Genomic DNA, 57,671 nt, shown 5'->3' on the forward strand with positions numbered 1-57,671 from the left:
CACCCGAAGGAAAGTTGGACATTGGACATCGGCCGCACATTCGATTTGCTCAAATTGCGCCGCTTGCGCGCTTTCCGTCGTCGACGCGCAGCTGCTCGCACCAAGCCAGAGCAAGAGCCGACCTTGCGTTCGGAATTGTTCAGCGCCGACCAGATGGAGCGGCACGGCCAGGTGCTCGCCGGCCAGCATCGGCTGAGCCCTGATGAAACCAGCAACCTGCTGCTGGCCCGGCTGGGCGACAACGAAGCCGTACTCACCCACACCTGCGAGCGACTGACCGCCGCGACCCGTCATCGACGCCGCATCACGCCCGCAGGCGAATGGCTGCTGGACAATTTCTATCTGATCGAAGAGCAGATCCGCATCGCCCGCCGGCATCTGCCGAAGGGCTATAGCAAGGAACTGCCGCGGTTGGGGAGCGGCCCCTCGGCCGAACTGCCGCGCGTCTACGACATCGCGCTGGAAATCATTTCGCACGGCGATGGCCGCGTCGACACCACCAGCCTGTCCCGTTTCGTCAACGCCTATCAGACGGTAACGCCGCTCAAACTCGGCGAGCTGTGGGCGATCCCGATCATGCTGCGGCTGGCGCTGATCGAGAATCTGCGCCGCGTCGCCGCGCGCGTGATCGCCGACTGGCAGTACCGCGGCAAGGCCGCGCGCTGGGCCGACAGCCTCACCGCCACCGCCGAGAGCGATCCGAAAAGCGTCGTGCTGGTGGTCGCCGACATGGCACGCTCCAAGCCACCGATGACCGGTCCGTTCGTCGCCGAAATGGCCCGCCGTCTGCAGGGCCAGAGCCCGGCACTGGCACTACCACTTAGCTGGATCGAGCAACGGCTGTCCGAGTCTGGCCAGACCATCGAACACCTGGTGCAGCTCGAAGCGCAGCAGCAGGCCGCGGATCAGGTGTCGATCGGCAACAGCATCGGCAGCCTGCGTGCGCTGTCGGCGATCGATTGGCGCGATTTCGTCGAACAGACCAGCATCGTCGATCAATTTCTGCGCGAAGATCCCGCCGGCGTCTACGCAACGATGGACTTCACCACACGTGACGACTACCGCCATGTGATTGAGTCGATCTCGCGCAAGCATCGGTTGAACGAGCCCGAGGTGGCCGAAGCGGCGCTGGCGCTGAGCCGTAGCGATACCACGGCTGACAACACCCTGGTGTCGCGGCACGTGGGCTTTTATCTTATCGACAAGGGCCGCCACGCGCTGGAGAAAAGTCTCGGCGTGCGACCCGCCTTTGCCCAAACCATGCGCCGCCTGCTCGACCGCGCACCGCTACCGATTTACCTGGGTCTGCTGGCGCTGCTGACGTTTGCCTTCGCGCGGGCGCTGGTGGTGTCCGCCTCGCACAATCATCTGCCGACGTGGGGGCTGATCGGCATCGCGATTCCGTCGATCATCCTCGCCAGCCAGTTGGCAATGAGCCTGCTCAACTGGGTCGCGACATTGACCGTGCCACCCCGACAGCTGCCGCGCATGGATTACTCGGCCGGCATCCCTGAGAGCGCTCGCACGATGGTGGTGGTGCCCAGCCTGTTTGGCAGCGCGAACGACCTCGAGGAGCTGGTGGAAGCGCTGGAAGTGCGCTTCCTTGGCAACCGCGACCCACAGCTGCATTTTGCGCTGCTCACCGATTTTCCCGATGCCGACACGGAAACGTTGCCCGGCGATGAAGCGCTACTGCGCCTGGCAAGGCGGCGTATCGAGGCGCTCAACGACAAATACGCCACCGCAGAAATGGATCGGTTTTTCCTGTTCCATCGTCCGCGCCAGTGGAATGCCGCCGAACAAAGCTGGATGGGCCGCGAGCGCAAGCGCGGCAAGCTGGCCGATCTCAACGCACTCCTGCGCGGCGGTGCGCGTGAGCGCTATATGCTGATCGTCGGCGATATCGACACGCTGCCAACCGTTCAATACGTCATTACGCTGGACACTGACACCCAGCTGCCGCGCGAGTCCGCGCACGAGTTTGTCGGCGCGATCGATCATCCGCTCAACCGCGCGGTATACGACCCAGAGCTGCGTCGCGTGGTGTCGGGTTATGGCGTGCTGCAACCGCGCGTAGGCATCAGCCTGCCCAGCACGGCGCGCTCACGCTACGCGCAGCTCTACGCCAGCGATGCCGGCATCGATCCGTATACGCAGATGGTCTCGGACGTCTACCAGGACGTGTTCCACGAGGGCTCGTTCATCGGCAAGGGCATCTACGCGATCGATGCGTTCGAGCTCAGCCTCGAAGGCCGCTTTCCGGACAACGCCATCCTCAGCCATGATCTGGTCGAAGGTAGCCACGCCCGCTCCGGCCTGCTCAGTGATGTGCAGCTATACGAGGAATACCCGGCCCGCTACAGCGCCGACGTCAAGCGCCGGCATCGCTGGATCCGCGGCGACTGGCAGCTGCTGCCCTGGCTGCTGCCGTGGACACCGACCGCCCACGGCTGGCGCAAGAATGCGCTGACTGCACTGTCGCGCTGGAAGATTCTCGACAACTTGCGCCGCAGTCTGGTGCCGGCATCGCTGTTGGTGCTGTTGTTGGCCGGCTGGTTTCTGCTTTCGCCCGCATTCTCGTGGATGCTCGCCGTACTGGCGATGGTACTGATTCCACCGGTGCTGTCGGCGATGCTCGATCTGGTGCAGAAGCAGACCGAAGTGCAGATGGATCAGCACCTGCGCGCCGCGATGCATTCCACCGGCCAGCATCTGGCGCGCATGGCGCTGGGTCTGGCATGGCTGCCACACGAAGTGCTGTACAGCATCGACGCGATCCTGCGCACGCTGTGGCGCATGACGATCAGCCGACGCCTGCTGCTGCAATGGCAAACCTCTAGCGATGTCGAAAAGCGCAGCAGCAACGCGCCCGGCACACTGTGGCGATTGATGTGGATCGGCCCCGTGCTCGCCGTGGTGCTGGCCGCGCTGCTGACGTGGCATCGGCCGATGGCGCTGCTGGTAGCGGCACCGCTGCTGCTGCTGTGGCTGCTCTCGCCGTCGATCGCCTGGTGGATCAGCAAACCGAACGTACCGCCGGCGTTTGCACCGACCGCCGCGCAGATGCAGTTTCTGCGCTCGCTGGCGCGCAAGACCTGGGCATTTTTTGATGCCCATGTCGGGCCCGCCGATCACTGGCTGCCACCGGACAACGTGCAGATACAGCCGGCGCCGGCGATCGCGCATCGCACGTCACCAACGAATATCGGACTGGCCCTGCTGGCCAATCTCGCTGCGTACGACTTCGGTTTTCTCAGCGCCGGGCGCCTGCTCGATCGCACTATGCAGACGCTGGCGACGATGCGTCTGCTACCGCGCCATCGCGGGCACTTCTACAACTGGTACGACACGCTAACACTGCAGCCGCTGGCGCCGCTGTATATCTCGGCGGTGGACAGCGGCAATCTCGCTGGTCACCTGCTGACGTTGCGGCCCGGCTTGCTCGCCGTCGCCGACGAACCGGTGTTCCAGCCGCGCGCGCTGCAAGGCCTGCTCGATACGCTTACCGTGTTGCAGGCCTCGATGGACTCAGCCACCGCCGGTTCCTTGAGTCCATTGCAGCGACCGCTGGAAGCCGCCCTGGCGTCGCTGCCGGCGACGACCGGTGCCGCCGTTGCACTGTTGCAAACTCTGCTCGACCAGGCGCATGCACTGGCGCGCACACTCGCCGTCGAAGCCGATAGCGATACCGAGTTCTGGCTTGACGCCCTGCTACAGCAATGCAGCGATCTGCTGGATGAAACCAGCCACTTCCATCTCGACCCGCCGCCGGACGACGACGCCAATTTCAAGGGCATTCCAACGTTGCTGCAGCTCTCGCGCATCGAGCCGCTGTGCTGGCCCGACGAGGCTGACGCGGAAACGCTGCGTGAACGCGCACGCGAGCGTATCGCGCTACTTGAACAGGTCGCGCTGGAGAGCGGCGAACTGGCGCTGATGGATTATCGTTTTCTGTACGACCGGGCACGCGACCTGCTGGCGATCGGCTACAACGTCGACGAGCGGCGACTCGATGCGGGCTTTTATGACCTGCTGGCATCGGAAGCCCGACTGGCCAGCTTCGTGGCGATCGCGCAGGGCCAGCTGCCGCAGGACAACTGGTTCTCGCTGGGTCGCCTGCTGACCACCAGCGGCGGGCAGCCGGTGTTGCTGTCGTGGACCGGTTCGATGTTCGAATACCTGATGCCGATGCTGGTGATGCCAAGCTATGAAGGCACCCTGCTGGACCAGACCTGTCGCGCCGCCGTGGCCCGTCAGATCGAATACGGTACCCAGCTGAACGTGCCATGGGGCGTTTCCGAATCCGGCTACAACACGCTCGATGCACACTTCACCTATCAGTATCGCGCGTTCGGCGTGCCAGGTCTGGGCCTGAAGCGCGGGCTGGGCGACGACGTGGTGATCGCGCCGTACGCCACCGTGATGGCGATGATGGTGGCGCCGGCCGCGGCCACTCGTAACATGCAGCGACTGGTCGAAGTGGGCGCGGAAGGGCGCCTGGGATTCTACGAGGCCATCGACTACACCCCCGCACGGTTGCCACTGGGCCAGACTTCGGCACTGGTGCAATCCTTCATGGTCCACCATCAGGGCATGAGCCTGCTGGCGCTCGCCTACGCGCTGCTGGACAAACCAATGCAGCGGCGTTTCGAATCCGACCCGCAGTTCCAGGCCACCAGTCTGCTGCTGCAGGAGCGCGTGCCAAAGACCGCGGCGGAATACCTGCATGCTTCCGGCTTCCCCGAAATGGACGGCCAATCGCGTGCGGCCGAGGCACGGCTGCGCGTGTTCACCGATCCGGATCGCGCACGTCCCGCGGTGCAGCTGCTGTCGAACGGCCGCTATCACGTGATGGTCAGCAGCGCCGGCGGCGGCTACAGCCGCTGCCGCGACATGGCGCTCACGCGCTGGCGCGAAGACATCACCAGCGACAACTGGGGCATGTTCTGCTACTTGCGCGACGTCGCCAGCGGCGCTTACTGGTCGACCGCGCATCAGCCGACGTTGAAGAAAACCGAGTTGTTCGAGGCGATCTTCTCCGATGCTCGCGCCGAGTTCCGCGTGCGCGAACGCGAGTTCGATGCGCACACCGAAATCGTGGTCTCGCCCGAAGACGACATTGAGCTGCGCCGCACGCGCATCACCAACCGCAGCCGCACGCGTCGCACGATCGAGCTGACCAGCTTTGCCGAAGTGGTACTGGCGCCGCCGATCGCCGATGCGATGCATCCAGCCTTCAGCAAATTGTTTGTGCAGACCGAGCTGGTCCCCGAGCTGCAGGCGATCCTCTGCACCCGTCGCCCACGCGCGCACGACGAAGCGGTGCCATGGATGTGCCACCTGCTGGCCGTGCACAACGGTGACATCGACGAGATCTCCTACGAAACCGATCGCGCGCGCTTTATCGGCCGCGGCCGCAGCGCCGCCGCACCGCTGGCGATGGGTACAGCGAGTGATCCCTATGCGCAACTATCCAACAGCCAAGGCTCGGTGCTCGATCCGATCGTGGCCATCCGCTGTCGCATCACGCTGGAGCCGGAGCAATCCGCCACGGTGGATTTCGTCACCGGCACGGCTGACACCCGCGACGCCTGCGTGCAACTGATCGGCAAATACCGCGACCGCCATCTGGCCGACCGCGTATTCGACCTGGCCTGGACGCACAGTCAGGTGCTGCTGCGTCAGCTCAACGCCTCGCTGGCCGATGCGCAGCTGTACGAGCACATGGCCACCTCGATCATCTACCCGAATGCCAACATGCGCGCCGAGCCCGGCATGATCGCGGCCAACCGCCGCGGCCAGTCCGGCCTGTGGGGACAGTCGATTTCGGGTGATCTACCCATTGTGCTGCTGCAGATCGCCGACCCCGCGCGAATCGAACTGGTGCGTCAGCTGGTGCAGGCGCACGCATACTGGCGACTAAAGGGCCTGGCGGTGGATCTGGTGATCTGGAACGAAGATCGCGCCGGCTACCGGCAGGAGCTGCAGGACCAGATCATGGGCCTGATCGCCTCGGGCAGCGAAGCCAGTCTGCTCGATCGCCCCGGCGGCATTTTCGTCCGTCCGTCGCAGCAGCTGTCCAGCGAGGATCGCATCCTGGTCCAGGCCAGCGCGCGGATCATCCTGGCCGACACGCGTGGCACGCTGGCCGAGCAGGTCAGCCGACGCTGGGTGGAAACCCACATGCCGCGCTTCGAACCCAGCAAGCCGCGCCGCGCCGCGCCGACGATCGTACCCTCCCTGCTGGCGCCGCCGGTGGCGGCCGTTGATCAACATGCAACGCGCGACCTGCAGCTGACCAATCCCTATGGCGGCTTCAGCGCCGACGGTCACGAATACGTCATCGTGCTCGGACCGAACGATGCCACGCCGGCGCCGTGGGCGAACGTGCTGGCCAACCCACATTTCGGCACGGTGATTTCCGAAAGTGGTGGCGCCTACACCTGGGCCGAGAACGCCCACGAGTTCCGTCTATCGCCGTGGCACAACGATCCGGTCGGCGATGCCAGCGGTGAGGCGATTTATCTGCGCGATGAGGAAACCGGCCAAGTCTGGTCGCCGACGCCACTGCCGGCCCGCGGCACTGGCGAATATTTGACCCGCCACGGCTTCGGTTACAGCGTATTCGAGCATGTGGAAGACGGCATCTACTCCGAGCTGTGGGTGTACGTGGCACTGGATGCCTCGGTGAAATTCTCGCTGCTGAAACTGCGCAACGATTCCGGTCGTCCGCGCCGGATCAGCGCTACAGGCTACGTCGAGTGGACACTGGGCGACCTGCGCGAGAAAACAGTCATGCACGTGGTGACCGAATCGGACCCGGCCAGCGGCGCGCTATTTGCCCGCAATGCCTACAACACCGAGTTCCCCGGCCGCGTGGCGTTCTTCGATGTCGATGATCCGAGCCGCTCGATCGGCGGTGATCGCAGCGAGTTCCTCGGCCGCAATGGCAGCACGCGTTCGCCCGCCGCGCTGAGCCGCACGCATCTGTCCGGTCGCCTGGGTGCCGGACTGGATCCCTGCGGCGCGCTGCAGATGACCATCGAGCTGGCCGAGAGCGAGCAGCGCGATGTCGTGTTCCGGCTGGGCCTGGGGCGCGATACCGCTGACGCCAGTTCACTGGTTCAGCGCTTCCGCGGCAGCATCGCTGCGGTCGAGGCGCTGAACAAGGTTCGTGGACACTGGCAGCGCACGCTGGGTGCGGTGCAGGTCAAGACGCCCGACCCGGCGGTCGACGTACTGGCCAACGGCTGGCTGCTGTACCAGACCATCGCCTGCCGCTTCTGGGCGCGCAGCGGTTACTACCAGTCCGGCGGCGCGTTCGGTTTCCGCGATCAGCTGCAGGATTCGATGGCGATGCTGTACGCCGCGCCGGACAGCGCCCGGCGTCAGATCTTGCTATGCGCCGCGCACCAGTTCCCTGATGGCGACGTGCAGCACTGGTGGCATCCGCCACTCGATCGCGGCGTACGTACGGCGTGTTCCGACGATTACCTGTGGCTACCGCTGGCTGCCGCGCGCTATGTGTTGGCCACCGACGATACCCAGATACTCGACGAAACGGTTGGCTACATCGAGGGACGTCCACTGCATCCGGGCGAGGAGTCGTATTACGACCTGCCGCAGCATTCGAGCCTGCGCGAAACGCTGTATCGCCATTGCGTACGGGCGATCGAACACAGCCTGGTCCGCGGCGTGCACGGCCTGCCGCTGATCGGCTGCGGCGACTGGAACGACGGCATGAACCGGGTCGGCGAAGCCGGTCGTGGCGAAAGCATCTGGCTGGGCTGGTTTTCCTGCGAGGTGATGAACCGCTTTGCCGAAGTGGCGCGGCAGCACGACGACGAAACGTTCGCTCTGCGCTGTGAGAGCGAGGTCGCCAAGCTGAAGATTGCGCTGGAACAGAACGGCTGGGATGGTGCCTGGTATCGCCGCGCCTATTACGACGACGGCACGCCACTGGGTTCGGCACCGAACGACGAGTGCCGGATCGACTCGATCGCGCAGAGCTGGTCGGTGATCTCCGGCGTGGCCGAACCGGCGCGCCAGCAGCAGGCGATGAATTCGCTCGATCAGCATCTGGTCCGTCGCGATGCGCGGCTGGTACAACTGCTTGATCCGCCATTCGACAAATCCCCGCTCGATCCCGGTTACATCAAGGGCTACGTGCCGGGCGTGCGCGAAAACGGTGGCCAGTACACGCACGCCGCGATCTGGGCCACGATGGCGTTTGCCGAGTTGGGTGACAGCGCCCGGGCGTGGGAACTGCTGCGCATGATCAACCCACTCAGCCACACCCGTGACGCGACGGAAATCGACATCTACAAGGTCGAGCCCTACGTGGTCAGCGCGGACGTTTACGCAGTCGAACCGCATGTGGGCCGCGGCGGCTGGAGCTGGTACACCGGATCGGCCGGCTGGATGTATCGACTGGTGGTCGAATCATTGCTTGGCCTGTGCATGGATGCCGGCCACCTGCGCTTCAAGCCGGTACTGCCGGCCGACTGGGAAGGTTTTTCGATGCGCTACCGCTATCGCCAGACCTGGTACCGGATCGATGTGACCCAGGTCGACGCCGATGCCCCGCGCCTGTTGCAGCTGGACGGCGAAACCTTGCCGGACGGACGCGTGCTGCTGGCCAATGACGGCATAGAGCACCACGTTGAATTGCGTCATCCGCGAGTCCGATGATGGGTCTGCGGCCTGGATTATGTTTTCCGACATGCGGCCTTATAGGTTTTCAGGTGTTCGGTCTCAGAGCCTGTTTACGATCTCCACGTGGCCCGCGCCGGGAGCGGTTTGTGCTCAGGCCAAGGAAGAAGGAGGGAGTGTACGTCGGTACACGACCGAGTGATGACGCCGGGATGGGTACAAACCGACCCGGCCCGAAGGGTTGTGTCGTGGCGGCCGCCACGACACAACGCGGGCTACGTGGAGATCGCAAACAGGCTCTTAGCGAAGACTTCACTCGATGGCGAGCAAGCTATTTCATCCAATCTCTGCGACCACATGTTGTGGAAGCATCCATTCATCGGCCAATCTGACATCTCGGTGCTGTCGTCCGGCCGTACAACCCAAGCCACATGGAGAGAGTTACCGCTATGGCGACACCTCGTTCGGATGCTCTGGTTTTTTTCGGCGCCACTGGCGACCTGGCTTACAAGAAAATTTTCCCCGCACTGCAGGCGATGATTCTCAACGACGGGCTGGACCTGCCGATCATCGGCGTGGCCCACTCCGACTGGGACATCAAGAAATTGCGTGCCCGTGCCCGCGACAGCCTGACCCAGGCAGCCAAGGATCAGGGCATCAAGTTCGACAAGGATGGCTTCGAGAAACTTTCGGCCAAGTTGCAGTATGTCGATGGCGACTACAACGACCCGGCCACCTTCGACGCCATCAAGAAGGCACTGGGCAAGGCCAAGCGCCCGCTGCATTACCTGGCAATCCCACCGAGCCTGTTCGGTGTGGTGGCGAAAGGCCTGCAGAAGGTCGGCTGCGCTGACGAAGCCCGCGTGGTGGTGGAAAAGCCGTTTGGGCGCGATCTGGCCTCGGCCAAGGCACTCAACGCGACCTTGCATGAGGTTTTCCCCGAGCAATCGATCTTCCGCATCGACCATTATCTCGGCAAGGAGCCGGTGCAGAACCTGCTGTACTTCCGCTTCGCCAACACGGTGTTTGAGCCGGTGTGGAACCGCAACTACGTCGAGAGTGTGCAGATCACCATGGCCGAAAATTTCGGCGTACAGGGTCGCGGCGCGTTTTACGACGACATCGGCGCCATCCGCGACGTGCTGCAGAACCATTTGCTGCAAGTAATCGCGATGCTGGCGATGGATGCACCGGTCGGCAGCGACCCGGAATCTCTGCGCGCCGAAAAACTGCGCATCTTCCGCGCCATGAAACCGGTCGATCCGAAAGACGTGGTGCGCGGCCAATACAAGGGCTATCGCGAGGTCGAGGGCGTCAAACCCGACTCCAACGTCGAAACCTTCGTGGCGCTGCGCCTGCATATCGACAACTGGCGCTGGAACGGTGTGCCGTTCTACATCCGCGCCGGCAAGAACCTGCCGATCACCGCCACCGAGGTGATCGTCGACATGAAGACACCGCCGCTGTCGCTGTTCGACGAGATCAGCCAGAAAGAGTCCAATTATTTCCGCTTCCGATTCAATCCCGAGGTGATCATTGCCGAGGGCGCCCGGGTCAAGAAGCCGGGCGAGAAAATGCGCGGCGAGCCGGTCGAACTGGTGGCGCGGCACCACCCGCGGCCGGAAAAATCCCCATACGAGCGCCTGCTTGGCGATGCGATCCGCGGCGACAATGCGTTGTTCACCAGCGATGAAAGCGTCGAGGCCGCGTGGGCCGTGGTCGACCAGGTGCTGACCCACGAAAAACCGGTTGCCACCTACAAGCCCGGCAGCTGGGGCCCGTCGGAGGCGTTGAAAATTGTCGAGGGCGACGAAGGCTGGCACGACCCGACGCCAGAGGAAACCTCTCCATGCTGAGCGGTTCTGCCCGTGATGCGGCGCCCGACCCGATCTTTTTTCTGGTCGACGTGGACAACACGCTGTTCGACAACGATCGTTTCGCCGTCGAACTGTCCGCGCATCTGGAAAAATCGTTCGACGTGGCCGAACGCGAGCGTTACTGGTCGCTGCATAAAAAACGCTGGGCCGAGTTCGGCGTATCGGATTACCTCGGCACCATGCAGCAGTTTCGCCAAGGCCTGCAAAACGATCCCGCGCTGCTGCAGATGTCGTCCTTTCTGCTCGATTTTCCGTTTGCCAAGCTGCTTTACCCACGCGCGCTTGACGTAGTGAAACACGTGCGGACGCTCGGGCCGGCCTCCGCCCTGTCCGACGGCGACATGGTGTTTCAGCCACGCAAGGTTCAGCACAGCGGCCTGTTCGATGCCTTCCACGGCAACGTGTTGATCTACGAGCACAAACAGCATGAGCTGAATCTCATGCAGCAGCGCTTTCCCGCGCGGCACTACGTGATGATCGACGACAAGCCGAATATCCTCGCCGATATGAAGAAGGTGCTCGGCGATCAGCTGACCACCGTATTCGTGCGCCAGGGCCAGTACGCCGCATCCGCATCTGCCGAGCAGCGCGCAGCGCCCGACCTCAAGATCGATAAAATCGGTGAGCTGCTCGAGTACACGCTGGATGATTTTCACCTAACGTCATCCGCCCGCCATGACGCAGTGCATTAATCGCAGATCATCCCCATATTCCTATCCCCAATGCATCAGCAACAACGCGAATTCCAGGAGCAAGCATGAAAGCGACCCAGCAATTGCATGATCTCGGCCAGAGCCTTTGGCTGGACAACATCACCCGCACCCTGCTCGACGACGGCACGCTTGCGCGCTACATCGCCGAGGACTCGGTTACCGGCCTCACTTCCAACCCCAGCATCTTCGACGCCGCGATCGGCGGTGGCGATGCCTACGATGCCGGTATCCACGCCAAGGCACTGGCCGGTCTGTCCGGCGAAAAGCTTTTCAACGAGCTGGCGCTGGAAGACCTTCGCCGTGCCGCCGACCTGTTCGCACCGATTTTCAAGTCGACCCACAAGGTCGACGGCTGGGTCTCGATGGAAGTCTCCCCGCTGCTGGCTGCCGATACGGCCGGCACCATCGAGGCGGCCAAGGAGATCCACTCGCAGGCACAGCGCGAGAACCTGTTCGTGAAAATTCCCGGCACGCCTGAAGGCATTCCGGCGATCGAGGAAGCGATCTTCCTCGGTATTCCGATCAACGTGACCCTGCTGTTTTCGCGTGAACATTATCTGGCCTCCGCTGAGGCCTATATACGTGGCCTCGAGCGTCGCCATGAGGCCGGTCAGCATCTGGACGTCGGCTCGGTCGCGTCGGTCTTTGTCAGCCGATGGGACGTCGCCAGCAACAAGCAGTTGCCCGACGAGCTGCACAACAAGCTTGGCATCGCCGTGTGTCAGCAGACCTATCACGCGTATCGCGAGCTGCTGGAGTCACCGCGCTGGAAGAAGCTGGCCGCCGCCGGCGCCAAACCGCAGCGCCTGCTGCTGGCGAGCACCGGCACCAAGGATCCGGCCGCCTCCGATACGCTGTACGTCAGTGCGCTGGCCGCGCCCGACACCGTCGATACCATGCCGGAAAAGACCCTCATCGCGTTTGCGGAACACGGCCAGCTGCACGGCGTGATGCCGACCGATGGCAAGGAAGCCGAAGAGATGCTCTCCAGGATCACCAAGGCCGGCGTCGATATCGATGCACTGGCTGCCCAGCTGCAAAAGGAAGGCGCCGAGTCCTTCGTCAAATCCTGGGGAGCGCTGCTGAAACGGATCGTCGACAAGACCGGCAAGCTCGAAGACCAATCGAAAGGACCCGCACTGAAATGAGTAGCTCACCTCTCGTCTCGCGACCGCAGTGGCAGGCGCTGCAAAAACATTTCGCGCAGATCGGCCAGCAGCACCTGCGCGAACTGTTCGCCGCCGATGCCGAACGCGGTCAGACCCTGACCGCCGAAGCGGTCGGCCTGTACCTCGACTACTCCAAGCAGCGCGTCAATGCCGACACGCTGCGCCTGCTGCGCGAACTGGCCGAGGCGTGTGATCTGCCGCGGCGCATCGAGGCGATGTTCAGCGGCGACAAGATCAACATCACCGAAAAGCGCGCCGTGCAGCATGTGGCGCTGCGTGCGCCGGCCAGCGAAAAGATCCTGGTCGACGGCAAGGATGTGGTGCCCGACGTGCACGCCGTACTCGATCGCATGACCACGTTCGCCGAAAAGGTGCGCAGCGGCGCCTGGCTGGGCCACAGCGGCCAGCGCATCCGCAACGTCATCAGCATCGGCATTGGTGGCTCGGATCTCGGCCCGGTGATGGCCTACGAGGCGCTGCGCGATTACAGCCAGCGTGACATCACCTTCCGTTTCGTCTCCAACGTGGACGGCACCGATTTCGCCGAAGCCACACGCGACCTGGATGCGGCCGAAACCTTGTTCATCGTCTGCTCGAAAACCTTCACCACGCTGGAAACGCTGACGAACGCGCACGCTGCACGCGCCTGGGCGCTGAAGGCGCTGGATGCCAGTGGTGACGACGAAGGCAAGGCGGTCGCCAAGCACTTCGTCGCTGTTTCCACCAATGCCGAGGAAGTGACCAAGTTCGGCATCGACACGGCCAACATGTTCGGCTTCTGGGACTGGGTCGGCGGCCGCTACTCGATGGATTCGGCGATCGGCCTGTCGACCATGATCGCCATTGGCCCGGATCATTTCCGCGAGATGCTGGCCGGTTTCCACGCGATGGACGTGCATTTCCGCAAGACGCCGCTGGAACACAACCTGCCCGCGCTGATGGGCCTGCTGGCGGTCTGGAACAACAATTTCCTTGACGCTGCTACCGTCGCGGTATTGCCGTACGAGCAGTACCTGAAGCGCTTCCCGGCCTATCTGCAGCAGCTGACCATGGAGAGCAACGGCAAGCACGTCACGCTCGACGGCAGCACGGTCGATTACGCCACCGGCCCGATCTACTGGGGCGAGCCCGGCACCAACGGCCAGCATTCGTTCTATCAGCTGATCCATCAGGGCACACGCATCGTGCCGTGCGATTTCATCGGCTTCGGTCAGACGCTGAACCCGCTGCCCGTGCACGACGGCAGCGACCATCCAGCCGGCGATCAGCACGACCTGCTGATGGCCAACCTGATCGCCCAGGGCGAAGCGTTGGCGTTCGGCAAGACCGCCGAGGAGGTGCTGGCCGAAGGCACTGCCGAAGCACTGGTGCCGCACCGTACGTTCGAAGGCAACCGTCCGAGCAATACGATTCTCGCCTCACGCCTGACGCCACATATCCTCGGCACGCTGATCGCGCTGTACGAGCACAGCGTGTTCGTGCAGGGCACGATCTGGAACATCGACTCGTTCGACCAGTGGGGCGTGGAACTGGGCAAGCAGCTGGCCAAGACCACCATTGCCGAGCTGACCGCGAAAGACGAGCCCAAGCTCGGGCACGACAGCTCGACCAACACGTTGATCCACCGCTACCGCCAGCTCCGCGATGGGCGGCTCAAGGACGTTCGTTCACCGGCGGCGTCGAAATGAGCCAGACCATCAGCCCGCTTGCTGGCAAGCCGGCGCCGACATCGATCCTGGTCGATATCGCGAAACTGCTGGCTGCCTACTCGGATCTGAAGCCTGACCCAGGCGAAGCCGCGCAGCGCGTCGCGTTCGGCACCTCCGGCCATCGCGGCAGCTCGTTCCAGCGCAGCTTCAATGAATGGCACATCCTGGCGATCAGTCAGGCAATCTGCGAGTACCGCCAGAGCAAGGGCATCGACGGCCCGCTGTTTATCGGCTTCGATACGCACGCGCTGTCGCAACCGGCATTCGAGAGCGCGCTGGAAGTGCTGGCGGCGAACGGCGTCGAGACGATGATCTCGGCCAAGGGCGAGTTCACGCCCACACCGACGATTTCGCACGCGATCCTCACCTATAACAAAGGCCGCACGAAGGGGCTTGCGGACGGCATCGTGATCACGCCGTCGCACAACCCGCCGGACAACGGCGGCTTCAAGTACAACCCGACCAACGGCGGCCCGGCCGACACCTACATCACCAACTGGGTGCAGGATCGCGCCAACCAGCTGATCGAAGGCGGCCTGAAAGAGGTCAAACGCGTGCCGTTCGCGCAGGCGAGCAAGGCCTCGACGACACACTCACATGACTACCTCGATGCCTATGTGGCCGACCTCGGCAACATGATCGACTTCGACATCATCCGCAGCGCCGGCGTGCACATGGGCGTCGATCCACTGGGTGGTGCCGGCGTACATTTCTGGGCGCCGATTGCCGAGCGCTACAAGCTCGACCTTACCGTGGTCAGCGACACCGTCGATCCGCAGTTCGCCTTCATGACGGTGGATTGGGATGGTCAGATCCGCATGGACCCCTCGTCGAAATACGCGATGCAGCGGCTGATCGTGCTGAAGGACAAGTACGACGTCGCGTTCGCCTGCGACACCGACCACGATCGCCACGGCATCGTCACGCGCAGCAACGGCCTGATGGAACCGAATCATTATCTTTCGGTGTTGATCGACTACCTGTTCCAGAACCGGCCGCAGTGGAGCGACAAGGCGGCCATCGGCAAGACCGTGGTCAGCACCGCCATGATCGATCGCGTGGCCAAGCGGCTGGGCCGCAAACTCTACGAAGTGCCGGTCGGCTTCAAGTGGTTTTCCGAAGGCCTGTTCGACGGCTCGCTTGGCTTCGGCGGCGAAGAGAGTGCCGGCGCATCGCTGCTGCGCCGCGATGGTTCGGTGTGGACGACGGACAAGGACGGCCTGGTACCGGCGCTGCTTTCAGCCGAAATTACCGCCCGCCATGGCAAGGACCCCGGCGAGCTGTATGCGCAGATGACCAAGGACCTGGGCGAGCCGTTTGCCGACCGCGTCGAGGCCGCCGCCACGCCGGCGCAGAAGGCCAAGCTGGCCAAGCTCTCGCCGGACCAACTGCACAGCGACCAACTGGCCGGCGAAAAGATCACCCAGGTGCTCGACAAGGCGCCAGGCAACAGTGCGGCGATCGGCGGCATCAAGGCCATTGCTCCCAGTGGCTGGTTTGCCGCGCGCCCGTCCGGCACCGAGGCGATCTACAAGATTTACGCCGAGAGCTTCAAAAGCAAGGAACATCTGAAGGACATCCTGGCCGAGGCGCAGAAGATCGTCGACGCCTCGTTAGGCGGCGCATGATGAATTATCGGGTCGACGCCAGTGGCTCGAACCCGTCGGCGATTTGTCCGACCCGATAAGCTTCCGAAGGATCACTGCTTGCGCTCACGCAAACACGCCGAACGTCATGTCACTGCACGCATCAGCTGGCTGCGCGCGGCGGTATTGGGTGCGAACGACGGCATCGTCTCCACCGCGAGCCTGATCCTTGGTGTGGCGGCGGCGCATGCCAGTCACGCCAGCATTCTCGTCACCGGCACGGCCGGGCTGGTGGCCGGCGCGATGTCGATGGCCGCTGGCGAATACGTATCCGTGCATTCGCAGGCCGATACCGAAAATGCCGAACTCGCGAAAGAGCGGCACGAACTGCATACCGACAGCGATGGCGAACACAAGGAGCTGGCCGCCATCTATGTCAGCCGTGGCCTTGACCCGGCGCTGGCCACGCAAGTCGCCGCGCAATTGATGGCCCACGATGCGCTGGAAGCGCACGCACGCGACGAGCTGGGCATTACCGAAGCCTTGCGCGCTCGACCACTGCAGGCCGCACTGGCATCCGCGCTCAGTTTTTCGGTAGGGGCCGCACTGCCGATCCTGGTCGTTGCGATATCGCCGCCCGCTGTTCTGATTCCCGGTGTTTTTCTTGGGGCGCTGGTTTTCCTCGTGCTACTTGGCGCCACGGCGGCGCGCGTTGGTGGCGCCAGCATGCTCACCGGTGCATTGCGCATCGGTTTCTGGAGCGCGCCGGCCATGGCCGTTACCGCCGGCGTGGGTACGCTGATTGGAAACGCCGGTTAGTCCGACGAACACGGCATGCACTTCCGGCTGACACCACACAAAACTTGACGGCAGTTTTACCCGCGTAGCTTCATGCTCTGAGCCTGCCTCATCTCCGCACCCTCCCAAGGACATCCCATGACGGTTTCTTCGCTCGATCAACAATGCATCGATACGCTCCGTTTTCTCTCGGTCGACATGGTGCAGAAAGCCAATAGCGGCCATCCTGGCCTGCCACTCGGCGCCGCACCCATGGCGTACGCGCTGTGGACGCACCATCTCAAGCATCATCCGAGCAATCCCGAGTGGGCCAACCGCGACCGTTTCGTGTTGTCGGCCGGCCACGGCTCGGCGCTGCTCTACAGCCTGCTGCACATGACCGGCTACGCCCTTTCGCTGGACGACATCAAACAGTTTCGCCAATGGGGCAGCAAGGCACCGGGCCATCCCGAGCGCGGCCACACCGCGGGCGTGGAGGTCACGACCGGGCCGCTGGGCCAGGGCATCGCCAACGCGGTGGGCATGGCGATCGGCGAAGCGCATCTGGCCGCGCGCTATAACCGCGATGGCCATACCGTGATCGATCACCACACCTGGGCGATCGTCGGCGACGGTGATCTGATGGAAGGCGTTGCCTCCGAAGCCGCCTCGCTGGCTGGACATCTCCAGCTGGGCAAACTGATCTGTCTGTACGACGACAACTACGTCAGCCTGGCCGCCGGCACCGAGATCGCCTTTACCGAAGATCGCGCCAAACGCTTCGAAGCCTATGGCTGGCAGACCATCACGGTGGCTGACGGCAATGATATCGCTGCGATCAACGCCGCCATCGACAAAGCCCGTGCGGATACCGCGCGGCCTTCCTTGATCCTGGTGCGCACGCAGATCGGCTTCGGCTCACCCGAGCAGGGCTCGTTCAAGGCACACGGCTCGCCGCTCGGCGTCGAAGACGTGAAGAAGACCAAAGAAAAGCTGGGCTGGCCGGTCGAGCCGGACTTTCTGATTCCCGAGCCGGCACTGAAGCATTTCCGCGAAGCGCTGGATCGTGGCGCGAAGGAAGAGACAGAGTGGAAGGAACGTCTGGACGTCTACACGAAGGCCTTCCCGGAGCTGGCGAAGGAACTGAACGATCGTCTGCAGGGCAAGCTTCCCGCGGGCTGGGATGCGGATATCCCGGTGTTCCCCGCGGATGCCAAAGGTATCGCCACGCGCGTCGCCGGTGGCAAGGTGATGAACGCGTTTGCGGAAAAGCTGCCGGCGCTGGTCGGTGGTTCGGCGGATCTGGATTCCTCCACTTACACCAATCTCAAAGGGTTCGGCGACTTCAATCTCGCCGCCAAAGCGGGTCAGGACACCCAGGGTTCGGATAGCGCCGGCTGGAGCCATGCAGGCCGCAATGTGCATTTCGGCGTGCGCGAACATGCAATGGGCGCGGTGGTCAACGGACTGGCCGCGCACGGCGGCTTCATTCCGTACGGCTCGACCTTCCTGATCTTCTCCGATTACATGCGACCGACGATCCGCCTCGCGGCGCTGTCAGGACTGCACGTGGTGCACGTCTTCACCCACGACAGCATCGCCGTCGGCGAAGACGGCCCGACCCATCAGCCAATCGAACAACTGGCCAGCCTGCGTGCGATTCCCGATACCACGGTGATCCGGCCGGCCGATGCCAACGAAACCGCGGTGGCCTGGAAGGTGGCTGTCGAAACACGCCAGCGGCCGGTATTGCTGGCGCTGACCCGGCAGAACCTGCCGATCCTCGATCGTACGAAATTTGCCAGCGCCGAAGGGCTGCGCAAGGGCGCGTACGTGCTCAGCGATGCCAAAGATGGCAAGCCGACGCTTATCCTGATCGCCACTGGTTCGGAGGTCGATCTGATCGTTGGTGCCGCTGAAAAGCTGCAGGCCGAAGGCGTGGCGGTACGCTGCGTATCGATGCCAAGCTGGGATCTGTTCGAAGCCCAGCCGCAAAGTTATCGCGATGAGGTGCTGCCGCCAGATGTCGCTGCGAAGCTGGCGGTGGAAATGGGCGTACCGATGGGCTGGGACCGTTACGTCGGCCCGCACGGTGACGTGCTGGGCATCGATCGCTACGGCGCCTCCGCGCCGGCCGGCGTGCTGCTGCCCGAATACGGTTTCACGGTCGACAACGTGGTCAAGCGCGCGAAGGCCCTGCTGAAGGCGTAACTTTCAAGACGACGTTCGTGCCACGGGTTCAAGCTTGAACCCGTGGCACTACTTGTCAAAGTCTCAGTTCCGAGACTGGATCTTCGACAGCAGCCGCAGCAGTTCCAGATACAACCAGACCAGGGTAACCACCAGCGCGAACGCGCCGTACCACTCCATGTATTTCGGCGCACCACCGTTGACGCCAGTTTCGATCATGTCGAAATCGAGAATCAGGTTGAGCGCAGCGATCACCACGACCACACCGCTGAACACGATGCCGATCGTGCTGTGACCGTTGATGAAACCAATCGAGTGGCCAAAGAAGCCCATTGCAAAGTTGGCCAGATAAAGCAGCATCACGCCGCCGGTGGCCGCAACGATGCCGAGCTTGAATTTTTCGGTGGCGCGAATCAACCCGCTGCGATACGCCAGCAGCAATGCCGCCATGGTGCCGAAGGTAAGCCCGACCGCCTGCACCACGATGCCTGGATAACGCATTTCGAAAATTGCCGACAACGCGCCAATGAAAACGCCTTCCGCCAGCGCGTACAGCGGTGCGGTGATCGGTGCCCAGGTTTTCTTGAATGAGGTGACCAGCCCAAGCACCAGACCGCCGACGGCACCGCCAAGCGCCAACGGCAGCATCGCCGGAACACTGCCCGGCCCGGTGAAATGACTCCAGCTGAACATCGCGCCGATCAAGACCAGGATCAGCAACAGACCGGTCTTGTTGACCGTACCGTTGAGCGTCATGGCCTCGCCATCGCGCGACACAACCATACCGCTGGCCGCGTCGAGGAAGGTGTTCTTGTTGATTGCCGGGTTGCCGCTTTGCATGAAGTACTCCGATGGGTTCGCCGCCATCGTATATGGCTGGCTCCTGGCGTGACAGCAGCGACGCCTTCAGCCCAGACGCCCTGCCGCGCACGCGAGTGTTGGAAACTACGCGACAATACGACCCTGCTGAACGTCGCGGAGTTCCAATGAACCCTTCCATCCTGCGTATCGCCACCCGCAAGAGCCCGCTGGCTTTGTGGCAGGCCGAGCATGTGGCGGCCGCCTTGCGCGTGGCGCATCCGGGACTGTCGGTGGACATGGTGCCAATGTCGACGCGGGGCGATGAAATCCTGGATCGATCGTTGGCGGAAATCGGCGGGAAGGGATTGTTTCTCAAGGAACTGGAAGTCGCCATGATGGAAGGGCGTGCCGATCTGGCCGTCCATTCGCTGAAAGACGTGCCCGTTACGCTTGAACCCGGCTTTACCCTGCCGGCGATCCTGCCGCGCGCCGATGCTGCCGATGCCTTCGTCAGCAACCACTACGCCAATCTGGCCGCCCTCCCGCAGGGTGCACGAGTCGGCACGTCTTCACTGCGACGGCAGGCGCTGCTGCGCGCGGTGCGGCCTGATCTGGAGCTGCTCGATCTGCGCGGCAATGTCGGCACGCGACTGGGCAAATTGGACGCCGGTGGTTACGACGCCATCGTGCTGGCCTGCGCAGGACTGGAGCGGCTGGGCTTTGCCGCGCGTATCCGCACACGGCTGACGCCACCGGCCTGGCTGCCCGCGCCGGGCCAGGCGGCCATTGCGATCGAGGCGTGCTCGGATAATCCCAACACGCTGGTGTTGCTGGCTGCCCTGAATGACACCGACACGCGTCTGACCGTCACCGCCGAACGGGCAATGAATCAGGCGCTGGGCGGTAGCTGCACCGTACCTGTCGCCGCCTGGTGCGTGCTGGGCGAACGCGGCCTGCACCTGCGTGGCATGGTCGGTGACGCCAGCACGGGCCAGCTCCTGCACGCCGAAGCCACGCGTGTTGACGACGATGCCGTGGTGCTGGGGCAGCAGGTGGCTGCTGCCTTGATTGCCCAGGGTGCTGGCGAACTGCTCGGGCTGTAAGCCCGGCATAAAGAGCCCCGTTGCTCGCGCAACGGGGGCTCTTTCTCATCTATTTTTCTCGATCTACTTTTCTCGGGTCAGCAACGGTCGGCTGCTTCAGAGGTTGTAGACGATATTGGTCGTGGTCAGCGTATCGTTCTTGCGGATACCGGGCAGCACGCTGGTGTTGTGACGCACCTGGAAGCCGACCTTCACCGCCAGTTTCTTGGTCATGCTGATAGAGACACCGGCATCGTTCTGCGCGTAGGTGTTCTTCGAGCCTGCTTCCGTCAGGAACGTATCTTCGAACGAGGTGTTGTCGGTCAGCTTGTGCTTGTAGTTGATCAGGCCGCGGGCGATTGCCTCGCTCTGCGTACCATTGGCCTCTTGCGGCACCTCGACCCCTCCGACCAGGGTATCTTCAACGGCCGGACGGTAGCGCTTGTAACCCGGACCGATTTCGAACGACAGCTCGTTGGCGTCGTCCTTCAGCGCAATGTAGCCATAACCGACCGACACCACGCCCTGCCATATGTTGGCGCCGAAATCGTCATGCTCATAGCGCACGGCCGTCACGATATAGCTGCGCGGGTCGAGCTTGTAACCGACCGATGCACCGCCGTCGTAGCGATTGGCGGTTTCATTGAACTGTTCAACGGTGGCGCCGGACGCATTGACCACCGACTGCTGGCTTTTTGCGCGCAAGGTATCGACGTAGAAGTTGTTCTTCCACTGCTCGTTTTCCTGATTCAGGTTGAGCTTGCCGTTGACGTTCTGCGAACGCGTATTGCCGGTAGCCGAAGCGAAGCCGAACTCGCCCGAACCACTCCAGCCGCCGTTGTTGGCCGCATTGCTGCTGGCATCAGCACCGGCGGCAGGAGCAGTGGCATCGTCGGCCTGCACGGCGAAACTTGCCATGGAAGCCAGCAAAACACAGGCGATCAGGGTCTTTTTCATCAGTTGACGATCCATTTGTTAAAGAATAGTAATCACTTACCTTAACGGCACGATTTGAACTTGCAATGAACAATGTGCTGCGGCGCAGCGAAAAAGCCGCGAAATCCTGCGGCTTTGCCAGCCGATTATAGACATGGCCCAATGACCGCGCGGCGGGCACAACCATGCTACAAACGCTTTCATTCCCGACACCCTCCGATCAGGCATATGGACCGCTACGAACGCATCTCCACTCTGCACCGATTGCTCAAATCGGCGCATTACCCGATTCCCCTGTCCACCTTGCTCGACGAGCTGGAGTGCTCGCGCGCCACGCTTTATCGCGACGTCGCGTTTTTACGCGACGCGCTCGGTGCACCTGTCGAGAGTGCCGGCGGTGATCAGGCTGCCTTTCGCTACGAGGTCGGCGAGGGCGAACGTTTCGAATTGCCCGGCCTGTGGCTGACTTCCGATGAACTCGCCGCACTGCTGGCGCTGAACGAGCTGATCGGTCGCTCCGGTGCCGGCGTGCTGGCCGGTGCGCTGGCACCTTTCAGGGCTCGCATCGAGGGCTTGCTGTCCGACCGGGACAGTGGCGAAGTGTTGCCGATCGAGCGCATCCGCGTCATTCCATGGGGCGAGCGCAAGCTCAACCAGCAGGTGTTTCGCATCGTCGCCGGTTCCGTGCTGAAACGGCACCAACTGCGCTTTCGCTATCGCGCGCGCACCACCAATACCGACAGCCGGCGCACGGTGTCACCGCAGCGGCTGACCCACTATCGCGACAACTGGTACCTCGACGTGTGGGATCACGATCGCGAAGCTCTGCGAAGTTTTGCGGTGGACCGCATCGTTGAACCGCAGGCACTGGATGCCGCCGCTATCGACGTGGCCGAGAACGATCTCAATGAGCTGCTGGCCTCGAGCTACGGCATTTTTGCGGGCAAGCCCAAAGCCTGGGCCACCATCCGTTTCTCGCAGCACGCCGCGCGCTGGGTCGCCGACGAGCACTGGCATTCGCAGCAACGCGGCGAGTGGTTGCCCGACGGCCGCTACGAGCTGCAGGTGCCCTACTCCAACTCGCGCGAATTGCTGATGGACGTACTCAAGTACGGGCCCGATGCCGAGATCGTTTCACCGCTGCCGCTGCGCGAGGAAATGAAAATCCTGTTGCAGCTGGCGATGAGTGGGTATCAACAGAACGTTTGATCGTCGCGATTGGCCCCGCCATTCGATTAGCAGCGTTGACACGGGTGGCGCGCGTGCAGTGCCGCCTTGCTTGCCGCGAATTTGTTGTGCGCTCATGCTAGGCAGCAGCGCGTGTGGCAACCGATTCCCGACCCGCCTGCCCTTCGTGCGGTACCGCACATCACCGCAGGGCAACGTGGCGTCGATGGCAAATACTTTCTCTACCCAGATCGAAAGCAACGCATGAAACACACCGACATTGCCGATCCCACCGCCACACCGGCCGCGTTGTCGGTACCGCGTCGACCAACCGTGGCACTGGCACTCGGTGCGGGTGGCGCGAAAGGACTGGCGCATATCGGTGCGATCGAGGAGATCGAGGCGCAGGGTTTCGAGATCATCGCTATCGCCGGCTGCTCGATGGGCGCACTGATCGGCGGCATCTATGCGATGGGCAGGCTCGAGGTCTATCGCGACTGGGTATCGACGCTGGCCAAGTTCGACGTGCTGAAACTGCTCGACTGGACATTTTCCGGCGGCGGCTTCATCAAGGGCGAGCGGATCATGGGCACCCTGCTGGAGCTGATCGGCGACACCTGCATCGAGGAACTGCCGTTAGCCTTCACTGCCGTGGCTACCGATCTGGAGCGCGAGCGCGAGGTGTGGCTCACGCGCGGCTCGTTGTTCGATGCGATCCGCGCGTCGATCGCGATTCCCACCGTGTTTCGCCCCTATCACCTCAACGGACGTGTGCTTGTCGATGGCGCCTTGTTGAATCCGCTCCCGGTGACACCGCTGATTCGCGAAACCGCCGATTACCTGATGGCCGTGAGTGTGGACGGACCTGCCGAGTTCGCGCCGGTAGATACCGTGGAGCTGGACGAACCCGAGGCGCAAGGTACCCGGCACCGCATTGGTGAGTTCTTCAGCCGACTGATGCCACACGGCGAACCCAAGCCGCGCGAGCCTGGCGCATTCGAGCTGCTCAACCAGTCGATGGACCTGATGCAGGCCAATCTGTCACGGCTACGGCTGGCAGCTTACGCGCCGGATCTGCTGATCCAGATGCCGCGCAACGCCTCGACGGCATATGAGTTTTACCGCGCCCGCGAGCTGATCGAACTGGGCCGGCAACGTGCGCGCACAGCCTTCTCGACTTGGAAGCCGGTTTCACACCAGCCGCGTTAGCGCCGGGAATGGTCAACTGCGAATGACTTTGCACAGGCGCAAGCCATCCGATAAATCCGTGCCACGCATCGTGCGCTCCATCGCGCTGGCAATCGGCTCGCAATCGGTGAAATGCGCTGATGGCAAAAGCCGCAGAAGCTGCAACTGGTCGGCGGTGTTGATGTCACGCGTGATCGCATACATCGACCCTGGATGCGCCTGAATGCGCTGCTCCGTCTGCGAACCGAGGCGATAGCCACTTGTTTCACTGGTTAACCAGGTGACACCGACGAACTCAAGATTTTGAGCATTACGGAAAAACGGAATCACGTAGGCATTCGGCTGTCCAATCACCAACACCATGCTGCCCGGCTCGATCACGGGTGGCCGAACGTCAAAAGCCACTGCCGCATAGGGCGCATGGCCCCAGTCGGTGTATCGGGTGCAACCCATCAAGACGGTGGCAATGCCCACCATAGCCCAAACTATCCAGCGCGGCGCCTCATCTTGACGCGTCCAGCCGGATGACAGTTCCTGCAGCGCTACAAGAATCATCAGCCCGGTCATCACTTCGATGGGCACCGCATAGCGCAAGATCGAATACAACAGCAACCACAGCGTGTAGCTGGTGACGAGGAACACGAACACCAAGCGGACCGCTCGCGACCCTGCAACTTCACGAGCGCGTGATCGCCAGGACATTGCAGCGACGATTGCCACCGCAATCATCGCGACGGCGTAGCGAGCATCGGCAAAAGCATTTCCACCTTGGTAACGATTCTTTTGAATCCAGAAGAACGGATAGAACAGCCACTGGAACAGGTCTTTCGGCATGAACTGACGATCAGTGCCGGCTGACGGTGGCGACCAGGGTGAATGGAAAACCTGGTTGAACATCGGGAAAACAGGATTGCCCGTCAGGCGATACAACTCCCATCCCCACCAACCATAGGCCAGCAAGAACGCACCGACAGCGGCGCACACGAAAACAACGCTCAAATGCAGTGCCTTGGCGCCAAACCCGAGCGCAAGCCACAAAGCCAGACCCAGCGCAGGCGTGTAGACAATGGCAGTCGGTTTCAGTCCTGCCGCGAGTCCGCACAACAAGCCCGCCACAACGGCACGGCGCATCGGTCTGGTGGGCATGTCGCGTGCGCAAAACGGCAACAATACGTAAAGCCCGAGCAAGATCAGCAAAGCAAGCGGCAGCTCGTTGGTGCTCGAACCTGTCTGCGAAGTCACCATCGTTCCCGTTGCACCGATGATCACCGCAAGTAAATCGGGTATGCCGAACGCTCGCTCGCGAACCTTGGAAAATCTGACGCTTATACGCAACAGCACAAACAGCAAGCCGCCGTACCAGAGTCCCTGCAGCGCGGCGAGCAACCGTGGCGTGTGGTGCAAGAGACCCGTACCCAGCCAAAAATAAGGCACATCCAACAGCGGATTGAAAAACCCCTGCAGCCCCACGGGCGCCAGATCAATCGTGAGATGTCCGTGCAAGAACGACCACGCGTTATACAGGTGGTAGTTTTTCAGATCCCAAGCCGTGTCTTGGCCTTTTTGCAGGGCATAGAACGCGCCGATCAGCAAATAAACGACCAGGGCTCTGATGCCGACAAATTTCTTTGCAGCTATCGAATCCATCAACTATCCCGGACGTTGTCGTCGACCGCTCTCATGCGAGTGGCCATTACATGCAGTGCAGCCTCAAAGCTCTTCGATGCGCGTGACCTTGCCACGGCGCATCAACCACGCCACACCGCGCAGGTCGGCCAGACCAACCCACAGCCGATCAAGCATGCCGTACTTGGATACACCGGCAGTGCGCGGACGATGGCCAACCGGCACACTCTGACAAGCAAAACCGGCCCGCTTGACCAGCGCCGGCAGGTAACGATGCATATGGTCGAAGTAGGGCAGGCGCAGGAACACCTCGCGGTCGAACAGTTTCAGGCCGCAGCCGGTATCCGGCGTGGCGTCCTTTAGCATGCGCGAACGTACCGCGTTGGCGATCTTGGAGGATATGCGCTTGTTGAAACTGTCGCGGCGCGTGGTGCGCCAACCGGCGAACAGGCGCAGATCGGCGGACGCCGCATCGCGTGCGGCCAACAGCTTGGGAATATCGGCCGGATCGTTCTGGCCATCGCCATCGAGCGTGGCGATCCACGGCGATTTGGCCGCACGCACACCGTTCCACACCGCCGTGCTCTGGCCGCTGCGCGCCACGTGATGCAATACGCGGAGCTCGGGATGAAGCACCTTCTGTGCGGCCAGCACCGCCCGGCTGTCGTCGATGGAGTCGTCATCGACGTAGATCACCTCGAATTCGATCAGACCGCGCAGGGCAGTAGTGATTTCGGCGAGCAGCGGCGGAATGTTGTCGCGCTCATTGAATACGGGAACGACAACGGACAGTTGCGGCATGGAAAGGCCTTGTTGCGGAAACAGTGCGCGCAGGCGCTGCAGCGCATTCTAGTGCGTGGGGCAGCTGGGGGCGAGGGATGAGGGGCGAGTCCCTGCCCTCAACGCATCTTGCCGAGTATCCCTTCCAGCTCGTCGTTGCTGTGATAGTGGATCACCAGCTTGCCGCGACCGCCGCGGCCCTGGGCCAGCTCGACCCGGGTGGCAAAACGCTCGCCCAACTCGCGTTCGAGATCGCTGATATTCGGATCGCGCGGCGGAGCGGCTTTTGCCTTGCCTTTCGGCGCGGTCTGGGCACGGCGCGCGGCTTCTTCCAGCTCACGCACGGTCCAGTGATTGCGCGCCGCTTCCAGCGCCAGACTCTCCGCCTCATGCTCGGGCAGGGTCAGCAGGCAACGGGCGTGCCCCATTTCCAGCTTGCCTTCGTCGAGCAGTTTCTTGATCGAGGCGGGCAGTTCGGTGAGGCGCAGCAGGTTGGAGACAGCGGCGCGCGAACGGCCCACCGCGTCGGCAGCCTGCTGGTGGGTGAGGGCGAAGTCGTCGATCAACCGCTTCAGCGCATCGGCTTCTTCCAGCGGAGTGAGGTCTTCGCGCTGGATGTTCTCGATCAGTGCCATGGCCGGCACCGAGGCCTCGGGTACGATTTTCACCAGTGCCGGCAGTTCACCGAGCTGGGCGCGCTGCGCCGCGCGCCAGCGGCGCTCACCGGCGATCAGCTCGTAGCTGTCCTTGCCCAATGCACGCACCACCACCGGCTGGATCAGGCCCTGCGCCTTGATCGACGCGGCCAGTTCGTCCAGTGCCTCGTCGTTCCAGTGTCGCCGCGGCTGGTACTTGCCAGGCTGGATCTGCTGGATCGGCAGGATGCGCAGCTCACCTTCCTGCCCGATCACCGACGGCGATGCATCGCCATCGCCGCCCAACAGGGCGTCAAGCCCGCGTCCCAGTCCACGTTTTTTCGCAGCAGCCATGCTTATTCCTGATGATTGGCGGCCGGCGCCTTGAGCGTCGGACCGTTGTTGCCATGCGCCGGCGGTTCGATCGCCTCGACATCGACGATTTCGGCCGGCGGCAAGCCGCGCTCGCGCCGGATCACTTCGCCAGCCAGGCCGATATAGGCGATCGCGCCACGCGAGCTGCGATCGTACAGATGAATTGGCTGGCCATGACTCGGCGCCTCGGCCAGTCGCACATTGCGCGGAATGATCGAGCGCAACACCTTGTCGCCGAAATGCTGCGTGAGTTGCGCGGAGACTTCGTTGCCCAGGTTGTTGCGCACGTCGTACATGGTGCGCAGCAGGCCTTCGATCTCGAGCTTGGGATTGAGCCGGTGACGCACGGCCTTGACCGTGTCGAGCAGGCTCGACAGGCCTTCCAGCGCGAAGTATTCGCACTGCACCGGAATCAGCACGCCGTTGGCGGCGGTTAATGCGTTTAGCGTCAGCAGGTTCAGCGACGGCGGACAATCGATCAGGATGGTGTCGTAGCTGGAAGACACCTTGGTCAGTATCTCTTTCAGCCGATGCTCGCGCGCCAACGCGTCCATCAGTTTGAGTTCCGCGGCGGTGAGGTCGCCGTTACCGGGCAACAGGTCGTAGTGGCCGTCGGTCGTGACGATCGCAGCGGTGATCTCCGCTTCCTCCAGCAGCACCTCGCAGGCGTTCGGCTTGGCCTCGCGCTTGTTCACGCCGGACGCCATGGTGGCGTTGCCCTGCGGGTCGAGGTCGACCAACAGGACACGGCGCTTCGCAGCAGCCAAGGCAGCGGCGAGATTGACGGCAGTGGTGGTCTTGCCGACGCCACCCTTCTGGTTGGCGACAGCGATGATGCGGGCCATGGATGGATAGCTACCGGACGCGTGAAGAGGGCTAGTGTAATGCGTCGACTCGCCCGGTGCGCTGGCACCGCCACGAGTACCCGAGCGACTCAAGCCGCGATCCGCATACCGGTTTGCGGATCGAACAGGTGCAGACGTTCGACCGCCAGACCCAGCGGTACCGTGCTGCCGGGTTCGGGCAGGGCGCGTGGCGACACCCGCGAGATCAGTGCCTGACCGCCGTAGCGCAGGTTGAGAAAGATTTCGTTGCCGACCGGTTCGAGCACTTCGAGGGCCGCACTCAAGGCCGCTTGGCCGGCCTCGACGGGAAGCAGGTCCTCGGGGCGAATGCCCAGTACCACCTCGCGGTCGTGCCACTCCTGCCAGGCAGAAGCTTGTGCCGGCCGACCCAGCAGCACCTCGCCGTGTTCGGTCGCCAGCCGCCAGCTCTGGCCGAGCTTCAGCGTGCCGCGCAACAGATTCATGCCGGGGCTGCCGACGAAGCCGGCGACGAAGAGGTTGGCCGGCCGATCGTACAGATTCATCGGCGTGTCGATCTGCTGGATCACGCCGCCGTCGAGCACCACGATGCGCTGACCCAAGGTCATCGCCTCAATCTGATCGTGGGTGACATAGATCATGGTGGCCTTCAGCTGGCGATGCAGCCGGGCGATCTCCACCCGCATCGTCAACCGCAACTTGGCATCGAGATTGGACAGTGGCTCGTCGAGCAGAAACACCTTCGGATCGCGCACCAGCGCACGGCCCAACGCCACGCGCTGCCGCTGGCCGCCGGACAATGCACCGGGCCGCGACTCCAGCCGCGGTTCCAGCTCCAGCGTTTTGGCGGCCTCACGTACGCGGCGGTCGATCTCGGTTTTCGACTGGCCGCGCAGTTTCAGACCGAAGGCCAGGTTTTCCGCCACGGTCATGTGTGGATAGAGCGCGTAATTCTGGAACACCATCGCAATGTCGCGGTCCTTCGGCTCCACGGCGTTGACCACCCGGCCGTCGATACTGAGCGTGCCACCGCTGATCGACTCCAGCCCGGCGATCATCCGCAGCAAGGTGGTCTTGCCGCAGCCAGATGGCCCCACCAGCACCAGCAGCTCGCCATCGGCGATGTCGAAGCTGGCGCCAGCCACACCGACGTGCCCGCCGGGGTAGACCTTGCGCAGCTGATCCAGACGAACGGTGGCCATGGGCGTTTCCTGTGAAGTGGGCCACGTTGGCCGTCTTCCGGCGCATGCAGGTGTCTGCACATCGGCGGAGCATTCGGCTATTCTGCCAATGTAATCGTTTACATCAAGCCTTCATCACACGTTCTCTATCGCAGGAAGCTCCATGACTGGCCGTTTTCGTTTTCCCGAGGGTTTCCATTGGGGGGCCGCTACCTCGGCCTACCAGATCGAAGGTTCACCGCTGGCTGATGGCGCCGGCCCCAGCATCTGGCAGCGCTTCGCGCACACGCCGGGCATGATGTCCAACGGCGACACTGGCGACATCGCCTGCGATCACTACAACCGCTACAAGGACGACGTGCAGCTGATGCGCGCACTCGGCCTGCAGGGCTACCGGTTCAGCATCAACTGGGGCCGCGTACTGCCTGAAGGCACCGGCAGGGTCAATGCAAAAGGGCTGGATTTCTATTCGCGGCTGGTCGACGAGCTGCTGGAAAACGGCATTGTGCCCAACGCGACGCTGTTTCACTGGGATCTACCGGCCGCGCTGGACGATCGCGGCGGCTGGCTCAATCGGGACATCGCGCACTGGTTTGCCGACTACGCCGAAGTGATGTTCAAGGCGCTCGATGATCGCGTACCGCGCTGGGCTACGCTCAACGAGCCTTGGGTGGTCACCGACGGCGGCTACCTGCACGGCGCGCTGGCGCCCGGCCATCGCAGCAAGTACGAGGCGCCGATTGCCGCACACAATCTGATGCGCGCCAGCGGCGCCGGCATCCAGGCCTATCGCGCGCACGGCAAGCACGAGATTGGCGTGGTGTTCAACATCGAGCCGAAATATCCCGCGTCGGACAGCGCCGAGGACCTGGCTGCAACCCAGCGCGCCCATGCCTATATGAACAAGCAGTTCGCCGATCCGGCGTTGCTGGGCAGCTATCCGCCGCCGCTGAAGGAAATCTTCGGCGATGCGTGGCCGGATTTTCCGGAAGATGATTTCAAACTGACCCATCAGAAGGTCGATTTCGTCGGCATCAACTACTACACCCGCGCCGTGGTAAAGCACGATGCGGACGCGTATCCGCTGAAGGCCGTGCCGGTACGTCAGCCAAACAAGACCTATACCGAAACCGGCTGGGAAGTGTACGAGCAGGGCCTGACCGACACCCTGACCTGGTTCAAGCACCGCTATGGCGACATTCCGCTCTACATCACCGAAAACGGCTCGGCCTTCTACGATCCGCCGGTGGCCGAGGGCGGTGTGCTGGACGATCCGCTGCGTACCAACTACCTGCGCAAGCACCTCGGCGCCGTACACAAGGCGATCGAGGCGGGCGTCAACATCAAGGGCTATTACGCGTGGTCGCTGATGGACAACCTCGAGTGGTCGCTGGGTTTTTCCAAGCGGTTCGGGCTGTACCACGTCGATTTCGCCACCCAGAAACGCACCGCCAAGGCCACCGCCAAGCTTTATGCCAAGGTGATCGAAAGCAACGGCGCTGTGCTGGACGAGGCGTAAGTCTGCAGACCTGATCGCGACTCGCGCGATCAGGTTCTTTCAGGATTCACAGCTATCAAGGGAACCTCTAAAAACCGTAGCGCGCGAAGAGAATTTGTGCGTCGCCGGCGCGCAGGAACCGGAGCATACATGGGAGTATGTGAGGCTTCCGAGCACCGCCGGCGCGCAAATTACCGAGCGCAGTAGGTTTTTAGAGGTTCCCTCAAGCGTGACCGAGCACTACCAGACGACGCTCGGCATCCAGACCCGGTACCGTCAACACATGCGTTTCGCGCACGACAAAGGTCGTCGGCACACCCGATAGCTCGTCCTCGGACTGCTTGCCCTTCATCGCCAGCCAGATGCCGCCGGGCGCCAGCAGGTGTCCGCCCCAACCCAGCATGTCGGCAAAGCTGGCGAAGGCCCGCGCGGTAATGCAGTCGAACTGACCCTGCACATCCTCCACCCGCGACTGCACCGCACGCACGCCATCGAGCTTCAGCGCGCGGATCGCCTCGCGCAGAAAGCGCACCTTCTTGCCGTTGGAATCGACCAGCAGGATTTCCCGCCCCGGTACGGCAATAGCCAACACGATGCCAGGCAAACCCGGTCCGGTACCCAGATCGGCCACCGTGCCACCCTGCACGTACGGCAAGATCGCCAGCGAATCGAGCAGATGGCGGGTAATCATCTCGGCCGGATCGCGCACGGCGGTGAGGTTGTAGGTCGCGTTCCAGCGTTCCAGCAGCGCCTGATAATCCAGCAGCCGCGGTACGGCCTCAGCCGGCAGGATCAGCTTCAACTCGGCAATGCCCTGTTCCAGTCGGGCCTGCAAGGCATTGCGCGCGGTCATCGTGATTCCTGTCAGCTTGTACGTAAGCCCACAAGTATCCCCGGCCGACGCCAGTAATGCCAAAGGCCATGTAAAAGAGTCACGCAAAAGAAAACCCGCCGTAGCGGGTTTGCAGGTTTCAAATCCCCTGTTGCATCGACGCTCTGGGGCGCCCTCTGATGCGGTACTTGTTGGATGGATCAGGCCGCGTCCAGTTCGACCCGGGTCACCATCATGCCGCGCTCGCGCAGGGCCTGGTTCAACGACTGCTTCATGTGCGTGCCCAAAAGGTGGCGATCGGCATACGCAACTTCGCCTTCGGCGCACAGCGCTTCATGGGTGCTGCGACGAATCAGCTGATCGACGTGATCGAACACCGCGTCGGCGCGCTCCGGCTCCAGCACCTGCCAGTAAACCGTGCCTGTAACCTCGCGTGCGTCAGCCATCGGCTCTTCGAAGCGCAGCACCTGACCGGAAAGATTGATCTTGTTGGCAACCCGCTCCAGCAGCGGCAACACCATATGGACACCCGGCTGCAGCAGGCGCACCGGCTTTCCCTGGCGGTAAAGACTGTAGACCTGACCTGACGGCACACGCTTGATCGCGCTGGCAAACAGCGCGGCGAGGAAAACGGCAAAGATGATCAATAAAGTCAACATAATGTTCACAAACAGCTACTTGGCTGGTTTTTCTTAATTATTTTCAGGAAGTTAAGGGTACAGTCGATTGACTGTTCAAATATTAACCTAGATTTAACGACAAAACCGAATTTTTAACAACCCCTTTCGCGCATTGAACACCTACTCGATTGCAGGTCGCTTCCACCGTACCTTTGTGACTACTTTGGCCTGGATAGCGACTAATGCGTCCTAACAGGTCGGGCCAAGAGACCCGCAGAGAGCGAAAAAGTGCGCGCGGTCGTATGACTTGCAGTCGGGTGCATAGACCCTGCCAAAGCCCCCAATGTGACGCTTTCTGAAAATCACGATAAAACCACCGCCGCTGCATACCCTCTCCACGCATCGCAAATACGCCAATCAGGTGTTCCTGCGTTCGTTAAGGGCGAATAGCAAATGCTGCGAAGCCGCACTGGCGTTTTTGCAAATCAAACCTACTATTTAGCGTTATCCCGCAGTTTTCCTGCAAAGTCGTCGGCGCGTAGGGAAAATCCTTCTGCGGCGCAACAAATCTTGGTTTTGCAAACACTTTACAAGCCGCCATGAAAACGTTTACGTTCGCGCCACTAGGGGATTTCGGGCGTTCAAGAACCTTGTCATGGCAACAATTACCATCAAAGATGTTGCGCGCGAAGCCAATGTGTCCGTGGCCTCGGTATCGCGCGCCTTGAATGGCGGCAGCGGCGTCACTGCCGAGACCGGCCAGCGCATTCGCGAAGTGGCCAGCCGCCTGCGTTACATCCCCCATGCGGCAGCCCGCATGCTGATCACCCGGCGCACCAATACCATTGGTGCGTTGCTGCCCGACTTATACGGCGAATTCTTTTCCGAACTGATTCGAGGCATCGATCTGGCCGCGCGCGCGCGCGGCCTGCATCTGCTGGTTTCCAGCTCCCACGACAGTTCCGACGATGCCGCTGCCGCGCTGCGCGCAATGCAGGGCCGCGTCGACGGCATGCTGATCATGTCGGCACATGTCGACGATGCCTTTCTGCGCGCCAACCTGCCCGAAGGCCTGCCCACCGTGCTGATCAACAGCGCGGTGAAAAACAAGGCCTACGGCGTCATCAACGTCGACAATTATGCCTGCGCGCGCGCGATGGTTAAGCACCTGCTCGACGTGGGCCACAAGAACGTTGCGTTTATCGCCGGCCCGGAAAACAACTTCGACGCGCAGCAGCGTGAAAAAGGCTATCGCGCAGCAATGGCGAAATTCGCTTCAAAAATTGCTCCGAACGTCGTTGCCGGTGACTTCACTGAGGAAGCCGGCTATCGCGCCGGGCAAGAACTGCTGGCACAGAAGAAACGGCCGAGCGCCGTATTCGCCGCCAACGACATGATGGCGGTCGGCTGCATGCATGCCTTCCGCGAAGCTGGCCTGCGCATGCCGCAAGACATCGCGCTGGCCGGCTTCGATGATATTCCAGTAGCGCGTTATGTCTCGCCACCGCTCAGCACAGTGCGTGTACGCATCGTCGATCTTGGGCGCAGCGCGCTCGAGAGCGTGGCCACAATCCTTGAAAACCCTGATCACCAAGTCGCCGTCCGGCCTGCTTTCGGCTGCGAAATCATTGTGCGCGAAACCTGCGGTGCCAGCCGTGTCACAGCGTCCCACAAGAAAAGTCTGAGTTAGCAAGTCAAAAAATTGCCCGGGGAGGGGAATCATGAAAACGTCAACACGCTTCAAAAAGAAATTGCTCGCCAGCCTCATCACTGCATCAGTGGCAGCGGTTGCTGCAGGTACTCCAAATATTTCGGTCGCCGCCAGCGCCGACGCCAATCTGCGAGGGCACGCCGCCGCCAGCGCCGTGATAACCGCCAAGCAAATCTCCACCGGTGCCGTGCGACGCACCAAAGCCAGTACCGATGGCAGTTACGCCCTGGTTGGCTTGCCACCCGGCACTTATCAAGTGGATGCAGGGCCGGGCACCGAAAGAACGGTCACGCTAAGCGTGGCCTCAACGGCCACGCTCGACTTGACTGCCGCGCCTGCAACGGCGGGAGCGCCATCAGTGACCAACGCGACCAACCTCAATGGTGTGACGGTTTCCGCGACCGATCTGCGTGAAGTGAAGACGTCCGAAGTGGGTACCACGGTCTCGCTGCACCAGATCAACACCACACCGCAGGCTTCGCGTAATTTCCTCGAATTTGCCGACGTCGTGCCAGGCATGGTGTTCACCCGGAGCGCGGACGGCACCACCAGCCTGCGTGCTGGCGCCCAGGCCAGCAGCGCGATCAACGTGTATATCGACGGCGTCGGTCAGAAAAACTATGTGCTATCCGGCGGAATCACCGGCCAGAACGCCAGCCAAGGCAATCCGTTCCCGCAACTGGCCGTCGGCGAGTACAAGGTCATCACCTCCAACTACAAGGCCGAGTACGACCAGATTTCGAGCGCCGCGGTCACGGCTGAAACCAAATCCGGAACCAATGAATTCCACGGTGACGTACTCAGTAGTTTCACCGACACGGCCATGCGCGCAGAAACACCGGCCGAGCAGGCCGCCGACAAGAAAACGTCCTCACATGAAAAGGATTACGGCTTCGATCTGGGCGGTCCTATCGTGAAGGACTTGGCGCACTTCTTCATCGCGTACGAAGGCAAGGAATTCAATAGCCCGACCACCGTGGTTCCTGCCGGCGACGCTTCCTACATCAGCCAGCTGCCGGCAAGCGTGCAGAGTCTGCTCGGCCCTGCCAGCCTGCCGTTCAAGGAAAACGACTGGTTCGGCAAGATCGACTTCGAGCCGACCGACCGCGACCGCTTCGAGATCAGCGGCAAGTACCGCGATGAAAGCTCGATCAGCGGGATTGGCGGCGATACCGCGGCTACCGCGGCACTCAACACCAAAAACTTCGACAAGCGCTTCGACATCCGCTGGGATCACAGCACCGACAGCTGGTTCAATCGACTGCAGGCCACCTACGAAAACGCGTTCTACACGCCGACCCCTTTGTATACGGGTGATGGCAGCGCCTATGTAGAGCAGGAGAACCAGAACCAGACCATCCTGTTCACCGGCAACTCGCCAACGGCTCAGCAGAACAAGGGCCAGAAGGGACCGGCACTGCAGGACGACCTGACCTTTAACGACTTCGAATGGCATGGTGACCATGTCATCAAGATGGGCGTGAAGTACAAGGCGGTGAAGCTGACGGCGCAAGATGCCGGTGATAGCAACGCGCTCTACAACTACGCCGTCACCCAGAACAACGGCACCGAGAGCATTCCGTATCAAGTGCAGTTCGGTTCGCCGACGCCCGGCTTGAGTCCGATCGCGAAGAGCTCAGACAAGCAGTTCGGCACCTATATCCAGGACGACTGGGCGGTCAACGACAAGCTGACCTTGAACCTTGGCATCCGCTGGGATTACGAGAAAACACCTTCCTATCTCGACTATGTCACTCCTGCAAATGTGATCGCGGCCTTCAACAGTCAGGACCCCAACGCACCCGCCGGCCAAACGTATGCCCAGACACTGGCTAAAGGCGGCGTTAATGTAAACGATTACATCAGCACCGGTAGCAATCGCAGCGCGCCGAAAAACGAGTTCCAGCCGCGCCTGGGCTTTTCCTACGATCTCAACGGTGACGAGGCGCATGTGATCTTCGGCGGCATCGGTCGTTCGTACGATCGTGACCTCTATGAATCACTGCAAGTCGAGCAGACCAAGTCGGTGTTGTCGCAGCCGACGCTGAACTTCAACACGCCTGACAAACCCTGCGTCGTTGGTCAGAACTCCTGTTACGCGTGGAATCCCGCTTACTACAACATTGCCACGCTGCAGGGCCTGGTCGCTGGAACAACCGCTGGCAAAGAAGTCGACCTGATCACCAACAACCTCAAGGCGCCATATTCCGACCAGATCAGCATCGGCATGCGCAACAAGGTTGGCGACTGGAATACGAGTGCCGCGATTGCCAGTGTGCGCAGCTATGACGGTCTGGTCTTCACGCTTGGCAACCGCTATCCAAACGGTGCCTTCTGGGAGAACGGCAGCCAGCCCTGGGGCAACGGCATCCCCGGATTCGGCAGCCTGATCATCGGCAACAATGGCCTGGAAACCAAGACCACCCAGGTGCTGCTATCCGCTGAAAAGCCTTACACCAAGGAATCCGGCTGGGGTGCCACCTTTGCCTATACCTACACCCACGCGCTGCAGAACAACGACAATATCGACCCGACTGACCAGTACGCGTTCGACTATGAAACCATCGGCAACTATCCGTATACCGGCTCAGGTGTCTCCAAGCATCGGCTGGTGGCTACCGGCACCATCGACGGTCCCTGGGGTTTCGTGTTCGGCTCCAAGCTAACGCTGTCCACGCCGATTCCCGATCTCAACCTGGCTTGCTATGGCGCGACGCCCACCAACCAGGACGGCAACGGTTTCAACGGCGGTGGGTGTCGATCGGTGTCGATTGCGCCGCCCAGCACGGGACGCTTCCTGATCGGCGGCAAATTCTTCGGTTACCGCGACATCGATCTGCAGGCCACGAAGAACTTCACGTTCGGCGGCGGTATCGGAGGATACGTCCGCCTGGATCTGATCAACGTGTTCAACTGGGACAACTACACCCAATACATTGAAACCTTCGGTACCAACGGTGTGTTGAACAGGGTGCCGGTGATCTACAACCCGATCGGTGAGATCACCGGTTATCCCCGTACTCTGAAACTTTCCGTAGGCATCAATTTCTGATTTGCCCTGGATAGGCTCGGATAAATATCGGGATCGGGATACAGACGTCCCCCAAAGCCCGCCTCCAGCGGGCTTTGTTTTGTGCAACCTTGCGACTGCGTACGAATTCCAATGACTGACGAACGCATCAAGAACATTCTCATTGTCGGCGGCGGTACCGCCGGCTGGATGGCCGCCGCGGCGTTTTCCAAGATACTGGGTCGCGACTATGCGATCCGGCTGGTGGAGTCCGAGGAGATCGGCACGGTCGGCGTAGGCGAAGCGACCGTACCGCATCTGAAACTGTTCAATGATCTGCTCGGTATCGACGATATCGAGTTCATCAAGCAGACCCAGGGGACGTTCAAGCTCGGCATCCAGTTCAACGATTGGGGTCGGCTAGGCGATTCGTATATCCACGGCTTTGGCACAATCGGCCACGACGTTAGCCTGCTGCCGTTTCACCAGTTCTGGATCAAGGCAGCGCAGCAGGGCTTCGCCGCAGATATCGGTACCTATTCACTGAATACGGTGGCAGCGCCACGCGGCAAGTTCATGCCATCGGCGACCGACGTACCGGCCGGTTCGCCATTGGCGGATATCGCCTACGCCTACCATTTCGATGCCGGCTTGTACGCGAGATTCCTGCGCGGCTATGCCGAACAACGCGGTGTGCAGCGCACTGAGGGCAAGATCGCGAGTGTCGAGTTGCGCCCGCACGATGGATTTGTCGATGCGGTAACGCTGGAAAATGGCGAACGCATCGAGGCCGACCTGTTCATCGATTGCTCGGGCTTCCGTGGTCTGTTGATCGAGCAGGCGCTGCACACCGGCTATACCGACTTCACCCACTGGCTGCCGTGTGATCGTGCGCTGGCCGTGCCCTGTGAAAACGTCGGGCCGCCGACACCGTATACACGCTCCACCGCGCGCACTGCCGGCTGGCAGTGGCGTATTCCACTGCAGCATCGCACCGGCAACGGCTACGTATATTCCAGCGCGCACATCAGCGACGACGAAGCTGCCGTCACTCTGCTAAAGAATCTTGACGGCCGCGCGCTGAGCGAGCCACGGCCACTGCGCTTCACCACCGGCATGCGCAAGAAAGCGTGGAATAAAAATGTCGTCTCACTCGGGTTGGCCAGCGGCTTCATGGAGCCGCTGGAATCGACCAGCATCTACCTGATCCAGTCCGGTATCGCACGACTGATCAGCCTGCTGCCCGAACGCGATTTCAGCGCGACGCTGATCGATCGCTACAACGCGCAGTCCACATTCGAGTTCGAACGCATCCGTGATTTTCTGATCCTGCATTACTGGAGCACCCAGCGCAACGACACACCCTTCTGGAACTACTGCCGCACGATGGACATTCCCGAATCGCTGCAGGAGAACGTTCGCCTGTTCAAAGACAGTGGCCGCTTCTTCCGCAATGCCGAGGAGATGTTCGCCAGCGTGAGCTGGGTACAGGTGATGATCGGCCAGGGAATCATGCCGCAGAGCTACCATCCGATGGTCGACCAGATGCCGCTGGACGATCTGCAGAAATTCATGACAAGTGTCCAGCACGTGATATCCAGCTGCGTCGATGCGATGCCGACGCATCAGGCCTTCATCGATCGGCACTGCACCGCACCCAAGGTCAACTTCTAGCCGTAGAGACAACGCGCTGAAGAAACATTCAGCGCAGTGGATTGGCAAAACGCTTCCCCTCCCCCGTAACAACATCGAGCATGTTGACGATGGCAAAAAAACTGATTCGCAGTCTGGTTACAAAACTTCTTGTCTCGCTACTGGTTGTCGGCACAAGCTGTGCAGCACCGCTTGCCGCGAGAGATCTTCCTAACGGTTACGCTGCTCTGCCGAAATCACAGCAGGCGATGCTGGCGGATATCGAAAAACGCAGCTTTGACTGGTTCTGGCAAAGCGCCAACCCCGTCAATGGCCTGATACCGGATCACTACCCAGCCGATTCGTTTGCCAGCATCGCATCGGTCGGCTTCGGGCTAACCGCTTACGGCATCGGCGTGGAACGCGGCTACATCACCCGCGAACAGGCGATCCAACGAACGCTGGTCACGCTGCGCTTTTTCAAGGATGCGCCGCAGAACGACAGCGAAGACGATGCCACCGGCTTCCACGGGTTTTTCTATCACTTCCTCAACATGCAGACCGGCAAACGCGAGGCACGCTGGGTCGAGGTATCCACTGTAGATACGTCACTGCTGCTGGGCGGCATCCTGTTTGCGCAGTCGTACTACGACCGCGATGTGCCGAAGGAAAAGGAAATCCGCCGGCTGGCGGATGACATCTATCGCCGCGTCGACTGGACCTGGGCACAGCCGCGTCGTCCGCTGATCAATATGGGCTGGACACCGGGCGGGCAGTTCATTCCGCACGATTGGGAGGGCTACAACGAGGGTATGCTGATCTATGTGCTGGCGCTCGGTTCGCCCACACATGCCGTCGGTAGTGATGCGTGGTCGGCGTGGACATCTACCTATGATCGGCAATGGGGCAAGTTCCAGGGACAGCAGCTGCTGAACTTCGCACCGCTGTTCGGCCACCAGTACAGCCAGTCGTGGATCGACTTCCGCGGCATTCGCGATGCGTGGAACCACGCACACGATCTCGACTATTTCGAGAACAGCCGCCGTGCGACTTACTCGCAGCAGGCCTACGCCATCGCCAATCCGGGCCACTGGAATGATTACGGCAAAAACATCTGGGGTCTGACTGCCAGCAACGGCCCCGGTGGTTTCGTGGTGAAAGGCGACGCCGGTGGCGAACGCACATATTACGGCTACACCGCACGCGGCGCCGGCCTCGATTACATCAGCGACGACGGCACCATTGCACCGACGGCCGCCGCCGGATCGATCGCCTTTGCACCGGAGATCGTGGTGCCCGCACTGCAGGAAATGCAGCGGCGTTACGGCAAGCGCGTCTATAACAACTTCGGCTTCGTCGACGCGTTCAACCCCACCTTCCATACGAAGACCGAAACACGCACCGGACAACTGCTACCCGGCCAAGGCTGGTTTGATACCGAACAGCTGGGCATCGACCAAGGGCCGATCGTGTTGATGACGGAGAACTGGCGCAGCGGTTTTGTGTGGCAGGTGATGAAGAAGAATCCTTACATTCGCAAAGGGCTCGAACGTGCGGGCTTCAGCGGCGGCTGGCTAGATGCGGAGAAAGCGGCGCCGTGAATCGCCATCGCCCATCCGGTACTTTGCCGAAGCGCAGCGTGTTTCGCGTCCTGTTAGCCGTATGCGTGCTTGCGGGCAGCAGCCTGCTAGGTAGCTGTGCAAAGGCGCCCGCGGACGATCATCAGCTGATCCTGTGGACGATTGGTCGCGAAGGCGAGGCGATCATCAAGCTGCTGCCGGATTTCGAGCGTCTGCATCCCGATATCCACGTCAAGGTGCAGCAGCTGCCGTTGACCGCGGCGCACCAGAAGCTGCTGACCGCCTTCGCCGGCAACTCGACGCCGGACCTGACCCAGCTCGGCAATACCTGGCTACCAGAAATGGTGGCGCTGAATGCGCTGGAACCGCTGCAGTCGCACGTTGACCACTCGGGCGTGGTAAAGCGCGACGACTACTTCCCCAGCATCTGGTCGACCAACATCATCGACGGCACGCTGTACGGCGTGCCTTGGTATGTGGACACACGCATCCTGTTCTATCGCACCGATCTGCTGAAGCAGGCCGGCTTCGACAAGCCACCGCAGGATTGGGCGCAGTGGCGAACCATGCTTGGCGCACTCAGCAACCCGACGCAGCACCGCTACGGCATCCTGCTGCCGACCAACGAATATGAGCCGCTGATGGCGCTGGCGTTGCAGTCGCCCGAACCGCTGCTGCGCGATGGCGGCCGCTACGGCAATTTCGAGAGTGCCGGCTTCAAGCGGGTGCTCACGTTTTATGTGGATACCTTCAAGCTGCATCAGGCACCGGCGATCACCAATGTGGAAGCCGGTAATCCGTGGTCAGAGTTCGGCCGCGGTGTGTACGCATTCTATCTGTCCGGTCCGTGGAATATCGGCGAATTTCGCTCGCGGCTGCCGGCCGCTGAGCAGGGCGACTGGTCGACGATGCCATTGCCCGGCGAGAACGGTCCCGGCGCATCGGTAGCCGGCGGCTCCAGTCTGGTGATCTTCCGTACCTCGACGCACAAGCAAGCGGCGTGGACCCTGATCGAATATCTGTCGCAGCCCACGGTGCAGCAGCGCTTATACGATCTGCTGGGCGATATGCCGCCGCGGCGCTCGTCGTGGGAGGGCCCTAGCTTGCGCGACGATCCGAAGGCACACGCGTTCCGCGAGCAGATGGAGCGCATGAAGCCCACGCCACCGGTACCGGAATGGGAACGTATAGCTACCGAAATGCAGGTGGTTGCCGCGCAGGCCATCGCCGGTGAACTCACCATCGATCAGGCCACAGCAAAGCTTGACCAGCGCGCCGATGCCATTCTCGAAAAACGCCGCTGGATGCTCGACCACCCGCAACGGAGCGACGCTCGATGAGACTTGTCCGATGAATAGGCAGCGCGTGGCTTGGCTATTCCTTGCACCGGCGCTGATCGTGCTCGGCCTGTTCTTTTTGCTGCCGGTGATTGCGGCGCTGGCGCTAAGCCTCACCGACTACGACATCTACGCACTGGCCAATATCCACAATCTGCGTTTCGTGGCGCTGAGCAATTACTGGCTGCTGCTGCAACGGCCGCTGTTCTGGTCAGCACTGGGGCACACGGTGTATTTCGTAGCCATCGGCGTACCGCTGTCGATGGGCGCCTCGCTGGGCGCGGCGATGTTGCTGAACTCGCCGCTGGCGAAGATGAAACCGTTCTTCCGCACGGCGCTGTTCGCGCCGGTGGTGACTACGGTAGTGGCGATGGCGGTGATCTGGCGCTACCTGTTCAACACCAAGTACGGCATGGCCAATTATGCGCTCGGCCATTTCGGCGTCCATCCAATCGACTGGCTGGGCGACCCGCACTGGGCGATGCCGACGATCATCCTGTTCGCGGTGTGGAAGAACTTCGGCTACAACATGATCATCTTCCTGGCCGGCCTGCAGGCGATTCCAATCGACCTGTACGAGGCCGCGCGCATCGACGGCGCCTCGGCGTGGCAGCAGTTTCGCCACATCACGCTGCCCATGCTCGGACCGACTTTATTGATGGTGAGCATACTCACTGTATCCGGCTATTTCCAGCTGTTTGCCGAGCCCTACGTGATGACCGAGGGTGGGCCGCTGCAGAGCACGACGAGCGTGCTGTACCTGATGTACGAAGAAGGCTTCAAGTGGTGGAACCTCGGTTCGGCATCCGCTGTAGCGTTCCTGCTGTTCGTGATCATGTTTGCGGTGACGGCATTGATGTTGCGGCTGTCCAAACGCGGCGAAGGAGCTGACGCATGAACCCGCGCATGGCCAAGGCATTGATCAACGGCCTGCTGATCGGCGGCGCGGTGATCGCGCTGTTCCCGCTGTTGTGGATGCTGTCGGTGTCCTTCATGCAGCCCGGTGAAGCCAGCTCGCTGCCGCCACCTCTGCTACCCGCGCACGCCACGCTGGGCAACTATCGTGAGCTGTTCGTGCATGCCGGCATGGGCACCTATCTGCTCAACAGTCTGCTGGTGTCCACCGGCATCACGCTGCTGTCGCTGTCATTCAATCTAATGGCCGGTTACGCCTTTGCCAAGCTGCGTTTTGCCGGGCGCGAGCGGCTGTTTCAGGGACTGATTGGTGCGCTGGTGATTCCCGCACAGGTGGCCATGCTGCCGCTGTTCCTGTTGCTGAAATACATCGGCCTGGTCAACAGCTATGCCGGCGTGATCGTGCCGGGCATGGCCACCGTGTTCGGTATCTTCCTGGTGCGCCAGTACGCGCGCGGCATTCCCGACGAGCTGATGGAAGCCGCACGCATCGATGGCGCCGGCGAGTGGCGCATCTTTTTGCAGATCGTGATGCCGCTGCTGAAGCCGATCATGGTGACGCTGGCGATCTTCAGTTTTCTCGCCGCGTGGAACGACTTCATGTGGCCGCTGATCGTGCTGACCGGGCAGGAACATTACACGCTGCCGATCGGCCTGGCCTCGCTGGCACGCGAGCATTCGCAGGACAGCGAGCTGATGATGGCCGGCTCGGTCGTTACCGTGCTGCCGGTACTGGTGTTGTTCCTGGCCATGCAGCGCTATTACCTCGAAGGCCTGCTGCTGGGTAGCGTGAAGGGTTGAGATGATGGTTCATCGCCATGCCAACGCGCTACGTCGCGCTCTTCGCACAACCGTCGGCATTCTGCCTGCGTCGGCGCTACTCTGCTTCGCCATCACCGTGCATGCCGTTGATACGCCACAAGCCAGATTGCTCGATACTTTCAGCGATCCAGGCCTCTGGACGGCAACCGGCACGGACGACATCAGCACGTCGATGCGAACGATCGATGGCAAGACCGGCAAGGGGCTGTGCCTGGATTTCAATTTCAATGGCGTGTCCGGCGCAGCCACGCTGCACCGCACGCTGCCGATAGTTTTCCCCGCCGACTATGCGCTGTCATTCGACGTGCGTGGCACCATGGCGCCGAACGATCTACAGATGAAGCTGATCGATGCCAGCGGTGACAATGTCTGGTGGTATCGACGCGAAGCGTTCCAGCCAGACAACGCCTGGCAAACGATCACCGCGGGCAAGCGCGCTATCGTCTCGGCGTGGGGACCTGCCAAGGATCGGACCCTGCGGCAGACCAATGCGCTGGAATTCACCGTCTACGCTGGCCACGGTGGCAAGGGTGAGCTGTGCGTAAGCGACCTGCAACTGACACCGCTGCCGGACACGTCCGTACCGAAACAACCGGTACCGACAGACATCTCGGCTAGCACACCGTTGATGCAGCGGGCACAACGCGCGCCGCGCGGCCTGTATCCGCGCGGCATCAGCGGCGAACAGAGCTACTGGACCCTGGTCGGCGTTGATGGTGGCGCGGCGCATTCGGCGCTGATGTCCGAAGATGGCGCGGTGGAGGTAGGCAAGGGCGGCTGGTCGATCGAGCCGATGCTGTTCGATGGTCGCAGCACTATCGACTGGGCCACTGTGAAAACCTCACAATGGCTTTTAGACGGCTATTTACCCATACCGACAGTGCGCTGGCAGGCGAACAGTCTCAGTCTGGAAGCCACCACCTTCGCCAGTGGCTCGCCAAATGAGCCCAGGTTGTTTCTTCGATACCAACTACGTAATGACGGCGAAAAGCCACGAACGTTGACGATGGCATTGCTGGTGCGGCCATTCCAGGTGAACCCGCCGACGCAGTTCCTCAACATGACGGCGGGCATCAGTCCGATCCATGATCTTGAATGGAGCGGCCATGCGCTGCGTGTGAATCACTCCCTGCAGATCGTGCCGTTGCAGCAGCCGGGAAGCTTCGTCGCCAGTCCGCATGGCGCCATCACGCTGCCCGAACAACTAGCGAGCGGTGCACACCCGCAGATCGAATCGTCTAACGATGGCTCACTTCACGACGACTCGCTTCACGACGACTCAGGTTTTGCGCAAGGTGCTCTGCTGTACAAGGTGACCGTGCCACCACGCGGCAGCATCACCCTGGGCCTGGTGGTGCCCAACCTTGACGGTGCTGGCAGGCAGCAGACGCTCGTGTTGCCAAAGGATACGCAACACTGGCTGCAGCAACAGTACGATCTAGCAACGGTGGCATGGCGCGAAAAGCTGGATCGCGTAACGCTTCAGCTACCGCCGTCGCAGCAGGCGATTGCCGATACGGCGCGCAGTGCGCTGGCGCAGATTCTGATGTCGCGTGATGGTGTGGCGTTGCAGCCGGGCACGCGTTCGTATGCGCGCACGTGGGTACGCGATGGCGCCATGATGAGCGAGGCGCTGCTGCGTAGCGGTCACGCCGACGCGGCGGGTGACTTCGTGCGCTGGTATGCGCCGCATCAGTTCCATACCGGCAAGGTGCCCTGCTGTGTCGATGCGCGTGGCTCCGATCCAGTGCCGGAGAACGACAGCCAGGGCGAGCTGATCTTCGCCATCGCGCAGTGGTGGCGTTACAGCCACGATCGCGCCGGACTGGAAAAACTGTGGCCGCATGTCGAACGTACCGTTGCCTACATGGATGCGTTGCGGAACAGCGAACGCAGCAGCACGAATCAAACCGGTGTGCGCCGTTCGCTCTACGGTTTGATGCCGGCCTCGATCAGCCACGAAGGCTATTCGACCAAGCCGGAACACTCGTACTGGGATGATTTCTGGTCGCTGATCGGTTACGACGATGCCGTGCAGCTGGCCACCGCGCTGGGCAAGACCGACGAAGCCGCGAAATACGCGACGTCACGCGACCAGTTCCAAACCGATTTCAAGGCGTCGATTCTGCTCGCGATGCAGCAGCATCGGATCGACTATCTGCCCGGCTCCGCCGAGCTGGGCGATTTCGACGCGACCTCGAGCACCATCGCCTTGTCACCGGGTGACGCGATGGACTGGTTGCCGCCAAACCTGTTGCCGCAGACTTTCGAACGCTACTGGCTGGGCTTCCTGGCCCGTCGTGACGGCAGCACACCTTGGACCGACTACACGCCGTACGAGGTGCGCACGATCGCCAGCTTCGTGCGACTGGGCTGGCGCGATCGGGTGCCGCAACTGCTGGCGTTTTTCTTCGAGGGTCGCCGGCCAGCCACCTGGAACCAGTGGGCCGAAGTGGTAGGCCACGATCCACGCCAGCCGCATTTCGTCGGCGACATGCCGCACGCATGGATTGCCTCCGATTTCATGCGCTCGGCGTACGACATGTTTGCGTATGAGCGGGACGCCGACCATGCGCTGGTACTCGCCGCAGGCATCCCGCCAGCATGGCTGACAGGCAAAGGCGTTGGGATCGAGCGTTTGCGCACGCCTTACGGCGAACTCAGTTACACGCTGCACGAAAATGGCACAAAGTTGGAGCTACAGATCAAAAGCGGATTAGGCATCCCGCCGGGCGGCTTCGCGTTGCCATGGCCTTATCCCGGCAAGCCGCCCGCGACTGCTCTGCTCAATGGCAAGCCAATGACCTGGCACAACAACGAAATCATCATTCGCGCCTTACCCGCCACACTAAGCATCAAACGACCACGCTGAGTGTTGTGACCGAATGCGCCTTCCAATTCCAATATGGAAGGCGCAGACCTCAAAACTTGCCGGCGCGAAAGTCCGCAATCGCTTCGTGAATCTGCGCTTGCGTGTTCATCACGAAGGGACCGTAGCGCGCGACAGGTTCATTCAACGGGCGACCGGCGACGACGATCAGGCGCGATGGTTTGTCGCCACCCTTCAACTGAATAGAGTCGCCGTCGGAAAACACGCCCAGCTCGCTGCGCGTGAGCTGCTCACCACCAACCAGCGCGGCCTCACCGTCGAACACGTAGGCAAAACCGTGATGACCTTTTGGCAGATCCAGCGTCAGCGACGCGCCTGCTTTCAGGCTCACATCCAGATAGACCGGATCAGTCGCAATGCCTTCGACCGGACCTGTGGCGCCAGCCAGTTCGCCGGCCAGCACGCGCACTTCAACGCCTTCGGCCGGATGCACAACCGGGATCCGCTCCGGCGCGATGTCCTGATAGCGTGGCGCAGTCATCTTGTCCTTCGCCGGCAGGTTCACCCAGAGCTGGAAGCCCCACATCAAGCCATTCTCCTGCTGCGGCATTTCCGAATGCAGGATGCCGCGACCCGCCGTCATCCACTGCACGCTACCGGACGTCAGATCACCACTATTGCCGTGGTTGTCTTTGTGCAACATGTTGCCGGCGAGCATGTAAGTCACCGTCTCGAAGCCGCGATGCGGATGCTCCGGAAAACCGGCGATGTAGTCGCCCGCCTGATCGGAGCGAAATTCGTCCAGCAGCAGGAAAGGATCGAGCATGTCGAGCCCCGGCTGGCCGATGATGCGCTTCAACTTCACGCCCGCGCCGTCGGACGTATCCATGCCGCGGATGCGGCGGATGATATGGCGATCGGTCATCTTTGTTCTCCGGTGAGGACTTGACGATCAAGATGGATGCAAAGCATCCAAATGCAAAGCTGTCTGACCGAAACGCATTGTTTCTGGAAACCAACCAGTTCGCGCTTCAGCCGCGAGCTCGCAGATCACGGCACAGACAGGCGACTGCGGGAAAACGAAGCTGTCACAAGTCGGCGCGCCGTCAGCACATTCAGCGGAAGCTCCAGCAGCACATGGCCCAGGCTCAGTGGCAGGCTGACGAGCAAACCCAATAGAATATTTTCAGTATAGGCAAACATCACCAGCACCCAAGTACTCACCAACAGAACGAGCCGTCCCAGCGACACGCGGTGCCAACCCAATAAACCGGTTTTTAAAAACCAGTTTACATAGTGGTAGGAGTAGGCAAATCCCAAAAAACCAACAACCCGCAATTCGACGCTATGGCCGGGCACGGATAATTGCGCAAATAAACGAGAGAAACCTTGCACCGCGATCGTCATGAACGCGCCACGGCCGAGGTCCATGGTTGGCACCAGCACAAAACTTGCCGCGGCGAACGTCAATGCCATCACCGGCAACCAATCCACCATCCGGCGTCCACGTGTCGCTCCCGTTAGCATGAACATGGTCGTGAAGGCGAAGACATGTATGAGCGTCGGGACGAGTATTGCGATGGCTGCAACAAATACCCAGCCGAGAATGGCACCCGCGACACCCACAACGGCCGACGTGACGGCAACGAGTACAGTTACGATAAATGGCATACCGATTCCGGCAGCGATCAGCCCCCCTAGAAGGGCAAACAGCGCGCCGTCTGCCGGTGGCGTGTGGGGCCGCACAAGCATAATCACCAACGCGGCGTACGCTGCCACGATCAATAACCAGGGACGCCCCACGAAGTATCGCCTGTCATGCAACCAGGAAATCTCGGTCAAGTAATGTGCCGGGCCAAGAATGGCGTAAGCCCCGAGCAGGGTCGTCTCGGGCAATAGATGCGCGATGGCCGCACAGACAAAAATAGCCACCACGTTCAAAAGATTCTGCGACATGATGATTCCCTTCAACTAGCGCCCGAAATGAATGGGTTGCAAGCGTTCCTCAACTATTCCTCAACGCCTTTCCACAACTGGCGCAAAAACGCGCGCCAAGTGAGGTCGCCGTGCCACAGGCGTGGCAGAATGCCGGTGGCTTCGGCGCGATCGACGACGCACTGGCAGATGAGGAAGCGGCCCCGTCCAGCGCCTTGAGCAACGCTTCTGGCGCTACGGGCCGGCCGGCCAACTGGTTCATCGCGCCCAGCGCAGCGATCTTTTCGACATCGCGGCGCGAAGTCGGCATGTCGACACTGCTTTGATCGCTGGCAAAATTTTCCAGCTGCTGGCGCAGAGCGCTGGCGCGATCGATGAGACCGCGCAAGCCGACGATGCGTCGTTCCGACTCGCTGCCAAAGGTCACTGAATCCACTTCGGCCACCCATACGCGCAAGGTCATGTCGTTGACGCTGACGATGTCTTTCTCGGTGCGCACGCGATCGGTGAACTGCGCGCCGACCGCCGTATGCGAACGCTGGAAGGTTCCATCGATTTCGACCCAGGTCATGCGCGAGACAAAGTCGAACCGCGCCCATAAAACATGCCCGGCACGCAGACAGAACAGCGCCAGCGAAAACATGCCGCCGGCAAAGCAGACGTATTTCCACAGCGCCGGTGCGATCTCGCCCATCGTGACCTGATGCGTGAACAGCAGCAGCGCAATCGAACCGATCACGGTGTACAGCACGCCGAGCGCGCTGAGCACGGTCAGCCAGCGATAACGCGGCTCGGCCAGTGCGTGCGAGAAGCTGACGGTACGCATGTCATCGCGTGGCATCGGCTGCGTTTCCTCCAGCAGCTCGCCGTGGAAGGTGCCGTTGTCGCCGGGGGTTTGCGGCACGTAGCGGGCATAGCGGCGATTGGGAATCTGCTCGATCCAGTTGCGCTGCATTTCCCGATCGAGCTCGACCAGAATCTGGTTCGGCGGCGCGTTCATTGAAATGGTCGCTAGTTCGCAGGCCATGGTGGTCTGCGGCGGCGCCGCCATCTGGCGCAGCACGGCGACGAAGAACACGAGCACCGAAGCCAACGCACACACCAGCAGAAGCAGCGCCTGCCCACTGAGATCGACCCCGCCGAGATTCGGCAACGCGGATGAGATGCTGTGGATCAGTACCGGCGCGAGTATGGCCACCAGCACCAAGACGATGAGTCCGGCCGAACCCAGATGCGTGCTGGCCTGGTCGCCGCTTTCCAGTGGTTTCAGCAACAAGGCAGCGGCATAGATGAAAAAGAACAGGCCAAGCCAGACCATGTCTTTTTCGCCAAGCACGCCAAGCAGCGACACCAGCAAGCCGAGCAGCACCACGGCGAGGGTCAGACCGGTGCGGAACAACCGCTGTGCTACCCACTGGATGCGCTGCGGTGCCCAGATCAACGGACGCACCAAACTGTAAAGCAGGCCATTCAACGCGCCGGTCGGCTCAGCGACCGAGATCGCACCGCCACGGATGGTGGACTTCAGTGCGACAGCACCGGCCAGTTCGCCCAGTTGTGCATCCGCCAGTTCACCGGCCAGTCCCGCGGGCTTGCCGCGACCGAAGAAAAAACGCAGCCGGCTGAGCCCGACTGCCGCATGCTGGATACCCGCTGCCAACATCGCCACGCCGACAAGGATCGGCGCCAGCGCCCAGCCACCGATGTGTGCGTAGAGGCCACTGCGGCCCTGGAAAATTGCGATCAGGCCACCGCCGATCAGAACCGCCGCGGCAATGAAGCGGAAAACATTCTCGACCCTGAACGGGTTGGGGAAATCCAGCCCTTTGGCGCTGGAACCGTATTCATAAGCCATGGATCTTCCCAATCAATACGGTCTGGATCACTACGTTCCGGCGAATCGACGGGTGCAATGGCGCGAAATCAGTGTACCCAGTGGCCGCTACGCTGGCGCGGCGGCGTGCTGTCGTCGTCCTTGCTTTCGGGCACCGGCTGCACCATCGCTTCCACTTCTGCCTCGGTGGCGGGCTTGGCCTGCCAGTACTGATTCACTGCACCCAGCACGGCGGGTACCTGCGACAGGCATTCGTCGTATTCGTCGTCGCTGAGTTTTTCGAACTCGGTGTCCGCGCTGAGAATGCCTTCGTCCACCGCCAGCGCCATCACCGGGCCGAGCAATTCCATCAGCTGTGGATCTTCAGACAGCCGGTTTTCCCACAGGCTGGCGCGCAGGTCGATGCCGCGGCTGAAGCCCTCGCACCAGCCGGCGGCGGAAAGCATCGGCCCGGTTTCCAGCTCGACTTCGCCAAGAATCGGTTCGTAGGCGTCGACGTCAAGTTCGGCGCTGATCGAATCGTTGAGCTTGGCCAGCAGGGCGAGCACGCGATTGCCTTCGTCCTCGTCGGCAAAGGGCTCGTGCAGAACTTCAGGCAGCCACTCCTCCGGCAGCACCAGCAGCGGGCCAACGGCGAGCGCGCTCAGCAAGCCGTGCACGCCGTCGAGCAACAGATCACCCTCGCCAGTGTGGGCGCGCAGGTAGCGGTCCAGCTCGTCCAGTTCGTTATCGTCCAGCGAGCTGGGCCATTCGGTCTTTGTCGTCATTTCGTATCCAGTTCCAGCAGCACCGGCGTGTGGTCGGAGGGGCGCTCCCAGCGTCGCGGTTCGCGGTCGATGGTGGCGGCCTTCGCTATCGATTTCAGAGTATCGCTGATGAGGATCAGGTCAATACGCAGGCCAAGATTGCGGCGGAATCCGGCCTGCCGGTAATCCCACCAGCTGAAATGGCCGGCGTCGGCTTCGAACAGGCGAAAGCTGTCGTGCAGGCCCAGCGCGGTGATCGCCTGCAGCCCGGCGCGCTCCGGCGGCGAGCACAGAATGTCCTCTCCCCACGCAATCGGGTCGTAGACATCGCGATCGTCCGGGCAGATATTGAAATCGCCCAGCACGATCAGTTGGGGATGACGCACCAGTTCGTCTTCGAGAAAATCTCGCACCTTCGCCAGCCAATCCAGTTTGTAGGCGTATTTCTCGTCGCCGACGGCCTTGCCGTTGACGACATAGAGATCGACCACGCGCAGGTCGCCGACGGTGGCGGCCAGAATCCGCCGCTGCGGATCATCCAGCCCCGGAATGTCGGTGACGATATCGCTGGGTGCGCCGCAGGTTTGCTCGCGGGTCAGAATCGCCACACCGTTATAGGTTTTCTGCCCGGAAAATACCGCGCGATAGCCGACCGCTGCCAGCTCATCGACCGGAAACTTGCCGTCTTCCAGCTTGGTTTCCTGCAGCGCCACGATGTCCGGCTGCGCGTCGGCCAGCCATTGGGTCAGATGAGGCAGACGCACCTTCAGCGAGTTGACGTTCCATGAAGCGATTTTCATGGCCGTATTGTAAGCGAAGGACTGAAGCGCGCCTTACCGGCCCTGTCTGTTTCGTCAGACGGTGGCGCGGCGAATTTGAAAACGGCGTACCCCATTGCGCACCGTTCCAAAGGCTCTGGCTGATTGCCGAAAGGCGCGGCGGCAGCACTGGAGCCCAGAAAACTGCGGAGCGAAGCCGCCAAACGGGGCTAATTCGCGCTATTTGAGGTCAAAACTGGCGAAACGCCGGAATTACGGTGTATGCTGGGCAAGCAAGACCTCGGGAAAACCTCAAGGTTCCTGCTCATACTGCGGTAAAGTGCTATTCGCTCCGAGCCGCAAACCATCACTGCTTCAAAGGTAATGTTACATGTCGGATCGTCAGAGCGGTACAGTCAAGTGGTTCAACGACGCCAAAGGTTTTGGCTTCATCACGCCGGAAAGCGGTGATGACCTGTTCGTGCATTTCCGCGCGATCCAGGGCACGGGCTTCAAGTCCCTGCAGGAAGGTCAGCGCGTCACGTTCGTAGTCACCAAGGGCCAGAAAGGCCTGCAGGCTGAAGAAGTCCAGGTTGCCTAAGTCCTTCGGACTTGAGTGATTTGAAAAGCCCGCTTCGGCGGGCTTTTTTTCGTCTGGATGAAAGCCGGCCGCCAAGGCTCGGCTCGCGGCCAACGCCGTGACGGATGATCGACATCACGTCAAACCGTGACTGCGCAACAGCGCCTCCGGCTGCGGCTTGCGGCCGCGGAAGGCGATAAAGCTTTCCAGCGCCGGGCGACTGGCGCCGACGGACAACACTTCCCGGCGGAAGTGATCGCCGGTGGCGCGGTGAATGGCACTGCCACCTTTCTCCGCCTGTTCCTCGAACGCACCGAAGGCGTCGGCAGACAGCAGCTCGGCCCACAAATAGCTGTAATAGCCTGCGGCATAACCACCGGCGAACACGTGACTGAAACCGTGCGGAAAGCGTTGCCATGCGGGCGGATAGAGTACGGCAACCTGCTTGCGCACCTCGTCCAGCACGCCCATCGTGCGGGCGCCTTCGGCCGGGTCGTATTCCAGATGCAGGGTGAAATCGAACAACGCGAATTCGAGCTGACGCACCAGGAACAGGCCGGCCTGGAAATAGCGCGCAGCGAGCATGCGCTCGAACAGTTCGTCGGGCAGCCGTTCGCCCGTTTCGTAGTGGCGGGCAAACAGGTCCAGCGCCTCGCGGTTCCAACCGAAGTTTTCCATGAATTGGCTGGGCAACTCGACCGCATCCCACTCGACACCATCGATGCCACCGATCGAAGGCAGGGCGATTTCGGTGAGCAGGTGATGCAGCCCGTGGCCGAATTCGTGGAACAGCGTGAGCACATCGTCGTGGGTGAGCAGTGCGGGCTTGCCGCCGGTCGGCGGTGGGAAGTTGCAGGTGAGAAACGCTACCGGCAACTGCCGCTGTTCACCATCGTCGAAGCGGGCGCGGCAGACGTCCATCCACGCACCACCACGCTTGCCATTGCGGGCGTAAAGATCGATGTAGGCCCCCGCAAACACGCGGCCATCGGCATCGCGCACATCGTAGTAGCGCACGTCAGGATTCCACACATCGACATCGTCGCGCACTGCCAGTGTGATTCCGTAAAGCTTGCTGGTGAGCTCGAACAGCCCATCGATGACCGCCGGCAGCGGAAAGTATGGCTTGAGCTGTTCCTCGTCCAGCGCAAACTGCTGCTGGCGCAGCTTTTCGGAGGCATAGCCAACGTCCCAGGGTTCGAGATTTTCAAGCTTCAGATCGTTGCGGGCGAATTCGCGCAGGGTGGCCAGCTCATGCTGCGCTATGGGCTTGGCGCGTGCGACCAGATCGTGCAGAAATTCCATCACCTCGGTCGGCGAAGCGGCCATCTTGGTGGCCAGCGATTCCTCTGCCGCATTACGGAAGCCGATCAGCTGAGCTGACTCGTGGCGCAGCGCCATGATCTTTTCGATGCGTTCGGAGTTGTCGAACTTGCCGGCATTCGGGCCCTGATCCGAAGCGCGCGTCTGGTAGGCCCAGTACACACGCTCGCGCAGGCCTCGATTGTCGGCATAGCCGAGCACCGCCTGCACGCTGGGTTGTTTCAGCGTGACCAGATAACCGGTGAGCTTCTGGTCCTCGGCGTACTGACGCAATACCGCGCGACCGGATTCGGGGATGCCGGCCAGATCGCGTTCGTCGGTTACGTGTTCTTGCCACGCTTCGCTGGCGTCCAGCACCGCGTTGGAGAATTCGGTGGAGAGTTTGGACAACTCGACGCCGATCTCGCGATAGCGCGAGCGCGCCGGTTCCTCCAGCGCCACGCCGGAAAGCTTGAAGTCACGCAGTGAATGCTCGACCAACGCCCGTTCGGGTGTTGGGAGTTGGGCGAAATCCGGTGCGTCGGCCAGCGCCTGCACCGCCGCGTAGAGTTCGCGGTTCTGGCCCAGTTCGATGGCGTGGTCGGTGAGCTTCTCTTCGGCCGGTCCGTAGACCTTGCGCAACGCTTCGCTGTCGGCCACAGAATGCAGATGGCCAACCGGCGCCCAGGCGCGGGAAAGCCGCTGTTCCAGCCGCTCCTGGGTCAGCATCACGGTGGCGAAATCGCGTGGTGCATCGGGCGCGGTCAGCGCAGCGATATCGTCACGATAGTCGGCCAGTAGTGCATCGATCGCCGGTTCGACGTGCTCGGGAAGAATCCGGGAAAACGCCGGCAGGGTATCGTCGGCGAGCAGCGGGTTGGCCTGGTTCATGCGCATCTCATGCAAGTTTCCTCAAGACCTGCAGCGTGGCGACGACAGCGCGTGAAATCAAGCACAACAAAGCCGCACGCAGTGCACCGGATGATTGAATAACGCACGCCGCTGAGCCCCCGGTTGCGCCGTATTGTCATGATTGGCCCCGTAACATCCTCGCCATGTGGCGAACGGATGTCAGACAACTGTTGCAAGCCAGCACCATGTTCGCGCAGCTGCCGCCAGCAGCGCTGCAGGCGTTGGGTGATGAGCTGGTGTGGTTCGGCCTGCCCGGCGGGCGACCGCTGTTCAAACCGGGCGAACCGGCCGACGCGCTGTATCTGGTAAAAAGCGGCAGCCTCGGCGTGTTCGACAGCCCCAGCGTGTTGCGGCATCTGGTGAGCGCCGGGGAAAGCGTCGGCGAGATCAGCCTGCTGGGTGGCGAGACACGCGAACGCATGGTCCGCGCGTTGCGTGACAGCGAGTTGTTGCGACTCGATCGAGCTGCGTTCGAGCGCGTACTGGGGATGCATCCGCAGGCGCTGCTGGGTGTGGCGCGCACGGCCATCGAGCGTCTGCAGCGGCGCGAGCGCGGTGAAGAAGCACCGGGCCTGCCACGTACCTTTGCCGTGCTGCCACTGGATGGTGGTGTGCCCGTCCGCGCGCTGACCATGCAGCTGATGATGGCGCTGGAAAGCTACGGCAACTGTCTGGTGATCGACGCCGAACTGGGTCGCGGACGCGGTAGCGACTGGTTTGCCGCGCACGAGGCGCAGCACCGATTCGTGATCTATCTGGACGTGCCGCATGGCGATAGATCCAACAAGAGCTGGCCCGACGACGACCTCTGGCGCGAGCGCTGCCTGCGCCAGGCCGATGTGCTGCTGCTGCCGGCACTGGCCGCACAGCCGGCACGCGATTGGCCGACCATGATGCCGGTGCATGCGGCTCGCGTGCGACATCGGCCACGGCATCTGATCCTGCTGCACGCGGGCCATCAGGTGGCGCTGGGCGCGGCGCAGCGCTGGCGTGCCGTATTCAGCGGCGAGCTGCAGCATCACCATATCTGCGGCCACACCGACATCGTGCGGTTGGCGCGACTGGTCAGCGGCCACGGCCGCGGACTGGTGCTGGCCGGCGGCGGCGCACGCGGGCTGGCCCATCTGGGCGCGCTGCGTGCACTGCGTGAAGCAGGGCATGCGTTCGATGCCGTGGGTGGCACCAGCATCGGCGCGATCCTCGGCGCCGGCGTGGCAAACGGCTGGGATATCGAGACGATGACCGAGATCTTTCGGCGCGCCTTCGTCGAAGGACGCCCGCTGTCGGACTGGACGGTGCCGCTGCTGGCGCTGACCCGCGGCCACCACGCCTCGCGCATGCTGCGTCGCACGTTCGGCGTACTGGATATCGAAGATCTGCATCTGCCCTACTTCTGCGTGTCGACCCGGTTATCCGGCGGCGGACAGGCGGTACACCGGCACGGGCCGCTGTGGCTGTGGCTGCGTGCGTCCAGCGCGATACCCGGCGTGCTGCCGCCGGTGCTTCAAAAGGGCGAAGTGCATGTCGATGGTGCGCTGGTCAACAACCTGCCCACCGACGTGATGGCTGCCGACGGCATCGCGCACATCACCGCGCTGGACGTACAGGCCGATATTGCGCTGCGAACCAATGTCGAGGAATCGTCCAGCCCACCGTGGTGGCGAGTGTTGCTGCAAAACAAAACGGTGCGGCGACCGGGACTGGTTTCCACCCTGGTCCGCGCCGGCATGGTCAACGGCGAGGAAGCCAGCTTGCGCCGTCGCGCACAGGCCCAGCTGCTGTTCACGCCGCCACTGGACCATATCGGCATGCTCGATTGGAAGGACTGGCAGCGCGCGATCGACTCTGGCTACCGGCATGCGATCGAGGTGCTGGAAGCGGGCACGAAGTCGGCAAAAGAAACACCGTACAACGAATAACCGCGGTAATGGCGCATCGCCGATCGGCACGACGCGAGTCGCTTAGAATGGGCCAATGAACTCCTTACGCAAATACAAAGGCATTTCGCCGACGCTCGGCGAACGCGTCTACGTTGATCCCGCCGCGACCGTGATCGGTGACGTGATACTCGGTGACGACGTATCGATCTGGCCTGGCGTGGTACTGCGCGGCGATGTGCATTACATCCGCGTCGGTGCACGCAGCAATGTGCAGGACGGCACCATCGTGCATGTCACCCACGACGGCCCGTATTCGCCTGGCGGCTTCCCGACTATCATTGGCGAGGACGTGACCGTGGGTCACGGCGCCGTGATCCATGCCTGCACGATCGAGGACTTCTGTCTGATCGGCATGGGCTCCACCGTGCTCGACGGCGCCACGATAAAAAAATACGGCTTCGTCGGTGCCGGCAGCGTGATTCCGCCAGGCAAGGTCGTCGGCGAGCGCGAGCTGTGGCTGGGCAATCCGGCCAAGTTCGTGCGGCTGCTCAGCGACACGCAGATCGAGCAGCTGCATTACTCGGCTGACCACTACGTGCGGCTGAAAGACGAGTATCTGGCCGCCAGCTGATGCCTGTGCACCGCGTACTGTTTCTGTGCAGTCGCAACCGGCTGCGCAGCCCAACCGCCGAGCAGGTATTTACGGCATGGCCGAATGTGGAAACCAATAATATGGAAACCGATCGGCCGGCCTCGCCGACGACGCGGACACGCTGCTGTCGGTAGAACAGCTTGATTGGGCGAACCTGATTCTCGTGATGGAATCGGCGCATCGCCGACGCTTGCTGATGCGCCATCGCACGCGTCTGAAAGGCAAACGCATCGTGGTGCTGGATATTCGCGACGACTACGCCTTCATGCAACCCGAGCTGGTCGAACTGCTATTGCGCAAGGCAGGGCCGCTGCTGCGCTGAACAGGCAACGCCGGTATGGAAAACCGTTCGAAAAAGCAGCTAGCGCGTACTTTCAGATTGCGCCTGGATCACAGCGGCTTGCGCTTCATGCTCACGCGTCATGACCATGCGCTGCGCGCTGAGCTTGCTGCCCAACAGCGCCAGCTTGTAATTGTTGCTGTCGTAGTCGCGCAGCAGGGAAAGCTCTCGCTGCGCCTCGTCGACATCGCGCGCATTGATGGCGCGCTCCACATCGTTGCAGGCGTCCGCGAAAAGCGCACTCAGGTGGTCCGGTACCATCGGGTTGTGTGGATCGAGCTGGAGCACGCTGAGGTAGAACTCGTACGCATTGCTCCCCGCAGGCGCCACCAGCCGGTGTTCGCTCACTGCCGCTTTCGCCAGACCCAACAGGATGTCCTCGCCGCCGGCATTGGTCGTTGCGGCGGATGCGTCGGACGAATCCGGTTTGGCCGTGCCCGTCGTATGGACGTACCAGCCGATGCCTCCCGCCACGAGAATCAGAACGAAAGCAGCGGCAAAAAAGAGTCCGCGTCGAGACGGCGCAGCAGAAACAGAAAAAGGCATGAGACTCGCGCATTAATCGTACCGCGCGCGAAGACACCCGGAGCCGGGCGCTTTGGCGGAAGCGGTCGTCACCATAAACGCGCCATATGTCAGCGCCGTGACGGAGCATTGAGCGCGGACTATGACCTTGG

39 protein-coding genes and 1 pseudogene are annotated in these 57,671 nt (G+C 61.9%); 24 read left to right on the forward strand and 16 right to left on the reverse strand.

Annotated elements, in window-relative coordinates:
- Positions 1-21 precede the first annotated feature (21 nt).
- From HDE79_RS00240 to tkt, 8 genes are all read left to right on the forward strand, one after another.
- Positions 22-8,691 (forward strand): glucoamylase family protein, encoded by an 8,670-nt coding sequence (locus HDE79_RS00240; RefSeq protein ID WP_184599929.1) that lies wholly within the window; start codon positions 22-24, stop codon positions 8,689-8,691.
- 410 nt (positions 8,692-9,101) lie between these two features.
- Positions 9,102-10,508 carry a glucose-6-phosphate dehydrogenase gene (gene zwf, locus HDE79_RS00245; RefSeq protein WP_184599930.1) on the forward strand — a complete coding sequence of 469 codons (1,407 nt, stop codon included), beginning with the start codon at positions 9,102-9,104 and terminating at the stop codon, positions 10,506-10,508.
- Entirely contained in the window at positions 10,502-11,221 is a 720-nt protein-coding gene (locus HDE79_RS00250) for an HAD family hydrolase (RefSeq protein WP_184599931.1), read from the forward strand. Before zwf ends, HDE79_RS00250 begins: the two co-directional genes overlap by 7 nt.
- Positions 11,222-11,286: 65 nt before the next feature.
- The gene (gene tal, locus HDE79_RS00255) at positions 11,287-12,390 is read left to right on the forward strand and encodes a transaldolase (RefSeq protein ID WP_184599932.1); all 1,104 of its coding nucleotides are present in this window, start codon (positions 11,287-11,289) and stop codon (positions 12,388-12,390) included.
- Entirely contained in the window at positions 12,387-14,099 is a 1,713-nt protein-coding gene (gene pgi, locus HDE79_RS00260) for a glucose-6-phosphate isomerase (protein WP_184599933.1), read from the forward strand. The genes tal and pgi overlap by 4 nt, the downstream gene beginning before the upstream one ends.
- On the forward strand, positions 14,096-15,748 hold the full coding sequence (gene pgm, locus HDE79_RS00265; RefSeq protein WP_184599934.1) for a phosphoglucomutase (alpha-D-glucose-1,6-bisphosphate-dependent): 1,653 nt from the start codon (positions 14,096-14,098) through the stop codon (positions 15,746-15,748). The genes pgi and pgm overlap by 4 nt, the downstream gene beginning before the upstream one ends.
- A 78-nt stretch (positions 15,749-15,826) precedes the next feature.
- Positions 15,827-16,525: a VIT family protein gene (locus tag HDE79_RS00270; RefSeq protein ID WP_221439973.1), complete on the forward strand. Its 699-nt coding sequence runs from the start codon at positions 15,827-15,829 to the stop codon at positions 16,523-16,525.
- Between the two features lie 117 nt (positions 16,526-16,642).
- Positions 16,643-18,694 (forward strand): transketolase, encoded by a 2,052-nt coding sequence (gene tkt / locus HDE79_RS00275; protein WP_184599935.1) that lies wholly within the window; start codon positions 16,643-16,645, stop codon positions 18,692-18,694.
- 63 nt (positions 18,695-18,757) lie between these two features.
- On the opposite strand, the gene HDE79_RS00280 is transcribed toward tkt, so the two are convergent.
- The gene (locus HDE79_RS00280) at positions 18,758-19,513 is read right to left on the reverse strand and encodes a Bax inhibitor-1/YccA family protein (RefSeq protein ID WP_184599936.1); all 756 of its coding nucleotides are present in this window, start codon (positions 19,511-19,513) and stop codon (positions 18,758-18,760) included.
- Between the two features lie 146 nt (positions 19,514-19,659).
- Between HDE79_RS00280 and hemC the strand changes: the two genes are divergently transcribed.
- Positions 19,660-20,577 (forward strand): hydroxymethylbilane synthase, encoded by a 918-nt coding sequence (gene hemC, locus HDE79_RS00285; RefSeq protein WP_184599937.1) that lies wholly within the window; start codon positions 19,660-19,662, stop codon positions 20,575-20,577.
- 96 nt (positions 20,578-20,673) lie between these two features.
- On the opposite strand, the gene HDE79_RS00290 is transcribed toward hemC, so the two are convergent.
- Entirely contained in the window at positions 20,674-21,513 is an 840-nt protein-coding gene (locus HDE79_RS00290) for a DUF481 domain-containing protein (protein WP_184599938.1), read from the reverse strand.
- A 207-nt stretch (positions 21,514-21,720) separates the two neighbouring features.
- On the opposite strand from HDE79_RS00290, the gene HDE79_RS00295 reads away from it, so the two are divergent.
- Together HDE79_RS00295 and HDE79_RS00300 are read left to right on the forward strand one after the other, a co-directional pair.
- The gene (locus HDE79_RS00295) at positions 21,721-22,701 is read left to right on the forward strand and encodes a YafY family protein (protein WP_184599939.1); all 981 of its coding nucleotides are present in this window, start codon (positions 21,721-21,723) and stop codon (positions 22,699-22,701) included.
- A 222-nt stretch (positions 22,702-22,923) separates the two neighbouring features.
- The gene (locus HDE79_RS00300; protein ID WP_184599940.1) at positions 22,924-23,868 is read left to right on the forward strand and encodes a patatin-like phospholipase family protein; all 945 of its coding nucleotides are present in this window, start codon (positions 22,924-22,926) and stop codon (positions 23,866-23,868) included.
- A 12-nt stretch (positions 23,869-23,880) separates the two neighbouring features.
- Here the strand turns inward: HDE79_RS00300 and HDE79_RS00305 are convergent, their stop codons facing one another.
- From HDE79_RS00305 to ugpC, 5 genes are all read right to left on the reverse strand, one after another.
- Positions 23,881-25,494: a hypothetical protein gene (locus HDE79_RS00305; protein ID WP_184599941.1), complete on the reverse strand. Its 1,614-nt coding sequence runs from the start codon at positions 25,492-25,494 to the stop codon at positions 23,881-23,883.
- 63 nt (positions 25,495-25,557) lie between these two features.
- Positions 25,558-26,274 (reverse strand): glycosyltransferase family 2 protein, encoded by a 717-nt coding sequence (locus HDE79_RS00310; RefSeq protein ID WP_184599942.1) that lies wholly within the window; start codon positions 26,272-26,274, stop codon positions 25,558-25,560.
- Positions 26,275-26,372: 98 nt separating this feature from the next.
- Complete coding sequence (locus HDE79_RS00315; RefSeq protein WP_184599943.1) at positions 26,373-27,242, reverse strand: ParB/RepB/Spo0J family partition protein; 870 nt, start codon at positions 27,240-27,242, stop codon at positions 26,373-26,375.
- Positions 27,243-27,244: 2 nt separating this feature from the next.
- The gene (locus HDE79_RS00320) at positions 27,245-28,108 is read right to left on the reverse strand and encodes a ParA family protein (RefSeq protein WP_184599944.1); all 864 of its coding nucleotides are present in this window, start codon (positions 28,106-28,108) and stop codon (positions 27,245-27,247) included.
- 89 nt (positions 28,109-28,197) lie between these two features.
- Complete coding sequence (gene ugpC, locus HDE79_RS00325) at positions 28,198-29,289, reverse strand: sn-glycerol-3-phosphate ABC transporter ATP-binding protein UgpC (RefSeq protein ID WP_184599945.1); 1,092 nt, start codon at positions 29,287-29,289, stop codon at positions 28,198-28,200.
- Positions 29,290-29,431: 142 nt separating this feature from the next.
- Here ugpC and HDE79_RS00330 point away from each other — a divergent pair, with 142 nt between their 5' ends.
- Complete coding sequence (locus tag HDE79_RS00330; protein ID WP_184599946.1) at positions 29,432-30,787, forward strand: GH1 family beta-glucosidase; 1,356 nt, start codon at positions 29,432-29,434, stop codon at positions 30,785-30,787.
- Positions 30,788-30,989: 202 nt separating this feature from the next.
- Here HDE79_RS00330 and rsmG read toward each other — a convergent pair whose 3' ends face one another.
- Together rsmG and HDE79_RS00340 are read right to left on the reverse strand one after the other, a co-directional pair.
- Positions 30,990-31,619, reverse strand: a complete 630-nt coding sequence (rsmG, locus tag HDE79_RS00335; RefSeq protein WP_184599947.1) for a 16S rRNA (guanine(527)-N(7))-methyltransferase RsmG — start codon at positions 31,617-31,619, stop codon at positions 30,990-30,992.
- A 179-nt stretch (positions 31,620-31,798) separates the two neighbouring features.
- Positions 31,799-32,257, reverse strand: a complete 459-nt coding sequence (locus tag HDE79_RS00340) for an SPFH domain-containing protein (RefSeq protein ID WP_184599948.1) — start codon at positions 32,255-32,257, stop codon at positions 31,799-31,801.
- 616 nt (positions 32,258-32,873) lie between these two features.
- On the opposite strand from HDE79_RS00340, the gene HDE79_RS00345 reads away from it, so the two are divergent.
- The 8 genes from HDE79_RS00345 to HDE79_RS00380 all read left to right on the forward strand — a co-directional run bounded on the left by HDE79_RS00345 (position 32,874) and on the right by HDE79_RS00380 (position 46,097).
- Positions 32,874-33,908 (forward strand): LacI family DNA-binding transcriptional regulator, encoded by a 1,035-nt coding sequence (locus HDE79_RS00345; RefSeq protein ID WP_184599949.1) that lies wholly within the window; start codon positions 32,874-32,876, stop codon positions 33,906-33,908.
- 31 nt (positions 33,909-33,939) lie between these two features.
- A complete protein-coding gene (locus tag HDE79_RS00350) occupies positions 33,940-36,981 on the forward strand; it encodes a TonB-dependent receptor (protein WP_184599950.1) in 3,042 nt (1,013 codons plus the stop codon).
- Positions 36,982-37,092: 111 nt separating this feature from the next.
- Positions 37,093-38,613, forward strand: a complete 1,521-nt coding sequence (locus HDE79_RS00355; protein WP_184599951.1) for a tryptophan halogenase family protein — start codon at positions 37,093-37,095, stop codon at positions 38,611-38,613.
- A gap of 89 nt (positions 38,614-38,702) precedes the next feature.
- Positions 38,703-40,172, forward strand: a complete 1,470-nt coding sequence (locus tag HDE79_RS00360; RefSeq protein WP_184599952.1) for a glucoamylase family protein — start codon at positions 38,703-38,705, stop codon at positions 40,170-40,172.
- Between the two features lie 83 nt (positions 40,173-40,255).
- Entirely contained in the window at positions 40,256-41,491 is a 1,236-nt protein-coding gene (locus HDE79_RS00365) for a sugar ABC transporter substrate-binding protein (RefSeq protein ID WP_184601042.1), read from the forward strand.
- 10 nt (positions 41,492-41,501) lie between these two features.
- Positions 41,502-42,386 carry a sugar ABC transporter permease gene (locus HDE79_RS00370; RefSeq protein WP_184599953.1) on the forward strand — a complete coding sequence of 295 codons (885 nt, stop codon included), beginning with the start codon at positions 41,502-41,504 and terminating at the stop codon, positions 42,384-42,386.
- Positions 42,383-43,204: a carbohydrate ABC transporter permease gene (locus HDE79_RS00375; protein WP_184599954.1), complete on the forward strand. Its 822-nt coding sequence runs from the start codon at positions 42,383-42,385 to the stop codon at positions 43,202-43,204. The genes HDE79_RS00370 and HDE79_RS00375 overlap by 4 nt, the downstream gene beginning before the upstream one ends.
- Positions 43,205-43,208: 4 nt before the next feature.
- A complete protein-coding gene (locus HDE79_RS00380; protein WP_255488195.1) occupies positions 43,209-46,097 on the forward strand; it encodes a discoidin domain-containing protein in 2,889 nt (962 codons plus the stop codon).
- A gap of 49 nt (positions 46,098-46,146) precedes the next feature.
- Here HDE79_RS00380 and HDE79_RS00385 read toward each other — a convergent pair whose 3' ends face one another.
- The 5 genes from HDE79_RS00385 to xth all read right to left on the reverse strand — a co-directional run bounded on the left by HDE79_RS00385 (position 46,147) and on the right by xth (position 51,370).
- Positions 46,147-46,980 carry a pirin family protein gene (locus HDE79_RS00385; RefSeq protein WP_184599955.1) on the reverse strand — a complete coding sequence of 278 codons (834 nt, stop codon included), beginning with the start codon at positions 46,978-46,980 and terminating at the stop codon, positions 46,147-46,149.
- Between the two features lie 125 nt (positions 46,981-47,105).
- Positions 47,106-48,011, reverse strand: a complete 906-nt coding sequence (locus HDE79_RS00390) for a hypothetical protein (RefSeq protein WP_184599956.1) — start codon at positions 48,009-48,011, stop codon at positions 47,106-47,108.
- A gap of 49 nt (positions 48,012-48,060) precedes the next feature.
- Complete coding sequence (locus tag HDE79_RS00395; RefSeq protein ID WP_184599957.1) at positions 48,061-49,845, reverse strand: zinc ribbon domain-containing protein; 1,785 nt, start codon at positions 49,843-49,845, stop codon at positions 48,061-48,063.
- Positions 49,846-49,913: 68 nt separating this feature from the next.
- Positions 49,914-50,591 (reverse strand): YecA family protein, encoded by a 678-nt coding sequence (locus tag HDE79_RS00400; protein ID WP_184599958.1) that lies wholly within the window; start codon positions 50,589-50,591, stop codon positions 49,914-49,916.
- Positions 50,588-51,370: an exodeoxyribonuclease III gene (gene xth / locus HDE79_RS00405; RefSeq protein ID WP_184599959.1), complete on the reverse strand. Its 783-nt coding sequence runs from the start codon at positions 51,368-51,370 to the stop codon at positions 50,588-50,590. The genes HDE79_RS00400 and xth overlap by 4 nt, the downstream gene beginning before the upstream one ends.
- Positions 51,371-51,719: 349 nt before the next feature.
- On the opposite strand from xth, the gene HDE79_RS00410 reads away from it, so the two are divergent.
- Positions 51,720-51,929 (forward strand): cold-shock protein, encoded by a 210-nt coding sequence (locus HDE79_RS00410; protein WP_007809889.1) that lies wholly within the window; start codon positions 51,720-51,722, stop codon positions 51,927-51,929.
- Positions 51,930-52,043: 114 nt separating this feature from the next.
- On the opposite strand, the gene HDE79_RS00415 is transcribed toward HDE79_RS00410, so the two are convergent.
- Positions 52,044-54,101, reverse strand: coding sequence for a M3 family metallopeptidase (locus tag HDE79_RS00415; protein WP_184599960.1), 2,058 nt, complete (start codon positions 54,099-54,101; stop codon positions 52,044-52,046).
- 206 nt (positions 54,102-54,307) lie between these two features.
- Between HDE79_RS00415 and HDE79_RS00420 the strand changes: the two genes are divergently transcribed.
- The 3 genes and pseudogenes from HDE79_RS00420 to HDE79_RS00430 all read left to right on the forward strand — a co-directional run bounded on the left by HDE79_RS00420 (position 54,308) and on the right by HDE79_RS00430 (position 56,976).
- Positions 54,308-56,041 carry a patatin-like phospholipase family protein gene (locus HDE79_RS00420; RefSeq protein WP_255488196.1) on the forward strand — a complete coding sequence of 578 codons (1,734 nt, stop codon included), beginning with the start codon at positions 54,308-54,310 and terminating at the stop codon, positions 56,039-56,041.
- Between the two features lie 55 nt (positions 56,042-56,096).
- Positions 56,097-56,633, forward strand: a complete 537-nt coding sequence (locus HDE79_RS00425) for a gamma carbonic anhydrase family protein (RefSeq protein ID WP_184599962.1) — start codon at positions 56,097-56,099, stop codon at positions 56,631-56,633.
- A pseudogene (locus tag HDE79_RS00430) lies at positions 56,633-56,976 on the forward strand (phosphotyrosine protein phosphatase). Before HDE79_RS00425 ends, HDE79_RS00430 begins: the two are co-directional and overlap by 1 nt.
- A gap of 39 nt (positions 56,977-57,015) precedes the next feature.
- Here HDE79_RS00430 and HDE79_RS00435 read toward each other — a convergent pair.
- On the reverse strand, positions 57,016-57,540 hold the full coding sequence (locus HDE79_RS00435; RefSeq protein WP_184599963.1) for a hypothetical protein: 525 nt from the start codon (positions 57,538-57,540) through the stop codon (positions 57,016-57,018).
- Between the last annotated feature and the right edge of the window lie 131 nt (positions 57,541-57,671).

The organism is Rhodanobacter sp. MP1X3, assembly GCF_014207165.1.
GTDB lineage: Bacteria > Pseudomonadota > Gammaproteobacteria > Xanthomonadales > Rhodanobacteraceae > Rhodanobacter.

Coding starts and splice junctions, on each gene's coding strand:
- HDE79_RS00385 (WP_184599955.1), bottom strand. CDS start 46,980: ATGACCGATCGCCATATCATCCGCCGCATCCGCGGCATGGATACGTCC.
- HDE79_RS00330 (WP_184599946.1), top strand. CDS start 29,432: ATGACTGGCCGTTTTCGTTTTCCCGAGGGTTTCCATTGGGGGGCCGCT.
- HDE79_RS00310 (WP_184599942.1), bottom strand. CDS start 26,274: ATGCCGCAACTGTCCGTTGTCGTTCCCGTATTCAATGAGCGCGACAAC.
- HDE79_RS00410 (WP_007809889.1), top strand. CDS start 51,720: ATGTCGGATCGTCAGAGCGGTACAGTCAAGTGGTTCAACGACGCCAAA.
- HDE79_RS00415 (WP_184599960.1), bottom strand. CDS start 54,101: ATGAACCAGGCCAACCCGCTGCTCGCCGACGATACCCTGCCGGCGTTT.
- pgm (WP_184599934.1), top strand. CDS start 14,096: ATGAGCCAGACCATCAGCCCGCTTGCTGGCAAGCCGGCGCCGACATCG.
- HDE79_RS00340 (WP_184599948.1), bottom strand. CDS start 32,257: ATGTTGACTTTATTGATCATCTTTGCCGTTTTCCTCGCCGCGCTGTTT.
- rsmG (WP_184599947.1), bottom strand. CDS start 31,619: ATGACCGCGCGCAATGCCTTGCAGGCCCGACTGGAACAGGGCATTGCC.
- HDE79_RS00280 (WP_184599936.1), bottom strand. CDS start 19,513: ATGCAAAGCGGCAACCCGGCAATCAACAAGAACACCTTCCTCGACGCG.
- HDE79_RS00290 (WP_184599938.1), bottom strand. CDS start 21,513: ATGAAAAAGACCCTGATCGCCTGTGTTTTGCTGGCTTCCATGGCAAGT.
- HDE79_RS00300 (WP_184599940.1), top strand. CDS start 22,924: ATGAAACACACCGACATTGCCGATCCCACCGCCACACCGGCCGCGTTG.
- HDE79_RS00320 (WP_184599944.1), bottom strand. CDS start 28,108: ATGGCCCGCATCATCGCTGTCGCCAACCAGAAGGGTGGCGTCGGCAAG.
- tal (WP_184599932.1), top strand. CDS start 11,287: ATGAAAGCGACCCAGCAATTGCATGATCTCGGCCAGAGCCTTTGGCTG.
- ugpC (WP_184599945.1), bottom strand. CDS start 29,289: ATGGCCACCGTTCGTCTGGATCAGCTGCGCAAGGTCTACCCCGGCGGG.
- HDE79_RS00315 (WP_184599943.1), bottom strand. CDS start 27,242: ATGGCTGCTGCGAAAAAACGTGGACTGGGACGCGGGCTTGACGCCCTG.
- HDE79_RS00375 (WP_184599954.1), top strand. CDS start 42,383: ATGAACCCGCGCATGGCCAAGGCATTGATCAACGGCCTGCTGATCGGC.
- HDE79_RS00360 (WP_184599952.1), top strand. CDS start 38,703: ATGGCAAAAAAACTGATTCGCAGTCTGGTTACAAAACTTCTTGTCTCG.
- HDE79_RS00420 (WP_255488196.1), top strand. CDS start 54,308: ATGTTCGCGCAGCTGCCGCCAGCAGCGCTGCAGGCGTTGGGTGATGAG.
- HDE79_RS00370 (WP_184599953.1), top strand. CDS start 41,502: ATGAATAGGCAGCGCGTGGCTTGGCTATTCCTTGCACCGGCGCTGATC.
- HDE79_RS00435 (WP_184599963.1), bottom strand. CDS start 57,540: ATGCCTTTTTCTGTTTCTGCTGCGCCGTCTCGACGCGGACTCTTTTTT.
- HDE79_RS00400 (WP_184599958.1), bottom strand. CDS start 50,591: ATGACGACAAAGACCGAATGGCCCAGCTCGCTGGACGATAACGAACTG.
- zwf (WP_184599930.1), top strand. CDS start 9,102: ATGGCGACACCTCGTTCGGATGCTCTGGTTTTTTTCGGCGCCACTGGC.
- tkt (WP_184599935.1), top strand. CDS start 16,643: ATGACGGTTTCTTCGCTCGATCAACAATGCATCGATACGCTCCGTTTT.
- HDE79_RS00425 (WP_184599962.1), top strand. CDS start 56,097: ATGAACTCCTTACGCAAATACAAAGGCATTTCGCCGACGCTCGGCGAA.
- HDE79_RS00305 (WP_184599941.1), bottom strand. CDS start 25,494: ATGGATTCGATAGCTGCAAAGAAATTTGTCGGCATCAGAGCCCTGGTC.
- HDE79_RS00250 (WP_184599931.1), top strand. CDS start 10,502: ATGCTGAGCGGTTCTGCCCGTGATGCGGCGCCCGACCCGATCTTTTTT.
- pgi (WP_184599933.1), top strand. CDS start 12,387: ATGAGTAGCTCACCTCTCGTCTCGCGACCGCAGTGGCAGGCGCTGCAA.
- HDE79_RS00390 (WP_184599956.1), bottom strand. CDS start 48,011: ATGTCGCAGAATCTTTTGAACGTGGTGGCTATTTTTGTCTGTGCGGCC.
- HDE79_RS00355 (WP_184599951.1), top strand. CDS start 37,093: ATGACTGACGAACGCATCAAGAACATTCTCATTGTCGGCGGCGGTACC.
- HDE79_RS00380 (WP_255488195.1), top strand. CDS start 43,209: ATGGTTCATCGCCATGCCAACGCGCTACGTCGCGCTCTTCGCACAACC.
- HDE79_RS00345 (WP_184599949.1), top strand. CDS start 32,874: ATGGCAACAATTACCATCAAAGATGTTGCGCGCGAAGCCAATGTGTCC.
- HDE79_RS00295 (WP_184599939.1), top strand. CDS start 21,721: ATGGACCGCTACGAACGCATCTCCACTCTGCACCGATTGCTCAAATCG.
- HDE79_RS00395 (WP_184599957.1), bottom strand. CDS start 49,845: ATGGCTTATGAATACGGTTCCAGCGCCAAAGGGCTGGATTTCCCCAAC.
- xth (WP_184599959.1), bottom strand. CDS start 51,370: ATGAAAATCGCTTCATGGAACGTCAACTCGCTGAAGGTGCGTCTGCCT.
- HDE79_RS00350 (WP_184599950.1), top strand. CDS start 33,940: ATGAAAACGTCAACACGCTTCAAAAAGAAATTGCTCGCCAGCCTCATC.
- hemC (WP_184599937.1), top strand. CDS start 19,660: ATGAACCCTTCCATCCTGCGTATCGCCACCCGCAAGAGCCCGCTGGCT.